Annotated in this window: 60 protein-coding genes and 4 tRNA genes (1 of these 64 only partly in view); 17 read left to right on the top strand and 47 right to left on the bottom strand. The window is 40.8% G+C overall.

Going from position 1 to position 57,671, the window contains the following annotated elements; genetic code table 11:
• From secY to BFP97_RS19300, 39 genes are all read right to left on the bottom strand, one after another.
• Window positions 1-896: the 5' portion of a preprotein translocase subunit SecY gene (gene secY, locus BFP97_RS19490; protein WP_069844016.1), read on the bottom strand. It extends 433 nt beyond the left edge of the window; only the first 896 of its 1,329 coding nucleotides appear in the window; its start codon is at window positions 894-896; its stop codon lies beyond the left edge, outside the window.
• A 4-nt stretch (window positions 897-900) separates the two neighbouring features.
• Complete coding sequence (gene rplO / locus BFP97_RS19485) at window positions 901-1,347, bottom strand: 50S ribosomal protein L15 (protein WP_069844015.1); 447 nt, start codon at window positions 1,345-1,347, stop codon at window positions 901-903.
• 1 nt (window position 1,348) lies between these two features.
• Complete coding sequence (gene rpmD, locus BFP97_RS19480; protein WP_069844014.1) at window positions 1,349-1,528, bottom strand: 50S ribosomal protein L30; 180 nt, start codon at window positions 1,526-1,528, stop codon at window positions 1,349-1,351.
• A 6-nt stretch (window positions 1,529-1,534) separates the two neighbouring features.
• A complete protein-coding gene (rpsE, locus tag BFP97_RS19475) occupies window positions 1,535-2,050 on the bottom strand; it encodes a 30S ribosomal protein S5 (protein WP_069844013.1) in 516 nt (171 codons plus the stop codon).
• 5 nt (window positions 2,051-2,055) lie between these two features.
• Window positions 2,056-2,400 carry a 50S ribosomal protein L18 gene (gene rplR / locus BFP97_RS19470; RefSeq protein WP_069844012.1) on the bottom strand — a complete coding sequence of 115 codons (345 nt, stop codon included), beginning with the start codon at window positions 2,398-2,400 and terminating at the stop codon, window positions 2,056-2,058.
• 6 nt (window positions 2,401-2,406) lie between these two features.
• Window positions 2,407-2,961, bottom strand: a complete 555-nt coding sequence (rplF, locus tag BFP97_RS19465) for a 50S ribosomal protein L6 (protein WP_069844011.1) — start codon at window positions 2,959-2,961, stop codon at window positions 2,407-2,409.
• 13 nt (window positions 2,962-2,974) lie between these two features.
• A complete protein-coding gene (gene rpsH / locus BFP97_RS19460) occupies window positions 2,975-3,370 on the bottom strand; it encodes a 30S ribosomal protein S8 (RefSeq protein ID WP_069844010.1) in 396 nt (131 codons plus the stop codon).
• A gap of 153 nt (window positions 3,371-3,523) precedes the next feature.
• Window positions 3,524-3,793 (bottom strand): 30S ribosomal protein S14, encoded by a 270-nt coding sequence (gene rpsN, locus BFP97_RS19455; RefSeq protein WP_069844009.1) that lies wholly within the window; start codon window positions 3,791-3,793, stop codon window positions 3,524-3,526.
• Window positions 3,794-3,795: 2 nt separating this feature from the next.
• Window positions 3,796-4,359 carry a 50S ribosomal protein L5 gene (rplE, locus tag BFP97_RS19450; protein WP_069844008.1) on the bottom strand — a complete coding sequence of 188 codons (564 nt, stop codon included), beginning with the start codon at window positions 4,357-4,359 and terminating at the stop codon, window positions 3,796-3,798.
• Window positions 4,352-4,690 (bottom strand): 50S ribosomal protein L24, encoded by a 339-nt coding sequence (gene rplX / locus BFP97_RS19445; RefSeq protein WP_069844007.1) that lies wholly within the window; start codon window positions 4,688-4,690, stop codon window positions 4,352-4,354. Before rplX ends, rplE begins: the two co-directional genes overlap by 8 nt.
• Before the next feature lie 3 nt (window positions 4,691-4,693).
• Window positions 4,694-5,062 (bottom strand): 50S ribosomal protein L14, encoded by a 369-nt coding sequence (gene rplN / locus BFP97_RS19440; RefSeq protein ID WP_069844006.1) that lies wholly within the window; start codon window positions 5,060-5,062, stop codon window positions 4,694-4,696.
• A 2-nt stretch (window positions 5,063-5,064) separates the two neighbouring features.
• Window positions 5,065-5,322: a 30S ribosomal protein S17 gene (gene rpsQ / locus BFP97_RS19435; protein ID WP_069844403.1), complete on the bottom strand. Its 258-nt coding sequence runs from the start codon at window positions 5,320-5,322 to the stop codon at window positions 5,065-5,067.
• Between the two features lie 7 nt (window positions 5,323-5,329).
• A complete protein-coding gene (gene rpmC / locus BFP97_RS19430) occupies window positions 5,330-5,524 on the bottom strand; it encodes a 50S ribosomal protein L29 (RefSeq protein ID WP_069844005.1) in 195 nt (64 codons plus the stop codon).
• Between the two features lie 2 nt (window positions 5,525-5,526).
• Window positions 5,527-5,946, bottom strand: coding sequence for a 50S ribosomal protein L16 (gene rplP, locus BFP97_RS19425; RefSeq protein ID WP_069844004.1), 420 nt, complete (start codon window positions 5,944-5,946; stop codon window positions 5,527-5,529).
• Between the two features lie 24 nt (window positions 5,947-5,970).
• Window positions 5,971-6,699 carry a 30S ribosomal protein S3 gene (rpsC, locus tag BFP97_RS19420; protein ID WP_069844003.1) on the bottom strand — a complete coding sequence of 243 codons (729 nt, stop codon included), beginning with the start codon at window positions 6,697-6,699 and terminating at the stop codon, window positions 5,971-5,973.
• Between the two features lie 3 nt (window positions 6,700-6,702).
• Window positions 6,703-7,101, bottom strand: a complete 399-nt coding sequence (gene rplV, locus BFP97_RS19415; protein ID WP_069844002.1) for a 50S ribosomal protein L22 — start codon at window positions 7,099-7,101, stop codon at window positions 6,703-6,705.
• The gene (gene rpsS, locus BFP97_RS19410) at window positions 7,101-7,376 is read right to left on the bottom strand and encodes a 30S ribosomal protein S19 (protein ID WP_069844001.1); all 276 of its coding nucleotides are present in this window, start codon (window positions 7,374-7,376) and stop codon (window positions 7,101-7,103) included. The genes rplV and rpsS overlap by 1 nt, the downstream gene beginning before the upstream one ends.
• Window positions 7,377-7,382: 6 nt before the next feature.
• On the bottom strand, window positions 7,383-8,207 hold the full coding sequence (gene rplB / locus BFP97_RS19405; protein ID WP_069844000.1) for a 50S ribosomal protein L2: 825 nt from the start codon (window positions 8,205-8,207) through the stop codon (window positions 7,383-7,385).
• A 10-nt stretch (window positions 8,208-8,217) separates the two neighbouring features.
• Window positions 8,218-8,505, bottom strand: coding sequence for a 50S ribosomal protein L23 (rplW, locus tag BFP97_RS19400; RefSeq protein ID WP_069843999.1), 288 nt, complete (start codon window positions 8,503-8,505; stop codon window positions 8,218-8,220).
• A 5-nt stretch (window positions 8,506-8,510) separates the two neighbouring features.
• Window positions 8,511-9,137, bottom strand: a complete 627-nt coding sequence (gene rplD, locus BFP97_RS19395; RefSeq protein ID WP_069843998.1) for a 50S ribosomal protein L4 — start codon at window positions 9,135-9,137, stop codon at window positions 8,511-8,513.
• A 4-nt stretch (window positions 9,138-9,141) separates the two neighbouring features.
• On the bottom strand, window positions 9,142-9,774 hold the full coding sequence (rplC, locus tag BFP97_RS19390) for a 50S ribosomal protein L3 (RefSeq protein ID WP_069843997.1): 633 nt from the start codon (window positions 9,772-9,774) through the stop codon (window positions 9,142-9,144).
• A 209-nt stretch (window positions 9,775-9,983) separates the two neighbouring features.
• Window positions 9,984-10,289 carry a 30S ribosomal protein S10 gene (rpsJ, locus tag BFP97_RS19385; protein ID WP_069835034.1) on the bottom strand — a complete coding sequence of 102 codons (306 nt, stop codon included), beginning with the start codon at window positions 10,287-10,289 and terminating at the stop codon, window positions 9,984-9,986.
• 18 nt (window positions 10,290-10,307) lie between these two features.
• The gene (gene fusA / locus BFP97_RS19380; RefSeq protein WP_069843996.1) at window positions 10,308-12,407 is read right to left on the bottom strand and encodes an elongation factor G; all 2,100 of its coding nucleotides are present in this window, start codon (window positions 12,405-12,407) and stop codon (window positions 10,308-10,310) included.
• Window positions 12,408-12,420: 13 nt separating this feature from the next.
• A complete protein-coding gene (rpsG, locus tag BFP97_RS19375) occupies window positions 12,421-12,888 on the bottom strand; it encodes a 30S ribosomal protein S7 (protein ID WP_069843995.1) in 468 nt (155 codons plus the stop codon).
• 15 nt (window positions 12,889-12,903) lie between these two features.
• A complete protein-coding gene (gene rpsL, locus BFP97_RS19370; protein WP_069843994.1) occupies window positions 12,904-13,284 on the bottom strand; it encodes a 30S ribosomal protein S12 in 381 nt (126 codons plus the stop codon).
• Window positions 13,285-13,480: 196 nt separating this feature from the next.
• Window positions 13,481-13,804, bottom strand: coding sequence for a DUF3467 domain-containing protein (locus tag BFP97_RS19365; RefSeq protein ID WP_069843993.1), 324 nt, complete (start codon window positions 13,802-13,804; stop codon window positions 13,481-13,483).
• 4 nt (window positions 13,805-13,808) lie between these two features.
• Window positions 13,809-18,119, bottom strand: a complete 4,311-nt coding sequence (gene rpoC, locus BFP97_RS19360; protein WP_069843992.1) for a DNA-directed RNA polymerase subunit beta' — start codon at window positions 18,117-18,119, stop codon at window positions 13,809-13,811.
• 50 nt (window positions 18,120-18,169) lie between these two features.
• On the bottom strand, window positions 18,170-22,039 hold the full coding sequence (rpoB, locus tag BFP97_RS19355) for a DNA-directed RNA polymerase subunit beta (RefSeq protein WP_069844402.1): 3,870 nt from the start codon (window positions 22,037-22,039) through the stop codon (window positions 18,170-18,172).
• Between the two features lie 168 nt (window positions 22,040-22,207).
• On the bottom strand, window positions 22,208-22,588 hold the full coding sequence (rplL, locus tag BFP97_RS19350; protein ID WP_069843991.1) for a 50S ribosomal protein L7/L12: 381 nt from the start codon (window positions 22,586-22,588) through the stop codon (window positions 22,208-22,210).
• A 40-nt stretch (window positions 22,589-22,628) separates the two neighbouring features.
• Window positions 22,629-23,162 carry a 50S ribosomal protein L10 gene (gene rplJ, locus BFP97_RS19345; RefSeq protein WP_069843990.1) on the bottom strand — a complete coding sequence of 178 codons (534 nt, stop codon included), beginning with the start codon at window positions 23,160-23,162 and terminating at the stop codon, window positions 22,629-22,631.
• 2 nt (window positions 23,163-23,164) lie between these two features.
• The gene (gene rplA, locus BFP97_RS19340) at window positions 23,165-23,863 is read right to left on the bottom strand and encodes a 50S ribosomal protein L1 (RefSeq protein WP_069843989.1); all 699 of its coding nucleotides are present in this window, start codon (window positions 23,861-23,863) and stop codon (window positions 23,165-23,167) included.
• Window positions 23,864-23,875: 12 nt separating this feature from the next.
• Window positions 23,876-24,319 carry a 50S ribosomal protein L11 gene (gene rplK / locus BFP97_RS19335; protein ID WP_069843988.1) on the bottom strand — a complete coding sequence of 148 codons (444 nt, stop codon included), beginning with the start codon at window positions 24,317-24,319 and terminating at the stop codon, window positions 23,876-23,878.
• Between the two features lies 1 nt (window position 24,320).
• Window positions 24,321-24,878 carry a transcription termination/antitermination protein NusG gene (gene nusG, locus BFP97_RS19330; RefSeq protein WP_069843987.1) on the bottom strand — a complete coding sequence of 186 codons (558 nt, stop codon included), beginning with the start codon at window positions 24,876-24,878 and terminating at the stop codon, window positions 24,321-24,323.
• Window positions 24,879-24,892: 14 nt separating this feature from the next.
• Entirely contained in the window at window positions 24,893-25,081 is a 189-nt protein-coding gene (gene secE, locus BFP97_RS19325) for a preprotein translocase subunit SecE (protein WP_069843986.1), read from the bottom strand.
• 21 nt (window positions 25,082-25,102) lie between these two features.
• Window positions 25,103-25,175 (bottom strand) — tRNA-Trp (locus BFP97_RS19320).
• Between the two features lie 213 nt (window positions 25,176-25,388).
• Window positions 25,389-26,576, bottom strand: a complete 1,188-nt coding sequence (tuf, locus tag BFP97_RS19315; RefSeq protein ID WP_069843985.1) for an elongation factor Tu — start codon at window positions 26,574-26,576, stop codon at window positions 25,389-25,391.
• A gap of 84 nt (window positions 26,577-26,660) precedes the next feature.
• Window positions 26,661-26,732 (bottom strand) — tRNA-Thr (locus tag BFP97_RS19310).
• A gap of 80 nt (window positions 26,733-26,812) precedes the next feature.
• Window positions 26,813-26,885 (bottom strand) — tRNA-Gly (locus BFP97_RS19305).
• A 61-nt stretch (window positions 26,886-26,946) separates the two neighbouring features.
• A tRNA-Tyr gene (locus BFP97_RS19300) sits at window positions 26,947-27,029 on the bottom strand.
• Window positions 27,030-27,337: 308 nt separating this feature from the next.
• Between BFP97_RS19300 and BFP97_RS19295 the strand changes: the two genes are divergently transcribed.
• The 14 genes from BFP97_RS19295 to BFP97_RS19230 all read left to right on the top strand — a co-directional run bounded on the left by BFP97_RS19295 (window position 27,338) and on the right by BFP97_RS19230 (window position 45,895).
• Complete coding sequence (locus BFP97_RS19295; RefSeq protein WP_069843984.1) at window positions 27,338-27,835, top strand: acetyl-CoA carboxylase biotin carboxyl carrier protein subunit; 498 nt, start codon at window positions 27,338-27,340, stop codon at window positions 27,833-27,835.
• A 9-nt stretch (window positions 27,836-27,844) separates the two neighbouring features.
• Entirely contained in the window at window positions 27,845-28,552 is a 708-nt protein-coding gene (gene pyrH / locus BFP97_RS19290) for a UMP kinase (RefSeq protein ID WP_069843983.1), read from the top strand.
• 5 nt (window positions 28,553-28,557) lie between these two features.
• Window positions 28,558-29,118: a ribosome recycling factor gene (frr, locus tag BFP97_RS19285; protein ID WP_069843982.1), complete on the top strand. Its 561-nt coding sequence runs from the start codon at window positions 28,558-28,560 to the stop codon at window positions 29,116-29,118.
• A gap of 238 nt (window positions 29,119-29,356) precedes the next feature.
• Window positions 29,357-29,689, top strand: coding sequence for a PadR family transcriptional regulator (locus tag BFP97_RS19280; protein WP_069843981.1), 333 nt, complete (start codon window positions 29,357-29,359; stop codon window positions 29,687-29,689).
• Window positions 29,686-32,313 (top strand): ABC transporter permease, encoded by a 2,628-nt coding sequence (locus BFP97_RS19275; protein ID WP_083262672.1) that lies wholly within the window; start codon window positions 29,686-29,688, stop codon window positions 32,311-32,313. Before BFP97_RS19280 ends, BFP97_RS19275 begins: the two co-directional genes overlap by 4 nt.
• A gap of 162 nt (window positions 32,314-32,475) precedes the next feature.
• Entirely contained in the window at window positions 32,476-32,817 is a 342-nt protein-coding gene (locus BFP97_RS19270) for a PadR family transcriptional regulator (protein ID WP_069843980.1), read from the top strand.
• Window positions 32,814-35,489 (top strand): ABC transporter permease, encoded by a 2,676-nt coding sequence (locus tag BFP97_RS19265; protein WP_069843979.1) that lies wholly within the window; start codon window positions 32,814-32,816, stop codon window positions 35,487-35,489. The genes BFP97_RS19270 and BFP97_RS19265 overlap by 4 nt, the downstream gene beginning before the upstream one ends.
• Before the next feature lie 114 nt (window positions 35,490-35,603).
• A complete protein-coding gene (locus BFP97_RS19260; protein WP_069843978.1) occupies window positions 35,604-36,482 on the top strand; it encodes an RNA polymerase sigma factor in 879 nt (292 codons plus the stop codon).
• 72 nt (window positions 36,483-36,554) lie between these two features.
• Window positions 36,555-37,136: an SRPBCC family protein gene (locus BFP97_RS19255; RefSeq protein WP_069843977.1), complete on the top strand. Its 582-nt coding sequence runs from the start codon at window positions 36,555-36,557 to the stop codon at window positions 37,134-37,136.
• A gap of 142 nt (window positions 37,137-37,278) precedes the next feature.
• Window positions 37,279-37,611 (top strand): PadR family transcriptional regulator, encoded by a 333-nt coding sequence (locus tag BFP97_RS19250; protein WP_069843976.1) that lies wholly within the window; start codon window positions 37,279-37,281, stop codon window positions 37,609-37,611.
• A 2-nt stretch (window positions 37,612-37,613) separates the two neighbouring features.
• On the top strand, window positions 37,614-40,226 hold the full coding sequence (locus tag BFP97_RS19245) for an ABC transporter permease (RefSeq protein WP_083262670.1): 2,613 nt from the start codon (window positions 37,614-37,616) through the stop codon (window positions 40,224-40,226).
• The gene (locus BFP97_RS19240) at window positions 40,219-42,804 is read left to right on the top strand and encodes an FtsX-like permease family protein (RefSeq protein ID WP_069843975.1); all 2,586 of its coding nucleotides are present in this window, start codon (window positions 40,219-40,221) and stop codon (window positions 42,802-42,804) included. The genes BFP97_RS19245 and BFP97_RS19240 overlap by 8 nt, the downstream gene beginning before the upstream one ends.
• Before the next feature lie 99 nt (window positions 42,805-42,903).
• A complete protein-coding gene (locus BFP97_RS19235; protein ID WP_069843974.1) occupies window positions 42,904-43,242 on the top strand; it encodes a PadR family transcriptional regulator in 339 nt (112 codons plus the stop codon).
• Window positions 43,235-45,895 (top strand): ABC transporter permease, encoded by a 2,661-nt coding sequence (locus tag BFP97_RS19230; RefSeq protein WP_083262669.1) that lies wholly within the window; start codon window positions 43,235-43,237, stop codon window positions 45,893-45,895. Before BFP97_RS19235 ends, BFP97_RS19230 begins: the two co-directional genes overlap by 8 nt.
• Window positions 45,896-45,954: 59 nt before the next feature.
• Here the strand turns inward: BFP97_RS19230 and BFP97_RS19225 are convergent, their stop codons facing one another.
• From BFP97_RS19225 to BFP97_RS19190, 8 genes are all read right to left on the bottom strand, one after another.
• A complete protein-coding gene (locus tag BFP97_RS19225) occupies window positions 45,955-48,126 on the bottom strand; it encodes an acylase (protein ID WP_069844398.1) in 2,172 nt (723 codons plus the stop codon).
• 75 nt (window positions 48,127-48,201) lie between these two features.
• On the bottom strand, window positions 48,202-48,813 hold the full coding sequence (locus BFP97_RS19220; RefSeq protein WP_069843973.1) for a thiol:disulfide interchange protein DsbA/DsbL: 612 nt from the start codon (window positions 48,811-48,813) through the stop codon (window positions 48,202-48,204).
• Window positions 48,814-48,900: 87 nt separating this feature from the next.
• Window positions 48,901-49,560, bottom strand: a complete 660-nt coding sequence (locus tag BFP97_RS19215) for an ExbD/TolR family protein (RefSeq protein ID WP_069843972.1) — start codon at window positions 49,558-49,560, stop codon at window positions 48,901-48,903.
• 96 nt (window positions 49,561-49,656) lie between these two features.
• The gene (locus BFP97_RS19210; RefSeq protein ID WP_069844397.1) at window positions 49,657-52,263 is read right to left on the bottom strand and encodes a DUF5686 and carboxypeptidase regulatory-like domain-containing protein; all 2,607 of its coding nucleotides are present in this window, start codon (window positions 52,261-52,263) and stop codon (window positions 49,657-49,659) included.
• A 191-nt stretch (window positions 52,264-52,454) separates the two neighbouring features.
• Window positions 52,455-53,030: a nicotinate (nicotinamide) nucleotide adenylyltransferase gene (gene nadD / locus BFP97_RS19205; protein ID WP_069843971.1), complete on the bottom strand. Its 576-nt coding sequence runs from the start codon at window positions 53,028-53,030 to the stop codon at window positions 52,455-52,457.
• Between the two features lie 3 nt (window positions 53,031-53,033).
• Entirely contained in the window at window positions 53,034-53,606 is a 573-nt protein-coding gene (gene gmk / locus BFP97_RS19200) for a guanylate kinase (protein WP_069843970.1), read from the bottom strand.
• Between the two features lie 3 nt (window positions 53,607-53,609).
• The gene (locus BFP97_RS19195) at window positions 53,610-53,903 is read right to left on the bottom strand and encodes a hypothetical protein (RefSeq protein WP_069843969.1); all 294 of its coding nucleotides are present in this window, start codon (window positions 53,901-53,903) and stop codon (window positions 53,610-53,612) included.
• A 1-nt stretch (window position 53,904) separates the two neighbouring features.
• Window positions 53,905-54,516 carry a sigma-70 family RNA polymerase sigma factor gene (locus BFP97_RS19190; protein WP_069843968.1) on the bottom strand — a complete coding sequence of 204 codons (612 nt, stop codon included), beginning with the start codon at window positions 54,514-54,516 and terminating at the stop codon, window positions 53,905-53,907.
• Window positions 54,517-54,667: 151 nt separating this feature from the next.
• On the opposite strand from BFP97_RS19190, the gene BFP97_RS19185 reads away from it, so the two are divergent.
• The 3 genes from BFP97_RS19185 (at window position 54,668) to BFP97_RS19175 (ending at window position 57,092) form a co-directional block, all read left to right on the top strand.
• Complete coding sequence (locus BFP97_RS19185) at window positions 54,668-55,765, top strand: glycosyltransferase family 4 protein (RefSeq protein WP_069843967.1); 1,098 nt, start codon at window positions 54,668-54,670, stop codon at window positions 55,763-55,765.
• A gap of 146 nt (window positions 55,766-55,911) precedes the next feature.
• Window positions 55,912-56,145 carry a hypothetical protein gene (locus tag BFP97_RS19180; RefSeq protein ID WP_069843966.1) on the top strand — a complete coding sequence of 78 codons (234 nt, stop codon included), beginning with the start codon at window positions 55,912-55,914 and terminating at the stop codon, window positions 56,143-56,145.
• A gap of 287 nt (window positions 56,146-56,432) precedes the next feature.
• Window positions 56,433-57,092: a hypothetical protein gene (locus BFP97_RS19175; RefSeq protein WP_069843965.1), complete on the top strand. Its 660-nt coding sequence runs from the start codon at window positions 56,433-56,435 to the stop codon at window positions 57,090-57,092.
• The last annotated feature ends 579 nt before the right edge of the window (window positions 57,093-57,671 follow it).

Below are 57,671 nucleotides of genomic sequence, written 5' to 3'. Positions count from 1 at the left end.
ATAGTTGTAACCTTTAATGCAAAGTCATTCGTATCTGCCCAAACCTGACCAATCAATGTTGGTAAAATCATAAGTGCTTGTGCAAAGATTATCGGCATTACACCAGAAGCATTCACTTTCAAAGGAATGAACTGACGTTGTCCGCCATACACTTTACCACCCACTACTTGTTTGGCGTATTGTACCGGAATTCTTCTTGTCGCCTGTACTAGTGCAACTGTAACCACCACTACGAAGAATAATACGATCAATTCAACCACTGTAAATAGGGCTCTGCTAATACCATTGGTTTCCACAAACTCGAACCAAGCAGCACCTGGCAAACTTGAGATGATACCAATCATGATCAACATAGAGATACCATTACCTATACCCTTGTCAGTAATCTTTTCACCCAACCACATGCAGAACATTGTACCTGATGTTAATAGGATCATTGAAGAGATTAAGAATAGGGTAGGGTCCACATTTGGAGAAACAGCTCCTTGCTGAATGATAGTTACTTTGATGTAACCAAAACTCTGAGCCAGTGTCACCAAAATGGTAAGTACTCTTGTAATCTGTGTAATTTTCTTACGACCAGATTCTCCCTCTTTTTGCATTTTCTGGAAGCTAGGCACTGCCACAGTCATCAACTGAATCACAATAGACGCAGAGATGTAAGGCATAATACCTAATCCAAAAAGGGAAGCCCTACTGAAAGAACCTCCTAATAATGTATTTAAAATACCAAGTATACCACCATCTGTGTCGCTCAGCGCAGCTGGGTCAACTCCTGGAAGTACAACAAAAGAACCAAGTCTGAAAATGATAAGGAACCCTAGCGTAGCTAGGATTCTATTCCTTAGTTCCTCGATGGAAAAAATGTTCTTTATGGTGGTAAAGAATTTCTTCATATTATTAAAGGTTTGTAACTGTTCCTCCTGCCTTTTCTATTGCCGCTGTAGCAGCTGCAGAAAATTTGTGGGCCGTTACTTCTACTTTAGCTTTTAATTCGCCTCTTCCTAATACTTTGATCAAGTCGTTCTTTGCTGCCAAACCGTTCTCTACCAATGTCTCATTAGTAATGGCAGAAGCACCAGTCTTCTCAGCTAAGGCTTGAAGTGTATCAAGGTTGATTGCTTTATACTCTACTCTGTTCGGGCTTGTGAAGCCAAACTTAGGTACACGTCTCTGTAAAGGCATTTGACCGCCTTCGAAACCAGACTTACGTGAATAACCTGATCTTGACTTAGCACCTTTGTGTCCTCTTGTAGAAGTACCACCTCTACCAGAACCTTGGCCACGTCCTATTCTTTTGCTACTCTTAGTAGAACCTTCTGCAGGTTTTAATGTATTCAGTCTCATCTTATGCTTCCTTTACAGATACAAGGTGATTTACTTTATTTACCATTCCAGCAATCTGAGGAGTCAATTCAACTTCAACAGATCTGTTGATTTTGCCTAGACCCAAGGCTTGAATAGTTCTCTTCTGCCTTTGAGGTCTGTCGATGGTGCTTTTTACTTGTGTGATAATAACCTTTGCCATGATCTCTTAACCGTTAAAAACTGTGTTCAATTCAACGCCTCTTTGCTGTGCAACAGCGTAAGGATCTCTCATTTGCAATAGGGCATCAAAAGTAGCCTTCACCACGTTATGTGGGTTAGAAGAACCTTTCGATTTCGCTAGTACGTTTTGAATACCTGCACTTTCAAATACTGCACGCATCGCACCACCAGCAATTACTCCTGTACCTTCAGATGCTGGCTTTACCAACACAAGACCTCCACCGAACTTACCAAGTACTTCATGTGGTACTGTCCCTTTGAATACTGGAACTTTCACTAAGTTCTTCTTAGCATCATCTATTCCTTTAGTAATCGCATCCGTTACCTCGTTGGCTTTACCCAAACCATAACCGACAACACCATTTCCGTCACCAACAACGACAATTGCAGAGAAGCTAAATCTTCTACCACCTTTTACCACTTTGGCAACTCTCTTTATTGCTACAACCTTCTCTTTCAAGTCGATTTCACTAGCCTTAATTGCTTTCATATTCTGTGTCATCTCGATTAAAATTTAAGACCGCCTTCTCTTGCTCCTTCAGCCAAAGCTTTCACTTTACCATGGTAGATGTATCCGTTTCTATCGAATACTACCTCAGTAATTCCATTCGCCACTGCCTTTTCAGCCAATTTCTTTCCAACTTCTTTAGACATCTCCACGTTGGTGTTTTCTTTTGCACCAAGCTCAGCAGATGAAGCTGCTACTAAAGTATGTCCCTTCTGATCGTCAATGATCTGGGCATATATTTTCGCATTACTCTTGAATACCGAGATTCTAGGTCTTTGCGTAGTACCAGAAATCTTTGCTCTGATACCTTGTTTGATTCTAAGTCTACTATTTCTAACAGCCATGATCTATTATTTAGCAGCAGTTTTACCAGCTTTCCTTCTAATTTGCTCACCAACAAATCTGATACCTTTTCCTTTATAAGGCTCGATCTTTCTCAGTGATCTCAATTTTGCCGCAACCTGACCGATCAATTCTTTATCAGCACTTGTAAGGGTTACGATAGGGTTTTTACCCTTTTCCATTTTAGCAGCAGCCTGAACTTCAGTAGGCACAGACATGTAGATGTTATGTGAGTAACCTAAGTTTAGCTCTAAAACGTTGTTTGCAACAGCCGCTTTATAACCTACACCTACTAGTTCTAACTCTTTAGTAAAGCCAGCACTAACACCTTCTACCATGTTATTGATAAGAGAACGATACAGACCATGAAGCGCTTTATGTCTTTTTTGCTCTGTTGGTCTCTCTACATTAACAACACCTTCGTTGATTGAAACCTTGATATCAGGATTAACCTCTTGGCTTAATTCTCCTTTTGGTCCTTTTACAGTTACTACATTTTCAGCAGAAACATCTAAAGTTACACCCTCAGGAAGATTTACCGGTTTATTACCAATTCGTGACATTCTTTCTCAGTTCTTAGTATACGTGACACAAAACTTCACCACCAATATGCTCGGTTCTTGCTTCCTTATCGGTCATAATACCTTTAGAAGTAGAAACGATAGCGATTCCAAGACCATTTAATACTCTTGGTAAATCATTCGCACCAACATACTTTCTTAGACCAGGCTTGCTAATTCTTTCGAGCTTAACGATTGCTGGTTGTTTAGTAGAGGGGTTGTACTTCAAAGCAATTTTGATGTTGCCTTGAGGACCATTCTCTTCAAACTTAAAGTTCTGGATGAACCCTTTTGAATGAAGCACCTTTGTGATTTCCTTCTTCACCTTCGAAGAGGGAACTTCGACTACTCTGTGATTCGCACTGATGGCGTTTCTTAGTCGCGTCAAATAATCTGCTATTGGATCAGTCATTTTATTTTTTTTGTGTGTTCCAGATCACTCTGGGCCACTTTGTACCTCTGGCGATATCTCCCAGAAAGCAATATTTTATAAAAGTTAAATACCTTCCGCCCGAAAGCGGGCTGCAAAGGTATTAAATTAATTCAGTTATTAAAAGAAAAGTAATTACCAACTTGCTTTGGTCACACCTGGTATTTTACCAGCTGAAGCCATCTCTCTGAAAGTAACCCTAGAGATACCGAATTTTCTCATGTATCCTTTAGGACGTCCAGTAAGTTTACATCTGTTGTGAAGTCTTACAGGAGAAGCGTTTCTAGGTAATTTATCTAAACCTATGTAATCACCTTCAGCCTTAAGTCTTGCACGCTTAGCTGCATACTTTGCTACAAGTTTTTCTCTCTTTCTTTCTCTAGCTTTTACTGCTGCTCTAGCCATTTCTAGTCGTTATTTTTTTTACCACCTGCGAAAGGCATACCGAATGCTTTCAACAATTCGTAGCTTTCTTCATCTGTATTTGCAGTCGTAACAAATGTTACATCCATTCCTGAAATCTTGTTTACCTTATCGATAGAGATCTCTGGGAAAATGATTTGCTCTTTGATACCTAAAGTGTAGTTACCTCGTCCGTCAAAGCCTTTGTCTTTAACGCCTCTGAAGTCTCTTACCCTTGGAAGTGCAATATTCAAAAGACGATCGATGAATTCATACATTCTATCGCCTCTCAATGTAACTCTTGCACCAATTGGCATTCCTTCTCTCAACTTAAAGTTTGAGATTGAATTTTTAGCAACAGTAGCAACAGCTCTCTGACCAGTAATAGTCGTAAGCTCTTCAACTCCAATGTCTACCAACTTCTTGTCTGCTACAGCCGCACCAATACCTTTATTCACTACTACTTTAGTGATCTTTGGCACTTGCATTACAGAGGTGTACTCGAACTTCTCTTTTAAAGAAGGAACGATCTCTGCATTATATTTTTCTTTTAATCTCGGACTAGCCATTCTTAATTACCTCCCCAGATTTTTTAGCGTATCTAACTAATTTACCATTGTCATCAGCCTTACGACCTACTCTTGATGCTTCACCACTTGAAGGATCTACCACCATAAGATTTGACAAATGAATAGAGGCCTCAGTTTTATCGATGCCACCATTTGGATTGCTTGCTGATGGTTTAATGTGTTTAGAAACAACATTCACACCTTCTACAATCGCTCTATATTTTGCAGGATGTACTTCTAGTACTTTGCCTGTTTTGCCTTTAGAGTTTCCAGAGATCACTTTTACGGTGTCTCCTTTTCTCACGTGAAGCTTTACTGTTGATGTAGCCATGATTTATAGTACTTCAGGAGCTAGTGAAACAATTTTCATGAATTGCTTTTCACGCAATTCTCTTGCAACTGGACCGAACATACGAGTACCTCTCGGCTCATCGTTCTGGGTCAGCAATACAGCAGCATTATCTTCGAACCTGATGTAAGAACCGTCCTTACGTCTTACTTCTTTTTTGGTTCTAACTACTACTGCTTTAGAGACAGTACCTTTTTTAAGGTTACTTGAAGAGTGAGCTGATTTTACAGAAACTACAATCATGTCTCCTACGCTAGCGTACTTTCTTTTTGTACCTCCTAGCACACGAATACAAAGCACCTCTTTGGCACCACTGTTATCCGCTACATTAAGTCTTGATTCTTGCCTGATCATAATTACTTAGCCCTTTCAATAACTTCAATTAGTCTCCAACGCTTATTCTTACTCAGCGGACGAGTCTCCATGATCTTAACAGTATCTCCGATACCACAATCATTTTTCTCGTCATGAGCGGCAAACTTGGAAGTTTTCTTAACAAACTTTCCATAAATCGGGTGCTTCTCACGTCTTTCGACAGCAACAGTAATGGTTTTATCCATTTTGTTACTCGTCACAATCCCAACTCTTTCTTTTCTAAGATTTCTAGTCTCCATGCTCATCTTATTTAGCTAATTCCTTAGCTCTTAATTCTGTTTTCAATCTTGCGATCAATTTCTTCGCCTGTCTGATCTTCATAGGATTTTCGATAGGAGAAATAGAGTGAGCAAAATTCAATTTCTGAAGGCTTTCTACCTCAGTTCCGATTTTTTCCTGTAGCTCCTCAACAGAGAGGGCTGCTATTTCCAAATTCTTCATAACTATCCTACGTAATCTCTACGAACAACAAACTTTGTTGAGATTGGAAGTTTTTGGGCCGCAAGCCTCAAAGATTCCTTCGCTAATTCAACATTTACTCCTGAAGACTCAAAAAGTATGGTTCCAGGCTTAACACATGCTACCCAATAATCAGGTGCACCTTTACCCTTACCCATCCTTACTTCAGCAGGTTTCTTAGTAACAGGCTTGTCTGGAAAAATTCTGATCCAAACTTGACCTTCTCTCTTCATCGCTCTTGTCATGGCGATACGAGCAGCTTCAATCTGGCGGCTTGTGATCCAACCTGGCTCAAGCGACTTAATACCAAATGTTCCAAAAGACAAAGTGTGACCTCTTTGTGCGATACCACGCACACGGCCCTTTTGCATCTTTCTAAACTTAGTTCTCTTCGGCTGTAACATCTTCTCTCTTGTTTAAAAAGGTGATTACTTCTTCTTATTTCTGTTAGGTCTTCTTGCTCCTCCGCCTCTTCTATCTCTGTCGCCACCCATTTGGTTGCTGGCGCCCACATTTGGAGAAAGGTCCCTTTTACCGAATACCTCACCTTTGAAGATCCATACTTTGATACCAATCTTTCCGTAAACAGTATCTGCTTCAGAAATAGCATAATCGATATCAGCTCTTAGCGTATGCAAAGGAATTCTTCCATCCTTGTACATTTCAGTACGTGCCATTTCAGCACCACCTAATCTACCAGAACATTTGATTTTGATTCCCTGAGCTCCAACTCTTACTGCAGAAGCAATTGCTTGCTTCATGGCTCTTCTATATGAAATTCTTGCTTTTAGTTGCTGAGCGATTGACTCACCAACCAACTTTGCGTCTAGTTCAGGACGTTTGATTTCGAAGATATTGATCTGAACATCTTTGCCAGTCAATTTTTTAAGCTCTTCTTTAATACGATCAACTTCCTGACCACCTTTACCAATAACAACACCTGGTCTAGCAGTGTGTACAGTGATGGTAATTCTCTTAATAGTACGCTCGATGATTACCTTAGAGATACCACCTTTTGGGATACGTGCATCGATGTACTTTCTGATCTCTTGATCTTCAACCAATTTACTTGGGAAGTCTTTACCACCGTACCAGTTGGAATCCCAACCTCTTACGACACCCAATCTGAACCCAATAGGATTTACTTTCTGTCCCATCTGTTATTTATCAGTTTCGTTATTTACTTCTTCAACTACTTCAGCGGTGACGTCAGCATCGTTCTTAGAAGCGATGACAATAGTCACATGATTAGATCTCTTTCTGATTCTATGAGCTCTACCCTGTGGAGCAGGTCTCAATCTCTTCAGCATACGGCCACCATCAACTCTGATTTCTTTGACATAAAGATCTGCATCTTCTAGTCTTTCATCTTCGTTTTTAGCTTGCCAGTTCGCAATAGCAGAAAGCAACAATTTCTCAAGTCTTGCAGCACCTTCTTTAGCTTCGAACTTTAACATGTTCAATGCTCTGTTTACCTGCTGGCCTCTGATCATATCAGCAACCATTCTCATCTTACGAGGAGAGGTAGGTACATTATTTAGTTTTGCTATTGCTTCCATTATCTTCTCTTATCTTTTTTAGCAATGTGACCTCTGAAGTTTCTAGTTGGTGCAAATTCTCCGAATTTGTGACCTACCATATTTTCAGTGACAAAGACAGGAATGAATTTGTTTCCGTTGTGTACAGCGAAGGTATGACCAACAAATTCAGGTGAGATCATCGATCTTCTGGACCATGTTTTGATCACTGATTTCTTGCCAGAGTCATTCATGGCATCGACTTTATTTTCAAGTCTGAAATCGATATAAGGTCCTTTTTTTAATGAACGTGCCATTGTTGATTATTTCTTCTTTTTACCAATTATCAATTTGTTCGAGTACTTCTGAGGAGTACGTGTCTTCTGACCTTTGGCATAAATACCATTTCTAGATCTTGGGTGACCTCCAGAAGATTTACCTTCTCCACCGCCCATTGGGTGATCGACAGGGTTCATCACAACACCTCTTACTCTTGGTCTTCTACCTAACCATCTCTTACGGCCAGCCTTACCGAGTCTCACATTCATGTGCTCAGCATTACCAACAGAACCGATAGTAGCCATACAAGTAACAAGTACGTTTCTCATTTCGCCAGAAGGCAATTTCATAGTGGCGTACTTACCTTCTCTTGCAACAAGCTGCACATAAGAACCTGCACTTCTTGCTAAAGCTGCACCTTTACCTGGCTTGAATTCCACATTGTGTACGATTGTACCCAATGGAATACTAGCTAGAGGTAAAGCATTACCCACTTCTGGTGCTACATTCTCTCCAGACACTACAGTCTGTCCAACTTGTAAACCATTAGGAGCAATGATGTATCTTTTCTCTCCATCAGCGTAGAACAATAAAGCTACTCTTGCTGATCTTGACGGATCGTACTCAACACTCTTTACCGTTGCCGGTACATCAAATTTTTCTCTTTTGAAGTCGACAATTCTCAACTTCCTTTTATGACCGCCACCCATGTAGCGCATGGTCATTTTACCGCTGTTATTTCTACCACCAGATCTTTTCAGAGGAGCTAACAACGACTTCTCAGGAGTTGCCGTAGTTACATCTGCGAAATCAGGAGCTACTCTGCCCCTTGTTCCCGGTGTCATTGGTCTTAGTTTCTTAACGCCCATTGCTCTCTAATTAAATGCCGCTGTAAAAGTCAATTACTTCACCATCAGCAACAGTTACGATGGCTTTCTTAAACGAATTCTTTCTTCCTGAAATGATTCTGGACTTAGTGTATCTAGACTTCATTTTGCCTTGATACCTCATAGTGTTCACATCTTCTACTGTAACACCATACATATCTTCTACTGCTTTCTTGATTTCGACTTTGTTAGCGTTTTCATCAACGATGAAACCGTACTTGCCGCTCTCATTAAGCTCTGATACTTTCTCCGTTACTAAAGGCTTCTTTAAAATACTCATGTCGCTTACTTTAGTAGGTTTTCAATTTTCTCAACTGAACTCTCGCTGATCAACAAGCTGTCTGCATTCAATACATCATATGTACTTAATGTGTCAGCAGTGATCACCTTAGTGTTTTGCAAGTTGCGTCCTGAGATAGCTACGTTCTTGTCTTCATTAGAAACCACAAAGAGTGTTTTCTTGTCTGCAACAGAAAGGCTATTCAAAACATTTACAAAATCCTTAGTCTTAGGAGCATCAAAAGAGAAGTCTTCCAAAACCATTAGGTTATTATCCTTGGCCTTATAAGCCAAAGCAGATTTTCTTGCTAAAGCCTTAAGTTTCTTGTTCAACTTAAAACCATAGTTTCTTGGTCTTGGACCGAATACACGACCTCCACCTCTAAAAATTGGTGACTTAATACTACCAGCTCTGGCAGTACCAGTTCCTTTTTGCTTCTTAATCTTTCTAGTAGAACCAGAGATCTCTGCTCTTTCCTTCGACTTGTGAGTACCCTGACGTTGGTTAGCCAAGTATTGCTTCACATCTAGGTAGATCGCGTGATCGTTTGGCTCGATCGCAAAGATATCATCAGAAAGGCTCACCTTTCTACCAGTATCTTCTCCGCTATTTTTTAATACTGCAATCTCCATTTTCTTATTTCTCTAGTACTACGATTGAATTCTTAGCGCCAGGTACAGACCCACTCACTACAATAAGATTCTTCTCAGGTACAACCTTCATTACTTCAAGGTTAATCACTGTTACTCGATCGTTACCCATTCTACCTGCCATGCGAGTACCTTTAAATACTCTTGCAGGATATGAAGCACCACCGATAGAACCAGGAGCTCTCAACCTATTGTGTTGACCGTGCGTAGCCTGTCCAACACCACCGAAGCCATGTCTTTTAACTACACCCTGAAATCCCTTACCTTTTGAAGTACCGATAGCATCAACAAAATCACCTTCTTTGAACACATCTCCGACAGTAATTTGGTTACCCAACTCTACCATTCCTTCAAATTCCTCACGGAAATCTCGAAACTCAACTACCTTTTGCTTTGGAGTTGTATTGGCCTTTTTGAAGTGACCTTTCAACGCATTGGGAGTATTTTTCTCCTTACGCTCTCCATAAGCTAATTGAACAGCTTGGTATCCGTCTGTTTCCTCATTTTTTACTTGCGTTATTACGCAAGGACCAGCCTCTATCACCGTGCATGCGACATTACGTCCATCGGCACTGTATACGCTAGTCATTCCGACTTTTTTTCCGATAATTCCAGACATCTTTCAATTCATTTAAAGCACCATAAACAGAGTGCTCCCGCGAAACGGACTGCAAAGATAGGGATTTAATATTTTGTAGCAAACAGTGCTCATTAATTTTGAGCAATAATTTACAGCTATCTCTTCAGTCCTTCTCTCGACTTGTTTTAAGCATAAAAAAGAGGCCATTCTTTACAGAACAGCCTCTTTTGAGTTATTTAAAAAGGTACTTAAACCTTGATCTCTACATCAACACCTGAAGGTAATTCAAGCTTCATCAAAGCATCAACAGTCTTAGCACTTGAAGAGTAGATATCTACTAATCTTTTGTATGTGCAAAGCTGGAATTGCTCACGAGCTTTTTTGTTCACGTGTGGAGATTTCAATACTGTAAATTTCTCTTTTACTGTTGGTAATGGAATAGGACCACTCACTACAGCTCCAGTAGTTTTTACTGCTCTCACAATTTTCTCTGATGACTTATCCACCAAGTTGTGATCGTATGACTTTAATTTAATTCTAATCTTCTGTGTCATTATAGTAAAATTTACAGCTTATTCTCCTTTTGCTTTTTTGATAACCTCTTCGGCAATTCCGTTCGGTACTGCTTCGTAATGAGAGAATGTCAAAGAAGCGGTAGCTCTACCAGAAGACATTGTTCTCAAATCAGTTACATAACCGAAAAGTTCTGAAAGTGGCACGTCTGCTTTTACAACAGTAGAAGTACCTTTTGTATCCATACCTTTCATGATACCTCTTCTTCTGTTCAAGTCACCAGTAATACTACCAGTGTACTCGTCAGGAGTTACCACATCAACGGCCATAATTGGCTCCATCAATTTAGGGTTGGCTTTTCTAGCAGCTTCTTTGAAACCTAATCTAGCAGCCATTTCGAAAGATAGTGAATCCGAATCCACATCGTGGAAAGATCCGTGATACAACTTCACCTTCATTCTCTCTAGAGGATATCCCGCTAGTGGACCATTATCCATGGCAGAAGCAAAACCTTTTTCAATTGCTGGAATGAATTCTCTTGGAATCACACCACCAGTAATTGCGTTTTCAAATTGCAATCCATCCTTATCGTGATCTGCGTCTTGAGGGCCTAGTTCGAATACGATATCCGCAAACTTACCCTTACCACCAGACTGCTTCTTATAAACCTCTTTGTGATCAACCAATGAGTTGATAGATTCTTTATAAGCCACCTGAGGTGCTCCTTGATTCACTTCTACTTTGAATTCTCTCTTCAAACGATCCATGATAATGTCAAGGTGAAGCTCACCCATTCCTCTAAGGATAGTTTGTCCAGTTTCTTCGTCAGTATTTACTCTTAGGGTAGGATCTTCTTCCACTAGTTTAGCGATTGCCATACCTAGTTTATCAACATCCGCCTGAGTTTTAGGCTCAATCGCGTATCCAATTACCGGATCAGGGAAGTCCATTGATTCAAAAACAACTTTGTGCTTCTCATCACATAGGGTATCTCCTGTTTTGATATCCTTAAATCCTACCACTGCAGCAATATCACCAGCATGAAGACTATCAATAGCATTCTGCTTGTTTGCGTGCATCTGGAAGATTCTAGAGATACGCTCTTTCTTATTTGTTCTTGTATTGTATACGTAAGAACCAGAATCAAGCATACCTGAGTAAGATCTTACAAAGCACAGACGACCTACAAATGGGTCAGTAGCAATCTTAAATGCAAGCGCTGCGAATGGATCGTCTGGAGAAGGCTTTCTAGAAGTTTCTTCTTCAGTATCTGGATTAGTTCCGATAATGCTTTCTCTATCCATTGGTGAAGGAAGCAATTCCATCACGTAGTCAAGAAGCGTTTGAACACCTTTATTTTTGAATGCAGAACCACACATCATTGGAACGAAATCCAAGTTGATAGTAGCTTGTCTCAATGCTGCTAGAATCTCGTCTTTAGTAATTGAATCAGGATCTTCGAAGAATTTCTCCAATAATGAATCGTCATATTCAGCGATTGCCTCTAAAAGACCTTCTCTGTATTCCGCAACTTCATCGACCATATCCGCAGGAATTTCGATTTCTTCGAAAGTCATTCCTTGGTCAGCTTCGTTCCAAACGATCGCTTTGTTCTCTACCAAGTCAACCACTCCTCTGAATCCTTCTTCTGCACCGATAGGTAATTGCAAAGGCACTGCTTTAGTACCAAGCATTTCTTTCACCTGACCACAAACCATAAGGAAGTCAGCACCTGCACGGTCCATTTTGTTGACAAAACCGATACGAGCTACTTTGTAGTTATCCGCAAGTCTCCAGTTAGTTTCAGACTGTGGTTCAACACCGTCTACAGCTGAAAACAAGAACACCAAACCATCCAATACTCTCAATGATCTGTTCACCTCTACTGTGAAGTCAACGTGACCGGGAGTGTCAATGATGTTGATGTGATACTCATTGTCTTTGTAAGGCCAGAAAACAGTAGTAGCAGCTGAAGTAATTGTAATACCTCTTTCCTGCTCCTGCTCCATCCAGTCCATTGTAGCAGCACCATCGTGCACTTCACCAATTTTGTGAGATACACCGGTGTAATATAGTATACGCTCGGTGGTAGTAGTTTTACCAGCATCGATATGCGCAGCAATACCGATGTTCCGAGTCAATTTTAAATCTCTTGCCATTTTAGTTTAGGAATTAAAATCTAAAGTGTGAAAATGCTTTGTTTGCGTCTGCCATTCTGTGTGTATCGTCTTTCTTCTTCACAGCAGCACCCTCACCCTTAGAACCGGCAATAATTTCTCCAGCTAGTTTTTCAGTCATGGTTTTCTCACCACGCTTACGCGCGAACATGATCATCCATTTGATGCCAAGTGATGTCTTACGACCTGGTCTTACCTCGATAGGCACTTGAAAAGTAGCACCACCTACTCTTCTACTCTTCACTTCGACTGACGGCATGATATTACTCAATGCTTTCTTCCAAGTTTCAAGACCATTCTCACCAGTACGCTCTTCTACTAGCTCAACTGCTTTGTAGAACGTATTGTAGGCAATACTCTTCTTTCCATCGATCATTAGATAGTTCACAAACTTTGTCACCAAAGTATCGTGGAACTTAGGATCGGGAAGAATATATCTCTTCTTTGGTTTAGCTTTTCTCATTACTTATATAATTGTCTATTTTTTGTCTTTTGGACGCTTAGCGCCATATTTTGATCTTCTTTGAAGACGACCACTTACTCCTGCAGTGTCAAGTGCACCACGAATGATGTGATATCTTACACCTGGAAGGTCTTTTACTCTACCTCCTCTGATCAATACAATTGAGTGCTCCTGAAGGTTGTGACCTTCTCCAGGGATATATGCGTTCACCTCTTTACCATTGGTCAACCTTACCCTTGCCACTTTTCTCATAGCCGAGTTAGGTTTTTTAGGTGTAGTCGTATATACCCTTGTACAAACACCCCTTCTTTGTGGGCAGCTATCTAATGCTGGAGATTTTGACTTTGAAGTCAATTTCTTTCTGCCCTTACGTACTAGTTGGTTTATAGTAGGCATTTACAATTTTTTAGATTTATTAATTCCTAGTTAAATTTTCGGACTGCAAAGGTAGTAAAAGAAGTTTCCGAAACAAACACCCTATCTCAAATAAAATGTCTCTGATTTCTAGCTTCTTAAAACCAGACTTTCTTAGTCCTGAACATAAAAAAGGGCTGCCGAAGCAACCCTTCTAATTCGTAATATTTATTCTTAGTTAAGCCTCGCCTACTGTGCCTCCAAAATTCATTGGGAATTTCGGTGGTTCTTCGCTTTGCTTAATTGGACCAAAGTGATTTTCGAACTTGTCGATATTATCCTTTAGTGCCAATAGCAATCGCTTGGCGTGCTCAGGCGTAATTACAATTCTCGATTTTACTTTTGCCTTAGGAACCCCAGGCATCATTTTGATAAAATCGATCACAAACTCACTGTTCGAATGAGCAATCATTGCCAGGTTCACATATTGTCCTTCCGCAATTTCTTCCGAAAGTTCAATATTCAATTGGTTCTGATTTGCTTGCTCGTTCTGATCAGCCATTTGCTTATAGTTCTACGCTTTCTTCTTCTGATTGTGCCTGATAAGCTTCTCTTGCAGCAACTAGCTTATCATATTCAGCTTGGTTACCTACGATCAGATCATCATACTCTCTCATACCTGTACCTGCTGGAATCAAGTGACCAACGATCACATTTTCCTTCAAGCCATTCAATGTATCAGCTTTACCTCTGATAGAAGCTTCACTCAATACCTTAGTGGTCTCTTGGAAAGATGCAGCAGAGATAAAGCTCTCAGTACCCAACGATGCTTGAGTAATTCCTTGAAGTTTCGGCTTAGAAACTGCAGGTTGTGCATCTCTAACTTCTACTAACTTCATGTCTTTTCTTCTCAAGCTTGAGTTCTCGTCTCTCAACTCTCTTGGAGATACAATCTGACCTGGCTTCAAGTTCTCAGACTCGCCTGCTTCAGTCACCACTTTCATATCAAGCATAGCATCGTTCTCTTCTCTGAAGAAGAACTTATCTACCACCTGACCTGGAAGGAATTGCGTATCACCAGCATCCATGATCTCAACTTTCTGCATCATCTGTTTCACAATCGCTTCGATGTGCTTGTCGTTGATTTTTACACCCTGTAGTCGGTATACTTCCTGAATCTCGTTCACTAGGTATTCCTGAACTGCAGTTGGACCTTGAATATTCAAGATGTCATTCGGAGTAGTTGCTCCGTCAGACAACTGGTATCCAGCTCTTACAAAGTCATTGTCTTGTACCAAGATGTGCTTAGACAATGGCACCATGTATTTCTTCTTCACACCGTCTTTAGATTCGATGAAGATCTCACGGTTACCTCTCTTGATACCTCCGTAAGTCACTACACCATCAATTTCTGACACTACAGCCGGATTCGATGGGTTACGTGCCTCAAACAATTCAGTTACTCTAGGAAGACCACCCGTGATATCCCTTGATTTACCCATTGTTCTTGGAATCTTAGCCAATGGCTGTCCAATTTTTACTTTGTCACCAGCATCTACTGCTAAGTGAGCTCCCACTGGAATGTTATAAGCCTTAGACTCAGACTTCGCGTTTACAACTACCGCTGGGTTCTTCGCCTTATCTTTTGTATCCGTAATTACTTTCTCTCTGTGACCTGTTTGCTCATCAAACTCTTCTTTGTAAGTCACGCCTTCTTCGATCGCATCAAACTCGATGGTACCGTCAAATTCTGAAAGGATTACCGCGTTATACGGATCCCACTTACAAAGTTGATCATCCTTCTCTACCTTCTGACCTTCCTTCACTTCAAGGATGGCACCGTAAGGTACGTGGTTAGAGATAAGTACTTTTTTCGTTTTAGGATCAATGATCTGGATTTCACCAGTTCTACCCATTACGATATTTATCTTATTGCCATCATTGTCAGTAGTAGGCAATGATCTCAATTCTTCAAATGCAATTACACCAGCAAACTTCGCTTTCACTGTAGCATCTACCGCAATGTTTGAAGCAGTACCCCCTACGTGGAAGGTTCTTAGTGTAAGCTGAGTACCAGGTTCACCGATTGACTGAGCCGCAATTACACCGACAGCCTCGCCTTTTTGTACCATCTTATTAGTAGATAGGTTTCTACCATAACATTTAGCACAAACGCCTCTCTTAGTCTCACAAGTCAATACTGATCTGATTTCAACCTCATCGATCGCAGTTTCATCAATTTGATCTGCAATCTTCTCAGTGATTTCTTCACCAGAAGCAATGATCAGCTCCTCAGTGATTGGATCGTATATATCGTGAACAGATACTCTACCAAGAATTCTCTCAGATAATGGTTCAACTACTTCCTCGTTGTCTTTCAACGCTGAAACAGTCAATCCTCTTAGTGTACCACAATCCTCCTCGTTGATCACACAATCTTGTGCAACATCAACAAGACGTCTTGTTAAGTAACCTGCATCAGCAGTTTTCAAAGCTGTATCGGCAAGACCTTTACGAGCACCGTGTGTAGAGATAAAGTACTCCAATACATCCAAACCTTCTTTAAAGTTTGAAAGAATCGGGTTCTCAATGATCGCTCCCACAGAACCTGCAAGGTTTTTCTGCGGCTTAGCCATCAATCCTCTCATACCACCCAGCTGACGAATCTGCTCTCTAGAACCACGAGCCCCTGAGTGCATCATCATAAAGATAGAGTTGAAGCCTTGGTTGTCTTCTTCCATCTCCTGCATCAATCCGTTGGTCAATCGTGTATTTACACGTGTCCAAATATCAATTACCTGATTGTATCGCTCATTATCGGTAATAAGTCCCATCAAGTAGTTTTGCCATACAGCATCCACTTCTTCTTTAGCACTTTGTACTAGGCTATCTTTTACATCTGGAATGTGAATATCATTCAATCCCATTGACAGACCACCTTTATAAGCCATTTGGAAACCAAGCTCTTTAATATCATCCAAGAACTTAGCTGTCTTTGCGATACCGCAAATCGTAACTACATTCTGGATAATTTTCTGAAGCTTCTTCTTCGTCAATAGCTCATTTACGTAGCCTACTTCTTCTGGAACACTCTCATTGAAGAGTACTCGACCTGCAACAGTTTCGATCACTTTCTCAACCAACTCATCGTTTTCACGAACTGTGGTTTTCACATGAATGTAAGCGTGCTTAGAAAGGACGCCTTCGTTCATCGCGATCAATACTTCTTCTGCAGAGTAGAAACGCATGCCTTCACCTGCTACTTTATGATCGTCAGTAGATCTTCTACCTTTAGTCACATAGTAAAGTCCCAATACCATGTCTTGAGATGGTACAGTTACAGGAGCACCGTTAGCAGGGTTCAAAATGTTGTGAGAAGAAAGCATCAACATACTTGCTTCCATTACCGCATCTTGTCCTAGTGGTACGTGAACAGCCATTTGGTCACCATCAAAGTCAGCGTTAAATGCTGTACATACTAATGGATGCAATTGGATCGCCTTACCTTCAATTAGTTTTGGCTGGAAAGCCTGAATACCTAACCTGTGAAGTGTAGGAGCTCTGTTCAATAGTACTGGGTGCCCTTTCAATACGTTTTCAAGGATATCCCAAACCACTGGATCTTTTCTGTCAACAATTTTCTTCGCTGACTTCACTGTTTTTACAATACCTCTTTCAATCAGCTTTCTGATAATGAATGGTTTGAAAAGCTCAGCAGCCATATTCTTAGGCAAACCACATTCGTGTAGTTTCAATTCAGGTCCTACCACGATCACCGAACGACCAGAGTAGTCAACCCTTTTACCTAAAAGATTCTGACGGAATCGACCTTGCTTACCTTTAAGCATATCACTCAAAGACTTCAATGCACGGTTTCCATCCGAACGTACTGCGTTAACTTTTCTTGAGTTATCAAATAGTGAGTCAACAGCCTCTTGAAGCATACGTTTCTCATTTCTAAGAATTACTTCAGGAGCTTTAATATCGATCAGTCTCTTCAAACGGTTGTTTCTAATGATCACACGTCTGTAAAGATCATTCAAATCTGATGTAGCGAATCTACCACCATCAAGCGGTACCAATGGTCTCAATTCTGGTGGAATAACTGGCACCATCTTGATCACCATCCACTCAGGACGATTTTCGATTCTAGTTTTTGCATCACGGAATGCTTCGACTACTCTCAAACGCTTCAAGGCTTCTGCCTTTCTCTGCTGAGAAGTATCTGTAGCTGCTTGGTGACGTAAAGCGTATGACATGCTATCCAAGTCAAGTCTCGCCAATAACATTTCGAGTGCTTCTGCACCCATTTTGGCGATGAACTTTTCTGGATCATCATCATCAAGCATTTGATTCTCGCGTGGGAGTTTGTCAAGAATATCCAGATACTCGTCTTCCGTTAAGAAGTCCATGTAGCTGATTCCTTCCTCTTCCTTGATACCTGGTTGGATTACAGCGTATCTCTCATAGTAGATGATCTGATCCAATTTCTTAGTCGGTAGACCAAGAAGGTATCCTATTTTATTAGGAAGTGACTTAAAGTACCAAATGTGTGCAACAGGAACCACCAATTCGATGTGTCCCATTCTCTCTCTTCTAACCTTTTTCTCGGTTACTTCAACACCACATCTGTCACAGATGATACCTTTATATCTAATTCTTTTATACTTCCCACAATGACATTCCCAGTCCTTAACAGGTCCGAATATTCTTTCACAGAATAAACCACCCATTTCAGGCTTATAGGTTCTATAGTTGATGGTTTCCGGTTGCGTTACCTCTCCATGAGAAGACTCAAGGATAGATTCCGGAGAAGCCAAGCTAATAGTGACTTTGTTAAAGTCGTTGTTAAGTTTTCTATTCTTTTTAAATGCCATAGCTTTTTTTGATTCTTAATTGTGGCCTAAACCAAACTCAAATTTTGTAATTAGTCTAAAGTGATTTCTAGTGCGAGACCTCTAAGCTCGTGAACCAATACATTGAATGATTCAGGAATATTTGGCTTAGGAATAGAATCTCCCTTAACAATCGCTTCGTAAGCTTTCGCTCTACCGATTACATCATCTGATTTTACTGTCAGGATTTCCTGAAGAACGTGTGATGCACCGAATGCCTCAAGTGCCCATACTTCCATCTCTCCAAATCGCTGACCACCGAATTGTGCTTTACCACCTAAAGGCTGCTGAGTAATCAATGAGTAAGGTCCAATAGACCTTGCGTGCATCTTATCATCAACCAAGTGACCTAGTTTCAACATGTAAGCAATACCCACGGTTACTGGCTGGTCAAATCGCTGACCTGAGAGACCATCATTTAGGTATTCACGTCCTGCACTTGGTAGACCCGCTTCCGCCAATTCGGCTTCCACTTCTTCCATGCTCGCTCCATCAAAGATTGGAGTAGCATATTTTCTACCCAGCTTCAAACCAGCCCATGCCAACACCGTCTCATAAATCTGACCGATGTTCATCCTTGAAGGTACACCCAGTGGATTCAATACAATATCCATCGGAGTTCCATCGTCAAGGAATGGCATATCCTCTTCTCTTACAATTCTTGCAACAACACCTTTGTTACCGTGACGACCCGCCATCTTATCACCTACTTTAAGCTTGCGCTTCTTAGCAACATAGACTTTGGCCAATTGCACGATACCTGTTGGCAACTCATCACCTACTTCGATAGTGAAACGCTGACGTTTAAACTCGCCAGTAATGTCATTACGCTTTAGGTTGTAGTTTTTAACCATCTTAACGATCAGGTCGTTGGTCTTTTTATCTTCTGTCCAACCATCAAGGTTAAGGTCAGAGATCAAGTTCACTTCTTCCTGAACACTATAGTTACTCTCATCTCTATAGATATTCTTTTCAGGGAAAAGATTCTGAGAGATGTTATTCTTATTGAATTTCACACCTTTAGAGATAATCTCATCTCCAAATTTGTGTGTCACTCCATTACATACCTTGCCTTCAAGCAACTGAGTCATCTTATCAATGATCTGAGCTCTTACGGCAAGCAAGTCCTTGCTGTATTGTGCCTTAAGCACTTCTACCTCTTTCTTAGACTTAGCACGTAAGTCTTTGTCCTTCTTAGGACGAGAGAACAACTTCGTATCGATCACAACTCCTCTTAATGAAGGAGAAGCTTTCAATGAAGCATCCTTAACATCACCTGCTTTATCACCGAAGATCGCTCTCAAGAGTTTCTCTTCAGGCGTTGGATCAGTCTCACCTTTAGGAGTAATCTTACCAATAAGGATATCTCCTTCTTTGATTTCTGCTCCTACTCTAATGATACCATTTTCGTCAAGATTCTTAACAGCTTCCTCACTCACGTTCGGAATCTCAGAAGTCAATTCTTCCTGACCACGTTTTGTATCTCTTACTTCAAGTTCATACTCGTCAATGTGAATTGAAGTATAAACATCGTCTCTAACAACTCTTTCAGAAATTACGATCGCATCCTCAAAGTTGTAACCTTGCCAAGGCATGTAAGCCACTCTTAGGTTTTTACCCAAGGCTAACTCACCTTTCTCAGTTGAGTATCCTTCGCATAAAACCTGACCTTTTTCTACCTTCTGACCTTTAAGTACAATAGACTTAAGGTTAACAGTAGTGTCTTGGTTAGTTCTTCTAAACTTAATTAGATCGTAAGTCTTGTATTCAGTATCAAAGTTGACCAATTGGTCATCTTTAGATTGATCGTATTTGATAACGATTTTGGTAGCATCAACAAAGTCAACAACACCTGACTCTTCTGCAATGATCAATGTTCTTGAATCACGAGCTGCTCTTGCTTCCAAACCAGTACCTACGATTGGAGCCTCAGGCTTCAATAACGGCACAGCCTGACGCTGCATGTTCGATCCCATCAAAGCACGGTTTGCATCATCATGCTCCAAGAATGGAATCAATGAAGCCGCAACCGAAACAATCTGGTTAGGCGCAACATCCATGTAGCTAAGCTCTTTTGGCTCTACCACCGGGAAGTCTCCTTCGTATCTTGCTTTTACTTTATCATTGAGGAAAGTGCCCGCATCTTTTAGAGGTGCATTTGCCTGAGCAATGTTGTGCGTATCTTCCTCTTCAGCAGTCAGGTAAATCACATCTTCAGACATGTTTACTTTACCACTTTCTACTTTTCTATAGGGTGTCTCAATGAATCCCATGCTGTTTACTTTAGCATGAACACATAGAGATGAAATCAAACCAATGTTTGGACCTTCTGGTGTCTCAATAGTACAAAGACGACCGTAGTGAGTATAGTGAACGTCACGTACCTCAAAACCGGCTCTTTCTCTAGAAAGTCCACCAGGCCCCAAAGCTGACATTCTTCTTTTGTGTGTAATCTCTGCTAACGGATTTGTTTGATCCATGAACTGAGATAACTGGTTGGTTCCAAAGAAAGAGTTAATCACTGAAGACAAGGTTCTCGCGTTGATCAGATCAACAGGTTTGAAATCCTCGTTATCACGAACATTCATTCTTTCTTTAATGGTTCTGGCCATACGAGCCAAACCAACACCAAACTGAGCATAAAGCTGCTCACCCACTGTTCTTACCCTTCTGTTAGAAAGGTGATCGATATCATCCACAATTGCTTTAGAGTTGATCAAGCCGATCAAGTACTTCACAATAGAAATAATATCCTGAGTAGTAAGAACTAATTTCTCAGAATCGATATCAAGATCTAATTTCTTGTTAATTCTGTATCGCCCTACTTCACCAAGGTTATATCGCTTATCAGAGAAGAATAGTGACTGAATAATGTCACGTGCTGTTTGCTCATCTGGAGCATCAGTATTTCTCAACTGACGATAGATTTGCTCAACAGCTTCTTTTTCTGAGTTAGAATTATCTTTTGAAAGCGTGTTATAGATAATGGTGTAATCAGCAATGTTGATGTCCTCTCTGTGAAGAATTACAGAATCAACATCTGCTTCGATAATCATTTCTACGTGCTCTTCAGCAAGTACTGAATCTCTTTCTAATAACACTTCATTTCTATGGATTGATACTACTTCTCCAGTATCCTCATCCACGAAATCTTCAACCCATGTTCTCAGTACCCTTGCAGCTAGCTTACGACCAATAGCCTTTTTCAAAGCGGTCTTCTTAGCTGAGATCTCTTCAGATAAACCGAAAAGATCTAAAATGTCTTTATCAGTTCCATAACCGATTGCTCTTAGAAGCGTGGTTACCGGGAACTTCTTCTTTCTATCGATGTAAGCGTACATTACGCTGTTTACATCGGTAGCAAACTCAATCCAAGATCCTTTGAAAGGAATAATTCTCGCAGAATATAATGGAGTTCCGTTGGTGTGCTTGCTCTGCGCAAAGAATACACCAGGAGATCTGTGTAATTGAGATACAATAACTCTTTCGGCACCATTTACGACAAAAGAACCCTTCTCTGTCATGTAAGGAATATTCCCTAGAAATACTTCCTGCTCAATAGTTTCGAAATCTTCGTTATCCTCATCATTACAAGTCAAGCGAAGTTTAGCCTTCAAAGGCACAGAATAGGTTAGTCCTCTATCGATGCATTCTGCAACGTCATATTTTGGAGGATCAACCAAATAATCCACGAATTCAAGAACGAAATTCTCTCTTGAATCGGAAATAGGAAAGTTCTCAGAGAAAACCTTGAACAAACCATCCTGTGTTCTTTTATCTGCGGGTGTTTCCAATTGGAAAAAGTCTTCGAAAGACTTTACCTGCACATCAAGGAAATCAGGATAATCTAAGATTGATTTAATCGAAGAGAAGTTTATTCTTTCTGATTGATTTGCTAGAATAGCCAAGGCCTTATATTTTTTGTTATTGAATAATTCTTGATTGCATCTTTAGAGATGCAGAAAAAGGGATTGCTCCCTAAATTGATACAAACAGGAAAAGACCCGTGATCCCGATAGCTATCGGGACCAGGGCCTATTCCAAAGCCATTTTAAAAATGGCTAATCAAATTACTTAAGCTCTACTTCAGCACCAGCTTCTTCAAGCTGCTTTTTAAGTGCTTCAGCTTCGTCTTTAGCTACACCTTCTTTGATTGCTTTAGGAGCGCTATCTACGATTTCTTTCGCATCTTTTAGTCCAAGACCAGTAAGTTCTTTCACTAGTTTCACAACTGCTAGTTTAGAACCACCAGCTGAAGTAAGTACTACGTCAAACTCAGATTTCTCTTCAGCACCACCTTCGTCTCCGCCACCAGCAGCAGGACCAGCAACAGCAACAGCTGCAGCTGCAGGTTCGATACCGTACTCATCTTTAAGGATGTCAGCAAGTTCGTTAACTTCTTTTACAGTTAAGTTCACTAACTGTTCTGCAAATTCTTTCAAGTCTGCCATTATATTATTTGTTATAAAGTGTTTTAAATCTTGTTAATTATTAGTTTTCACGCTCAGACAAAGTCTTGAGAATACCAGCCAATTTGCCGCCAGAACCCTTAAGTCCTGAGATAACATTTTTAGCAGGTGATTGAAGTATAGTAATTACTTCGCCAATTAGCTCAGCCTTAGACTTAAGCTTACTTAGCATATCGAGATTCTCGTTTCCAATAAAAAGATCTGTATCGATGGAAGCGCCTTTTAATATTGGAGATTCTCCGCCTGATTTTTTTCTAAATTCCTTGATCAATTTTGCAGGAGCATTTGAGTCCTCACCTGAGAACATAACGCCTGTAAAACCTCTCAATACACTGTCGTCAAAAGGCACATAGTCAGTATCTAACTGCTCTAATGCTTTTTGCACCATAGTGTTCTTAATTACTCTGTACTCGATTCCTCGCTCGAAGCACAATCTTCTCAAATCGTTGGTCTGAGCAACCGACATTCCGGATGCGTCAGTGATATAAAAGTTATCGTTAGCCGAAAACTTCTCTACCAACTCTTCAATTAAAGCTGCTTTTTCTACTCTATTCATGATTATAGTCCGGAAATTGAGTTCTTATCTATTTTCACTCCTGGGCTCTGTGTTGTAGAGATGTTGATACTTTTAAAGTAAGTACCCTTTGCAGAAGCTGGCTTTAACTTAGAAAGCATTTGGATCACCTCTTGTGCATTTTCAGCAATCTTCTCCTGAGAGAAAGACGACTTACCAATACTTGTATGAATGATACCCGCTTTATCTACTTTAAAATCAATCTTACCGCCTTTTACATCATTTACAGCTTTCGCCACATCAAGTGTAACAGTTCCTGCTTTTGGGTTTGGCATAAGACCTCTTGGTCCTAAGACTCTACCCAAACGACCAACTTTGGCCATTACAGTAGGCATAGTGATGATCACATCAATGTCCGTCCAACCACCTTCTATCTTAGAAATGTAATCGTCCAAACCTACGTGATCTGCACCTGCATCTTTAGCTTCTTGCTCCTTATCAGGAGTACAAAGCACAAGCACCGTTACCTCTTTACCTGTACCATGGGGAAGTGCAACTACACCTCTTACCATTTGGTCAGCTTTACGAGGATCCACTCCCAAACGCACATCGATATCTACAGAAGCGTCATAAGAAGCACCGTTAATTTCCTTAACAATGCCAGCCGCCTCAGATAGAGGATACTGTTTGGTTGGATCATATTTACTAAAAGCTAATTTTTGCTTTTTTGTCAACTTTGCCATTTGTACAAATCTTTAGTTATTCCAAGGTGCTTTACCACTCACCCTTAACCCCATGCTTCTTGCTGTACCAGCTACCATTTTCATAGCAGACTCGATAGTAAAAGCATTCAAATCCGGCATTTTAACCTCTGCGATCTCTTTTACCTGATCCCAGGTTACGCTACCCACTTTAACTCGGTTAGATTCAGGTGAACCCTTCTTCTGTTTAGAAGCTTCTAGCAACATTACTGGTGCCGGAGGTGTTTTGATTACAAATTCAAAAGACTTATCACTGAAGATCGTCACAAGTACAGGTAATACCTGACCCATTTTATCTTGAGTACGTCCGTTGAATTGCTTACAAAACTCCATGATATTAAGTCCTTTCGAACCTAATGCCGGACCTACCGGTGGAGAAGGGTTGGCTTGGCCACCCCTGACTTGCAACTTCAGATAACCAGCTATTTCTTTAGCCATATTAATCTTGTTTTTCTACTTGCATGTAACTTAATTCAACAGGTGTATTTCGGCCGAAGATCTTAACCATAACATTAAGTTTTCTTCGTTCCTCAAATACCTCCTCTATAGTTCCTGTAAACCCACTGAAAGGACCGTCCATTACTTTTACGGTCTCTCCGACTATGTAAGGAGAATCTAGTTGTTCGTCAAAATCATCAATCTCTTCAACCTTACCTAAGATACGGTCTACTTCGCCTTGACGTAATGGGACTGGCGGTGTGGAAGCTTGGCCAGCCTTTTGACCTAAGAACCCTATGATTCCAGGAATATTTTTGATCATGTGAACGACTTCACCATTGGCAAGATTAGCTTGTACCATGATGTACCCAGGAAACATATTACGATCACGAGATTTCTTCTTTCCATTACGGATCTCGTAAACTTTTTCCGAAGGAATCATTACCTGAGGAATCTCTTCCGTGAATTGCTCACGGTCAATCTCATTCTCAAGATATTCTTTCGCTTTTCTTTCCTGGCCTGATACGGCCCTAACCATATACCACTTTAGTTCTGACATCGTTCGATCGTTTCTTATAGCTTGTAAAACCAGTCCATTATTTCATCGAACCCTAAATCAATCACACCAATGAAAAGTGCGAATATTAAAGAGGCTACTAATACTAACACAGAACTACTCTGAAGATCAGAATACTTAGGCCAGCTTACTTTATGCCTCATCTCGTCATAAGAAGCGGTAATAAAGGACTTTAATTTACTCATCGGTTTTACTTCTTTTTTTTGCACGGGTGGTAAGATTCGAACTCACGACCTTTGGTTTTGGAGACCACTGCTCTACCAACTGAGCTACACCCGTATTCAACTCCATCCAGACTTCGGACAAAACTCCTTGATTATCAAGGGGTTAAAACGCTATTTTGAAGGATAAAAAATTCTTTAAAAAAGCGCCTCAAATGCCACAGAAGCCCGAAACGGGCTGCAAATGTAGAAAATTATTTATAACGAAACAAACGCGCTTCCGAAAAATCGAAAACGCGTTTGTATTAAAAATCTATAAAGACTTAGTGTCTTAGTCTAGGATCTCAGTTACCTGACCAGCACCTACTGTTCTACCACCTTCTCTGATTGCAAAACGTAGTCCAGGCTCAAGTGCTACTTTGTTAATCAAGTTAACTTCGATAGTCACGTTATCACCAGGCATAACCATTTCGATATCAGCTGGAAGCATGATCTCACCAGTTACGTCAGTCGTTCTTAAGTAGAACTGAGGACGGTACTTGTTAAAGAATGGAGTGTGACGTCCACCTTCTTCTTTTGAAAGCACATAAACTTCAGCTTTGAAGTGAGCATGTGGATTCACAGAACCAGGCTTACAAATGATCATTCCTCTTTTGATATCAGTTTTCTCGATACCTCTAAGCAATAGACCTACGTTGTCACCAGCTTCACCTCTATCCAAAATCTTACGGAACATCTCAACACCAGTGATAGTAGACTTCATGTCTTCTGCACCCATACCGATGATGTCAACAGGATCTCCAGAGTTGATTACACCTCTTTCGATTCTACCAGTAGCCACAGTACCACGACCAGTGATCGAGAATACGTCCTCTACAGGCATCAAGAAATCTTTGTCAGTCAGACGCTCAGGAAGAGGAATGTACTCATCCACAGCAGTCATCAATTCTTTGATTTTGTCAACCCACTTACCTTCGTTGTTCAACCCACCTAGAGCAGAACCTTGGATAACTGGAATATCGTCACCAGGGAATTCGTAGAAAGAAAGCAATTCTCTCACTTCCATTTCAACTAGCTCAAGAAGTTCTTCATCATCAACAAGGTCAACCTTGTTCATGAAAACAACAAGAGCAGGAACACCTACCTGACGTGCCAAAAGGATATGCTCTCTAGTTTGAGGCATTGGTCCATCTGTAGCAGCAACTACAAGAATAGCGCCATCCATTTGAGCAGCACCCGTAACCATGTTTTTCACATAATCCGCGTGACCCGGACAGTCAACGTGAGCGTAGTGTCTGTTGTCAGTTTGGTATTCAACGTGAGAAGTGTTAATAGTAATACCTCTCTCTTTTTCCTCAGGAGCGTTGTCGATCGCAGAGAAATCTTTTACTTCAGCAAGCCCATCATTTGCCAGTACTGTAGTAATTGCAGCAGTTAATGTGGTCTTACCGTGGTCAACGTGACCGATAGTACCAATATTAACGTGCGGCTTGGAACGGTCAAAGGTTTCTTTAGCCATGATTAATTTTAGTTAATATTAATGTTATAATTTATTCTTAAGCCATGAACCGTACTTCGGTTCAACGTATTAATTTCTTTTTAGAGCCAATGACGAGATTTGAACTCGTGACCTCTTCCTTACCAAGGAAGCACTCTACCCCTGAGCTACATCGGCTTTTAAGTTAACAATCCAAAAGCCCTTAATTCAAGTGACTACTTGTAGTGCTGAACTTTTTATTTGTAACTCAAATTCAGAGCGGGTGACCAGGTTCGAACCGGCGACCTACAGCTTGGAAGGCTGTCGCTCTACCAACTGAGCTACACCCGCTTGTCAACTGCAATTAAGACTCTCACTCATTAGTGAGCATCTCAATTAAAATTGAAAAATGTGGGGGGAGCAGGATTCGAACCTGCGAAGTCATAAGACAACGGATTTACAGTCCGTCCCAGTTGGCCGCTTTGGTATCCCCCCTTGATTATCAGAACGTTAAAGAGCGCACAAAAAACCCTCTCTGCGAAAGGGACTGCAAAATTAGACCCTTTTTTATTTTATTCAAATAATTGCAATAAAAAGATGAAGCTTTTTCGCGAAGCGCGAAAATAGCCTCCACAACGCCTGTATTGCCCTTTTCAAAGAATCATCTCCTTTTCTGAGCTTGCGCAAAAGTAGCTTCAATTTGACATCAAACCATTCAAAATAGTTCTATATATTTGCGTGATTTCAAGCGAGGTATTTATGATGAGTTCTTCGGGTGAAGTCAATAGCATAAAACCTACTGAATGTATCAGACCAAAACCTCTGCTGGAGCGCCTGTTTCAATAACATTTGAAGGCGACCAGTTGATGTATAACAACCAGCTTTTCGATTGGTCATTAAACCAAAAGAGCAATAACTCTTTTTTAATCTTAAAGGACCATAAAAGTTTCCGTGCTGAAATACTAAGCATTGACACGAGCTCAAAAACTGCAACCATCAAAATTGAGAAGTCGATTTTCGAAATCGAATTAAAAGATAAGATGGATATGCTCCTAGAGAAGATGGGGATTTCGAACCTGGACAGTACACAAGTAAATGACATGAAGGCTCCAATGCCTGGTTTAATCCTTGACGTACTAGTCACACCTGGGCAAGAAGTTAAGAAGGGCGATCAGCTTTTGATATTGGAGGCTATGAAAATGGAAAACGTCCTCAAGGCTCCAGGAGATGGTACCGTAAGCTCAATTGAAATCACCAAAGGTGATAGTGTAGAAAAAGGCCAAGTCCTTATAAAATTTTAGAAAGTAGAAATGGGTTACAAGAGAGTATTGTTAAAGCTGAGTGGAGAAGCCCTAATGGGAGAGCAGAATTATGGTATTGACTCAGCTCGATTAGAGCAGTATGCGTTGGACATTAAAAAGATACATGACTCCGGGGTAGAAATTGCCATTGTTATCGGAGGTGGAAATATATATAGAGGTGTTCAAGCTGAAGCTTCAGGCATAGATAGAGTTCAGGGTGACTATATGGGAATGCTGGCAACCGTGATCAATGCCATGGCCATTCAAAGCACACTCGAAAAGCACGGCATGTACACCCGTCTCATGTCCGGCATCAAAATGGAAGCAGTTTGCGAACCATTCATCAGAAGGAGAGCCGTACGTCACTTAGAGAAAGGGAGAATTGTCATTTTTGGTGCTGGTATTGGTAACCCCTACTTCACCACGGATTCAACAGCCAGCTTAAGAGCTATAGAAGTTGAAGCAGACGTAGTACTTAAAGGTACTCGAGTGGATGGAGTTTATTCTGCCGACCCTGAAAAGGATCCCAACGCTGAAAGGTTCGAAAAGCTCAGCTTTGAGGAAGTGATCCGCAAGGGATATAATATTATGGATATGACGGCATTCACCTTATGCCAAGAAAATAATGTGCCGATCATTGTGTTTGATATGAACAGAATTGGCAACTTAGAAAAACTCGTTAATGGAAACGAGTCAGTTGGTACACTTATAAGCTAACCCCAATGGAAGAGATTGAGATTTACTTAGAGACAGCTAAAGAAATGATGGACAAGGCCATTGCAAGATGCAAAACAGAATTGGCCAAAATTCGTGCAGGCAAGGCAATGCCAAGCATGCTAGATGGTTTAATGGTTGAGTACTACGGTACACCTACTCCCATTAACCAAGTAGCAGCACTAACTACCCCAGACGCTCGAACCATCTTCATCAAACCGTGGGAGAAGTCTACGATCCAAGAAATTGAAAAGACCATTATTAATAGCGGACTTGGCTTTAACCCTCAAAATGATGGCGAAAACATTATCATCAGCGTGCCTCAACTTACCGAAGAAAGAAGAGTTCAATTGGTAAAGCAATCAAAAGCAGTAACAGAAGACGCTAAGGTAAGTGTTAGAAATGCACGCAAAGAAGCCAATGATGAGTTAAAGAAACTTTTGAAAGAGGGTGTTTCTGAAGATGCCGTCAAAGGAGCTGAAGCAGACGTACAAACGCTAACCGATCAGCATGTCAAAACCCTTGACGGTCTACTTGAGACCAAAGAGAAGGACATCATGACGGTTTAAAACCTTCAGCGTCTTAAGAAAAGGAGTAATCGATAAGTCGATTGCTCCTTTTTTATTCCCCTAATCGAACGGTTGACTACAACATTACACCGTTTCACCTCGAAAGGCTTTCCTAAAGAAAATTGTCCTCGTAACATTATCTTCCGAAATGTACTCCCTATATATATTCATGTTTTGTATAAATAATGAGTAAGTCTATTTCTATTTTTTATACATTTAAAGAATAAATAACGAAAGTATGAAAGGAACGAACCTTGGTGAATTTGAAGAAATCGTGCTACTCACCATTGCCGCACTCATCGATGAAGCCTACAGCGTGGCCATTTGTGATGAAATTGAGCGTGTTACGGATCGGAAAGTAAAGCTTAGCGTAGTCCATGCTGTACTCAATCGCTTGGACAAAAAAGGCTTTGTGAAATCACACTTAGGCGATCCAACCAATGCCCGTGGAGGGAGAAGGAAACGCTTCTTTACTGTCACACATGCCGGAAAAGTGGCACTCACTAAAGTAAAGGAACAAAGAGATCAATTCTGGAGTGTGATACCAGAATTCAACCTGAAATTCATATGAAAAACAATAGTGTTCACCCACCCAAATGGGCCAACCGGTTTTTGGAATGGTACTGCAAACCAGAACTATTCGAAGACCTACAGGGTGATCTATATGAATACTTTGAAAGAAATATAGAAACTAAGGGCAGACGGAGAGCACGCCTGAATTACACTTTAGATGTGATCAAGTTCTTCAAGCCCTATACCGTCAAAAAACTCGAAATATTAGGTCAACTAACACAATTCATCATGTTTAAAAACTATTTCAAAACATCTATTAGAAGTATCGGTAGAAACAAACTCTTTTCGGCCATTAATGTCCTGGGGTTAGCGATCAGTATGTCAGTATGCCTGTTAATGATCACCATGTTCTCGGAGGTTAAGAACTATGATCGTTTTCATGCCGATTATGACAGGATTCACAGGGTAACCAATGCTCAGAAATATTTAGAAAATGAACCTAACCTGTTCGCCTCTACCTCCGTTCTTGCTGGCAGAAGGCTTAAGGCTGAGGTACCAGGTATAGAAGCAGCCACAATTATTACCAGAAGTTTCCGTGCCGATGCTAAAGTGGGAGACAACACCTTCCCTTTTAATGCTCCCTGGGTAGATAATGACTTCTTCAAGGTCTTCTCTTTTAACCTCTTAAGGGGGGATGCTAACGAAGCACTTGCCGAACCATATTCAGTAGTTCTAACAGATGAGACTGCTGAGAAATTCTTCCCTGATCAAGATCCGATGGATCAGACCATTCTCATGAATGATCAGAACTACCGTGTCACAGGCGTGGTAGAAAAACCGCCTTTCAATTCACACTTCAAGTTTTCTGCATTGATTTCTTATACCACATATGAACAAGAAGAACGTAAAAGAGAAGAGAACGACTGGTGGTTAAATTGGCATAACATGTGGTCTAACTATGCTTATTTCAAGCTAGACGAAAACACAAGCATAGACCAAGTTCAGGCCCGCCTTACTTCGATTGCAGATGATGAGACATCTCCTCAAGATCAGACGAAAATAATTCTGGGAACCCAACCCTTAACCAATATCATGTCGGGTCCAGATATGAGTAATCAAATAGGAGAAAGCATTGGCAATCAAGCCCTATGGATCTTAGGTGTATTAGCCTTTGTGGTCATTTTATCTGCGGCCTTCAACTACACAAACCTATCAATAGCCCGATCGTTGAGAAGAGCAAAAGAAGTTGGTGTTAGGAAAGTTGTTGGTGCGACTAAAAAACAGGTCTTCACTCAATTTACCATCGAGGCTTGCATCATTTCTGTTTGTTCCCTGATCATTGCCTATCTGTTATTCTTTGTGCTCAAGCCTCTCTTCTTGAATCTTAGCCCCGAGATGCAAAGGAGCTTAAAGCTCGAACATGAGCCCATCATGCTTGTGTATTTCTTGTTGTTTGCCATTGGCGTAGGCATATCCGCAGGCTTTATTCCTTCTTTGTTCCTATCGAAGTTAAGAGCCATTCAAGTGCTCAAAGACGCTTCCAGCACTCGGCTATTCTCAAAGATCAATCTAAGGAAGGTGCTCATTGTGGTACAGTTTACGCTGTCCTTGGCATTTATCATTTCGGCAAGTATTGCCAATCGACAATTCAAATACGCATTGAATTTCGACTTAGGGTTTGATACTGAGAACGTATTGAATGTCAGTTTAGCGGGTAACGATCCTTATTTGACAAAAGCCATTTTTGAGCAAATTCCAGAGATCACAGACATCTCCCTATCATCTCATGTACTCAGTACCGGAAGCAGATATGCGAATAGAGCTAAGAGTGAGGATGGTCTTGATTCAGCCACCGTTTATCTATCGCAAATAGACCATAAATACATCCCTTTAATGGGTCATCAACTTTTGGCTGGAACCAATTTTGTCAAAAAGGATAAGGTTGAAAAAGAGGAAACGGTTATTGTCAATGAAACCATCTTGAACAAGTTTAAACTTGGAACACCTGAAGAAGCGATCGGCAAAGTATTGAAGTTCGGTCCAGAGTCATCATTGATCGTTCAGGGTGTTGTGAAGAACTTTCACTATGCCACTTTGGACTCAGAAATTGAATGCTTCGCTTTCAGGCATCAACCTCAGAATGCCGAAATACTCAATTTGAAAATCATGAGTGATAATATTTTGAACACCAGACAAAAAATTGAGGCAGCATGGCTTGAATTTGATGATGTCCATGAGTTCAGAGGATCCTTCTATGATGAACGTATTGAAGCGGCATATTCTGAATTTGAGGTAATGTTTACCATTGTAGGGTTTCTGGCCTTTATCACCATCACCATTTCCGCACTTGGTTTATTGGGAATGGGAGTTTACACGGCTGAAACACGACTCAAGGAAATCAGTATTCGAAAGGTGCTCGGTGCCTCAGAAGGCAGCCTGATCACTTTACTATCCAGAGGTTTTATGTGGCTTTTACTAATCGCTTCACTGATCGCTATACCGAGTACTTATTATTTATTCGACAGCGTCTTGCTTTCGGATCAGGCACACAGAGCAGATATAGGTGCCTTAGAACTACTACTAGGGGTAATCGTCATATTCGTGATCGGCTTTATGACCATAGGCAGTCAGACATGGAAGGCAGCCAAGTCAAATCCCGCACAAACTTTAAGGACTGAATAACCCATTTTCAAAAGGCGTGTACCACTACAAGTGATACACGCCCTTTGCTTTCAATCCCATTCAGTACACAATTCTCCCAGTTCAGTCAGGTTTTCAGGCACATAATATCGTCAAATACGAATTTAATCATTAATATTATCGTCAAATACGAATTATATAATCATGAAAGGAACAAACTTAGGGGAATTTCAAGAGCTTGTTTTGCTTACCATTGGGACGCTGTATCCCGAGGCCTATGGTGTCGGCATCAAAGATGAAATCCGAGAAAAGACTGGAAGAAAAGTCACGCTAAGTACAGTACATGCCGCACTTAACCGACTTGAAAAAAAGGGCTTGGTTCAAAGTAGTTTTGGCGAAGCCACAAAAATCCGCGGGGGCAAACGAAAGAAGTATTTTACCATAACAGCGTATGGCATAAAGGCGCTGGAAGAAACACGTGAACAACGTGAACAATTGTGGAATGCCATTCCAAAGCAGGTTTTTCAAATAAACTGGTCTTTGTGAATTCAGCGAAGGAAAACCATAGTCCTCCACGCCTATCCAAGCGCTTCCTGAAATGGTATTGCAAGCCAGAGTTGTATGAAGACATCTCTGGTGATATCGAAGAAGACTTTAACCACAGAATCATGTCTCATGGGGCGAGGTCGGCCCGGGTGCATTACACGCTGGATGTGATTCGATTCTTTAGACCCTTTGCGGTTCGAAAATTATTTAAAACTCAAATCAACAATCGTATGTTCAGCATTAACTCAAAGATCGCCCTAAGAAATTTGGGCAAACACAAACTCTACTCTTTTATCAACATCAGTGGGCTGGCACTCGGTATTGCCGCATGCCTGATTATCGCTCACTATGTGTCCTTTCAGCTAAGCTTCGATACAAGCTTTGCCAACTCAGATAGGCTATATCGAGTTCATATAAAACGTTACCAAAGTGGGGTAGATCAAGGTACCGACTCCAATGTAGGTTACGGTCTCGGGCCGGCCATTCAAGAAGCGGCACCAGAGATTGAAAAAGCTTCTTTAATCCATTTTTACTATGACGGAGCGATTGTTAGTAAGGCAGTAGATTCAATTGCCTCCACTCCTTTTCAAGAAAAAGACCTCATCTTTGTTGAGCCATCCTTTATTGACATGTTCTCTTTGGAATTCATTGCTGGTGATCCAAAAACAGCATTGGACAATCCGAACTCTGTAATCATTACAGAATCCATCATGAGGAAATACTTTGGAGAAACGACTTCCTTACCCTTGGGAGAAACACTTAACATTATAGGCAACTGGGGTGAAGCCGGTGGGTTCTCGATTTCTGGAGTCATCAAGGATTTTCCTGATAACTCTCATCTTGAAATAGACATGTTACTCCCCATGAGTAATGTATTAAAAGATGGTCAATACCAATCAGAAGAGTCGGCTTGGGGATGGAGCAACTTTGAACTCTACGTTCAGCTACTCCCACAAATAACAGAGTATGCGGTAGAGGATAAGATTGCCGGATTGATGAAGAAGTATGTGGGAGAAGAAATGGAGCAGAACAGCGAAGATAGAGTTCTGAGTATTCAATCTATCGAAGACCTCCACTTAAATTCCGAGCGAACAGGAGAAGAAGATGCCATGAATTCGGTTTACTTTCTCATTTTGATTGGCGCCTTTATCCTCGTCATTGCGTGGATCAATTTCATTAATTTATCTACAGCAAAATCTGCTGAAAGAAGTCGTGAGGTAGGTGTAAAAAAGGCAATGGGCGCTATCAAAAAACAGATCATTTATCAGTTTTTGACAGAGTCCTTTTGGCTCAATTTATTCGCAACCCTCTTGGGTGTAGTTGTAGCCTATCTATTACTTCCAAAACTAGGTGCTATCATTGGTGAGTCCTTTAGTCTTGACCTTAGCAATAAGGTTACGCTCATCATCATAGGAGGTATGATCTTTATCGGACCTTTACTCGCAGGTATTTACCCCGCTTTTGTAATGTCAGCTTTTAAAACAACTGATTCATTGAAGGGCATTAAAAATGTCAGCAAAAGCAAGATTCCTCTACGAAAAGTGCTGGTGGTATTTCAATTTGTAATATCTACTTTGATGATCGCAGGTACCTATGTAGTGTCCGAACAACTCAAGTTTATGAGAAATCAATCTACTGGTTTTGAAATGGAGAAAATGTTGGTCGTCAAGGGACCCAGAACCAGCGTCAAATTTGATAGCTTCCAGAAGTTTAGAAATGATACCAAAGCACTGGCTTTGGTAGAAAGTTTCGCTACTTCGAGAAGCATACCTGGCGCTGGATATAATTGGGGTACTGAAATGTATAAATTCGGATCACCAAAGTCTAGCCGAAATACAGTGAGTGTCACCTGGGTGGACCCTGATTTTATACCCACTTATGAATTAGAGATGCTGGCTGGAAGAGATTTTTCAGATCCAATAACCGATGCAGAAGACCTTAACGTTGCCAATGGAGCAATTATCAACGAGGCCACACTAAGGGTTTATGACCTTGGCACGCCTGAGGAAGCAGTTGGCCAAAAGCTTGTGATTAGTGGTACTACCATACCTATAAGAGGCGTGTCCAAAGATCATAATTGGCGATCATTGCATAGTGAGATTACTCCCAGTATATTTCTCTTCTCCCCTGCCTCTAAGGATTACTTCTCTATAAAGTTAAACATGACTAACCCGGAAGAAGCGATCAGTTCGATTAGTGATTTCTATGCAGACAACTTTCCTGGTAACCCAATAGAGTACTACTTCCTGGATGACTTTTTTAATGAACAGTACAATGAGGATCGCCAGTTCGGCCAAATTTTCAATAGTTTCGCCATCTTCGCTATCGTAGCGGCATGCTTGGGACTATTCGGACTAACTGCTTTCAGCATGTTGCAAAAATCTAAGGAGATTGGAATCAGAAAGGTGCTTGGTGCTAAAATGGGAAACATCACCTACTTATTCTCGAAAAACTATCTACTTCTCATCTTAATTGCCAATGGCTTGGCCATACCAATCTCCTATTTCGGTATGGAATACTGGCTTCAAGATTTTGCCTACTCCATAGCGATTAGTCCAAAGCTATTCATCGTTCCGGTTGTACTGCTAATGCTAATTGCGCTGGTGACTATTACCTTCCAGACACTGAAAGTAGCTACTTCTAACCCAGTGAAGAGCCTCCGGGCAGAATAGCATACTATTCTCATTGATAAAAAGGTCCGCTTAATTGAGTGGACCTTTTTATTTATATTTCAAAAAGCTGTAACACATTCCAGTTTCTTGAATCATAGGTTTAAACCTATTCATATGAACCCTTTTATCACTGAGTACACTACCGACCAAGACGACCAACTCTTAATTGAGAAGTCCATTGCCGGTAACAGGCAGGCACTGGAAGATCTGGTCAAAAAACATCAACCTTACATCTACAACATTGCATGGAAAATGGTGCAAATGCCGGCAGACGCTCAGGACATCACGCAGGAGGTTCTGGTGAAAGTGGTTACAAATTTATCGCAGTTCCAGGGTAAATCTTCATTCCGAACGTGGTTGTATCGCATTGTCGTTAATCACTTCTTACAAATGAAAAAGTCGACCAGAGAGACCTTGGTTGGAGAAAGTTTTCCAGCCTTTTCTGAGCGATTAGATAGTATCCCTGACCAGATGTTAACCGATATTGAAATAAAGGAAAAGGAAATAGAAATTCGTGAAATGAACTTGGCCTGTATGTCTGGCATGCTGCTTTGCCTTACAAGAGACCAACGACTGGTTTATATTTTGGGAGAACTATTTGGAGCAGATCATTCTATTGGGGCAGAAATTCTTGAGATCAGCAAAGGCAATTTTAGAATTAGACTTTCCAGAGCCAGAAAAGACCTCTGGCATTTTATGAATAATCACTGTGGACTGGTAAACAAAGCCAACCCATGCCGCTGCCATAAGAAGGTAACGTATGCCTTTGACAAAGGACCTCTCAGTAGCAAAGACTTGCTCTTTAACAAAAAAGATTATCGAAGCTTCCAGCAACATATTGCACAAGATGCCGATGATGCCTGGCAAATTGTAGAAGACAAGGCACGCGAATTACACGCCAATTTCCCGTACAATCCAATGCACAACAAAAAAGAGTTCTTCGACCAGTTAATCAACAACGATCGGGTAGTAGCACTCTTTAATCTGAACTAAGTTGTAACACATGGTAAGGCGCCTCATCTAAAGAGAAAAAGAACTATGAGGAATCTATTAGCCATTTTAATTATGTCAGTGATAACAGTTGGAACTCCTGCTCTTGCCCAGAAAGAAAAAAGGGTACAGAAGTTTGAGGTTTCAAAAGTAATTCCGTTTCCAGCCGAAAAAGTTTGGGCCATTGTAGGAGAAGATTATGGTGCGATCGCATACTCTCACCCCAAGATCATTGAGTCTGAATACATCAATGGAAGTCTGAAAGCAGGTGAAGGTGCTGAGCGTGTTTGCTATTTCAATGAAAAGCATACACAGTACTTGGAAGAAAAAATGATCGATTATTCTCCTGAAACAATGTCATTCACAAACACTGTCTCGCAGGCGGGAAGGTTTCCGGTGAACCCTGACTATACAAAAGCGGTTTACGATGTGGATGACCTTGGAAATGGTACCAGCATGTTAACCTTTACCATGCAGTATAGAACCAAACCTGCCTTCATGGGTGGTTTCGCAAAGGGTAGTTTCAAGAAGCTTATTAATGATTACTTCATTGCCATTGAGCATCATCTGAGCACTGGCGAGAAGGTAACAAAGACAAACTTCAAACAAATCAAGAAACAGATTAAAAGTAGAGAAAGGAGCGCTAGCTCAAAATAACACTTTGTTAAATTCCTGATTCAAAAGGCCTTTCAGACATTCTGAAGGCCTTTTTTTCTTGTTGATGTAACATATTTCTACACATTTAGTCTTCATTTAAGAATCAAATGTATAGATTAGGTCTTCATTTAAGGAACTAATTATGAAAGGAACGTACTTAGGAGAGTTTCAAGAAATAGTACTACTGACCATTTTGGTACTCGCAGAGAATGCATACGGCATTACAATTCAGGATGAAATCGGAAAGCGTACTGGCCGAGAGGTCAGCCGCGGAGCCTTACATACTGCTCTTACCAGATTGGACGAAAAAGGATTTATCTCTTCAGAATACGGAGGTGCTACAGCAGAGCGCGGTGGGCGAAGAAAGCGGTATTATCAGGTCACTAATCTGGGTAAAAATGCACTAGAAGAAGCAAAGTCCTTGAGAGACGATCTATGGAGTGCAGTACCTAAAGTCTCACTTCAAAGGACATAGCGTTGAAGAATTTCTCACATCCTCCTAAATTCTGGACAAGGCTATTCAAATGGCTTTGCAATGATTCATTCTACGAAGAGCTGCAAGGTGATCTGGAGGAACGCTATGTGATCAATTTAGAAGCTAAAGGACTTCAAACAGCCAAGTCCATTTATCGCAAGGAGGTCATCAAAATGATTAGACCTTCGGTACTCAAAAAAACTAGAACTAGAACTCGTTTAAACAACATCGCCATGTTTAGAAATTATAGCATTGTGGCTTTTCGAAGTCTGATACGTAATCGCCTATTTTCTACAATTAACATTTTTGGTTTGGGCATCAGTATGGCAGTAGCCCTGCTCACTATTGCTTTTGCAACAGAAATCAATGGATATGATAGCTTTCATGAAAACAAGGACAGAATTTATCGTATTACCAATGCTCAGGTCAGTCAAGAAGGTGAGATATATCGTTACGCCAGCACATCGCTTTTAATCGGGGAACGAGCCAGAACAGAAATCTCAGGTATAGAGCAAACCGTTTCCATATATAAAGGATTTGGCGGAGACCTTAGATATGACAATAACGCCTACTATACGAATGGCCTGTTTGTCAGTGAGGAATTCCTGGATGTCTTCACCTTCCCTGTCTTGCACGGCAACCCAGAAACGGCATTGGATGAACCCTTCTCAGTAGTACTGACTGAGGAAATGGCAATTAGGGTTTTCGGAAGAACGGACGTTTTGGGAGAAGTTTTACGAAAGTCAGAACAGCAATATACAGTTACGGGAATTCTTAAAGACCTTCCTAAGAACTCTCATATCAAGTTCGAGGCTATTGCATCTATGAGCTCTATGAAATCAATGGAGCGTTACAAGGAAGGCTATTTTGATAGCTGGCATAACATGTGGAGTGGTTACGCCTACATTTTACTTCCGGAGAATCACAACCTAGATGCACTCGATGCGCAATTGAAAACTATTCAGGAGGAAGAAAACGCTAAAAATACTGGTGAACAAGAAGAGTTACGTCTAGAATTAGAGGGCTTAATGGACATATTTCCGGGTGATGGTAAGTACAATCAATTGGGCACTGTAATGCCCAAAGAGAAAGTCAATCGGATGATTATTCTAACGATCATAGTTATGTTCTGTGCCTGTTTCAATTATGCAAACCTGACCATAGCCCGCTCGTTGAAAAGGGCCAAAGAAATTGGTGTCAGAAAGGTTGTTGGAGCAAACAAAAGTCAAATTTTCTTCCAATTTGTTAGCGAAGCTATTTTTGTTTCGCTCCTAGCTCTTACGGTGGCTTTTCTCATTTTCAACCTCATAAAGCCTCAGTTCCTTGCCTTAGACTTCTACACTTCCAGAACTACCACTCTCGATTTGACAACACTGAACTACCTGAATTTCACGATCTTCGCCATCGCCATCGGGGTGCTTGCAGGTCTTATTCCGGCCTTATTGATGACAAAATTCAAATTGGTCTCTATTCTCAAAGGAGTATCCCATATGAAGGCCTCTAAAGGGTTTGGCCTTAGGAATATTCTAGTAGGCATACAGTTTGCATTGTCTATGGGATTTGCCGTTCTAGTTACACTGGCTTATCAACAATATAAACATGCACTCAATTTCGATCTTGGTTACACCACTGAGAATATTCTTAATGTACCACTTCACGGAAATGATGCCGATTTAGTATTCAATACACTTACTCAAGTAGCAGAAGTACAAGCTGCATCTAAATCGGCCATAGTACCAAGCACGGGAGGTTTGCAATCAAGCAGAGGACGACTTATTGGTGGGCAGGACTCAACTAGCATCTACATGAACACAATTGATGAGCACTACATAGAAAACCTCGAACATGAACTTTTGGCAGGAGAAAATTTCAGAAAAGATGACAGGCAAGACCAAATGATCGTCAACGAGCAATTGATTAAGGCATTTCATTTTGAGACTTTCGAAGAAGCCTTGGGCAGAAAGGTCAAGTTCTATAGCGAGGAAAGGGTAATAATTGGCGTTGTCAAGGATTTTCATTACGGAACTATTTACAATGAGCTAAAGCCTTTTGCCTTTGTTAAGAATCAGGGAAGGTTTCAATACGTTAATCTCAAAGTTAGGTCAAACAACTTACTAGAGACCATGAAGAAACTTGAAGAAGCGTGGATGACCATAGACCAGGATCATGAATTCGATGCACAGTTCTACCATGAACAGATAGAAAGAACTTACTCAGATATTTCCTCGACAATGAAGACCTATGGCTTCCTCTCCATTGTTGCCATTTGCGTTTCCATTTTAGGCCTTTTGGGAATGGCTGTTTATACGGCAGAATCTAGGATAAAAGAACTTACAATTCGCAAAGTACTAGGTGCAACTGTTACGAACATTCTGGTCTTACTATCTAAGAACTTTGCCGTCATTTTCGTAATTGCGGCTGCAGCTGCAATTCCACTTAGCCTGTATATTTATAGGACTACGATGCTAGAAAACATAGAATTCACCCAAGACGTGCAATTCTGGGAACCAGGCAGTGGTGCATTGGCCGTGATTGTAGTTGCTATGCTTACCATAGGCTTTCAAGCCATAAAGGCAGCAAAAAGCAACCCAGCGGAGAACCTTAGAAATGAATAACGATCCACCGAAGTTTTGGACAAAGCTATTTCGCTGGTTTTGCAACGGCTCACTATTTGAAGAGCTTCAAGGCGATTTAGAAGAGCGATTTTATCGTGTTCAAGAAGAACAAGGGAGCAAAAAGGCAAAATCACTCTATAAGAAAGAGGTCATCAAACTATTCAGACCTTCTGTATTCAAAAGAACTTTTACTACACCGATTATGAGACACTCCCTGATAAGCCACTTTTGGAAGATGAGCTTCCGAAACTTAAAAAAGAACTTATCCTATACCCTTTTAAATACCACGGGTTTTGCGGCAGCCCTTGCCGTTTGCCTATTCTGCATCAATGCGATCTACTCCAATCAGCAGCTCGACAAGAATTTCTCTGATGGTGACCGAATCTATCGGGTAAATCTGGAAGCGAGAGATTTAGAAGGACAGAACCTGAGTGCAACTACGCAAATATCGCTCTATCAAAAAATACAAGAAGCAATCCCTGAGGCCGAAAATATTGCCATTATTCAAAATCAGGTAATGTATACCTCAGCTTACCTCAAAGGAGTCAGGAGGAACGTTTTGGGCCAGGGTATTAACAAAGACTTTTTCAAAATCTTCGACTATGAAATGGTTTTAGGCAGCTCAGAAACTCTTTTCGACAACCCAAAGCACATCATCATCACAAAAGAGTTGATGGATAAATATTACTCGGAAGAAACGGTGATTGGTTCCAGCCTAGGCAAGTACATAATTAGTGGTGTTGTCGAAGATCCCGCAAAAGTTTCTCACCTAGACTTTGAGTTCCTCCATAGTGAATATCAAGACCATACGGCTTCTGCATTTTATACGAGTTGGAAAATCTATTCCATGCAAGCTTTGTATATCAAGCTTTCACCTAATACAGATGTCTCCTATGTCAAGGATAAGCTTGCGCTACTTTCTGCAAGCATCAACAATGAACTCAACAACTCAGAAGAAGGGATTGAATACAATTACATTCTAGAGCCCTTGGCCAAAGTCGCTCAGTCGAATGCAATACAAAATAAGGGTGTACTCTTAAATGGAGAGGTGCAAAACATGCTCATCGGCCTGGTGATCATAACATTGATCATAGCCAATTTCAATTACACCAATTTGGCCATGGCTAGCGCTATATCAAGAGCAAAAGAAGTAGGGATTCGAAAGGTTTTAGGAACAGGAAAATATTCCTTGGTCTACCAATTTTTAATAGAGACTACGATGCTTTCCTTGCTAGGTCTTGCTTTTGCCCTCCTTCTGTTCAAACTATTGGCCCCTAGCGTAGCCTCCTTTACAGATTTCACTTTTCAAGAAAGACTAACACTTGGCCAAGTGTCGCTATTCTTCTCTTTCACTCTTTTTACTGGATTGATTTCGGGCCTAGTTCCTGGCCTATTCTTCTCAAATATTTCTATCCTCAGTCTATTCAGAAAAACAACTCAAAGGAGTGGAGTATCTCTTGATAGGCTCAAGAAAGGCCTAATGACTACCCAAGTAACGATAAGCCTCTTAGTTTTCACTTTAGGCATACTAGTTCTTTCACAATCCAGCCTTATTCTGGATCAAAAAACGCCATTTAGCGGAGAACAGGTTGTTGCACTAGACTTACCACCTTCGGATAGTTTGAGTACGGTATTTAGGACGGAAGCTGAACGTTTGAATGGCGTAGAATCCATAGCTGGTACTCTGGCTGTTCCATTCGTTAGCGCCTTTGGAAACTACGGTATCCGGAAACAACACGTAGAAGATCCAAACCAAAGGTATTCAGCTGTTATACTTCAGGCAGACAGTGGGTTCGTATCTACTTTCGGCAAATCTATAGATTGGCTGACGGACAAAGAAATAGCGGAGGATCGACCATATTTCTTAGTTAACAAGGCCTTTATCAAAGCAATGAACGACACAATAAAGACTTTCGACCAAACCACCTTCTCACTAGGCCGTGACTATTACCCCGTTTTGGGAATTATCAATGATTTAAACCTCTCAGACCCAATTGAAGAGGCTAAACCTGCAGCCATTTTGATCACACACGAATACCCGTTTAGTACACTCATGCTACGCATTAATGAAGCCTCTTTTGCGAGCACTCTTGGTCAATTAGGTGAACTATATCAATTGAGATACCCAAACAATGATTTTCAACCTGTATTCGTAGATGATGTGCTTGCAAACCGCATGAGTCAATTCAGGAATATAGTACGTGCTTTGATCTTTGTATTCGCATCTATCATTGCCATTACGCTCATGGGGCAAATCGGAATGGCCATGTACCAGGCCAAAACACGAGAGAAGGAAATTGGCATTCGGAAAGTTCTTGGTGCTGAATTCAAACAAATCATTCGCCTCATTCTAAAGTCTACTTTTTTACAGCTCATAGTTGCCGGATTAATTGCCTGTCCTTCGGCTTATCTATTATTTTCGAAGATGTCCCCAGACCTATCCATTCCTCTGGAAATCAAGGTCTACCATTTCGCTGGGGCGTTTCTGCTCTTTTCCATTGTCATATCTACATTGGTTTCCAGTCAAACCTGGAAGACCATCACACAAAACCCAGTTGACTCTTTACAAAACGAGTAACTCAAAAGAGAGATTAAGTTATCTCCTCTTTTATCATTTCATGTCTTCATTTTAGAACAAGAGTTTCTATATTAGTCTTCAAATTAGAACTAGCACACTATGAAAGGGACTCATTTGGGTGAATTTCAGGAAGTAGCCCTCCTCACAATTCTCGTTTTGGGTGATGACGCCTATGGCGTTAGCATAAAAAGAGAGATTAACAAAAACATAAAAAGAGATATCAGCCGCGGTGCCCTTCACACTGCACTTACCCGACTAGAAGAAAAAGGACTTCTTAAGTCGAAACAGGGTGAGGCCAATGAAGAGCGTGGTGGCAGGCCCAAACGATATTACGAAGTAACCAACAAGGGCAAGCAAGCCTTGCATGACGCTCGTGAAATGAGAGATACGCTTTGGGATAAAATTCCAAGCATTAGGCTAGAGCTTCAATATGCCTAATAAGAAGCAACTGCCTCCAAAGCTTTATACCAGACTCTTCGAGTGGTTCTGCAAGGAGGAGTATTTTTTAGAATTACAGGGAGATCTAGAGGAAGAGTTCTCCGAAAACCTTAGAGAGCAAGGGTATTCCATTGCCGCTAGGCTTTACAAAAAAGAGGTCCTGAAAATGATCAGGCCATCAGTACTCAAAAAAGTCAAACTCAACGATAACAATTTTTCAGCCATGTTTAGAATCAACGCCAAACTCGCATTCAGAAACCTGCTCAAAAACAAACTTTACACTTTTATTAATGTTGGAGGGCTTGCCATAAGCCTTGCGGTCTGCATGCTCATCTTACTTTATGTTAATAGTGAAACAAGTTATGATGACTATCACCCTAATAAAGACAGGCTGTATCGTGTCGCGTTGGACAGGTTCTATCCGGATCACACTTCACATTATGCGGTTACCCCCTTTTCTATGGCCGAGCAAGCGGCAATTGACTTCCCCGAAGTCGAAGCTTTCTGCCGAATCTTTCCAGGCTTTGGCATCAACGTTACTTATGAAAATGAGACCTTCCTGGAGAATGACCTAAGAGCTTCGGATAAGAACTTCTTTGACCTCTTCGGTATTGAACTATTAAAAGGAAACAAGACGGAACTTTTTGATGTTCAAAATGCCGTCATAATATCGGAGAGCACGGCCATCAAATATTTTGGACAGGATGAAGCCGTAGGCAAAATTCTAAAATCGGACTTAGGTGATCTGATTGTTACAGGTGTAGCCGAAGACACTCCCGAGAATACACACTTCAAATTTGACCTGCTGATCAACTTAGAGTTACTCAACTTTCTTCAAGCCAACTTCGTGAATTTTTCAGTACACAACTACCTCTTACTGAAAGAGGGTGTTGACCCGGAATTGATCAACAAGAAATATGTTGACCTGGTAGAAACCTACGCTGCCGGGCAAATTGAAAGAAACCAGAAGATTTCATTTGAAGAATTCAAAGCCAGTGGAAATGGTTATAACTACTTTCTTCAACCCGTCACAGACATCCACCTGAAGTCGCAACTAGAAGCTGAATTTGAGCCTAACGGCAATATCACCTATATCTATATTTTCCTTTCTATCGCGGTATTTATTGTGGCGCTGGCGGCAGTAAACTTCATAAACCTTGCAACGGCTAGGTCTACAGAAAGGGCAAAAGAAGTGGGTATTCGAAAGGTCCTCGGGTCGGAGAAGAGGCAGCTCATCAGCCAATTCCTTATAGAATCAGTCTTTGTTAGTATTGCAGGAATGCTCATCGCGGTAGGCCTTGTTTACCTGATCACACCGGCCTTCAATGGGTTCACAGACAAGTCCATTCCTTTGAGTGATTTTACGACAGCCCCGAATATTGGAATCCTTGCAGCTTTCAGTTTAATACTTGGGGGTATTGCGGGCATATACCCTGCCTTTGTATTATCCTCATTTCAACCAGTTGTTGTACTGAAAGGCAAGATGATCCACAGTAAAAATGGTGCCTGGATTCGCAACGGATTGGTGGTTTTCCAATTCTTCATCTCGATTGTACTCATCTGTAGTACCCTCATTGTCGGCCAACAAATGCGCTATATGCAAGATCGAAATCTAGGCTTCGAAAAAGACAATATTCTGGTTATTGAAAGGGCCTTCAGCGTACCAGACATTGAGACCTTTAAGACTGAGGTAGGTAAAATCCCTGGTGTCAACGGCATGGGGGCCTCAAGTGCTATGCCGGGAAGTGGCTTCTACTTTGGCGCATCTTTCCGACTCCAGGGAGTAAACGAATCCATAGCCTTGAATTGTGCCGTCTTCGCTGATGACTTCCAGGAAACAATGCAAATGGAGCTTATTGCTGGCCGTTCTTTCTCCAAAGAATATCAGGACACGCTAGCCTTGATCTTAAATGAATCTGCAGTTAGCGCTTTGGGTATCGAAGGAGATCCAGTTGGCCAGAGGGTAATTAACGTTCAGGGCGCTAATAATCCAGCGGGTGACGCAGTCTATCAGGTCGCAGGGGTTATCAAGGATTATAATTATAAGTCATTACACACCGAAATCACACCAATGGCAATCTTCAGTGATGAGAGTTCTTTTGGTGGTAATGTGGCAAACTTGGCGCTCAAGATTGACCAGAATCAGGCGGCAAGCATTATTGAATCGGTTCGTGAAATCTGGAGAGAACAGGCTCCAAACCAAACTTATGTTTACAGCTTTTTGGATGATACTTTGCTTGAGCTATATGAAGCGGAAAAGAAGTCGGGTGATCTCTTCTTAGTCTTTACTGGCATCGCCATATGGATCGCTTGTATTGGGCTATTCGGCCTGGCCACCTTCATAATTGGCAGCAGAATCAAGGAAATTGGCGTGAGGAAAGTTCTCGGAGCTACTTCAGCCAGAGTAGTTTTCTTATTGATGAATGACTTCAATAAGTTGATTTTCATTGCGGTGGTGCTGGCTATACCCGCTGCAGTGTGGGTAATGGGTCAATGGTTAGAGAGCTTCGCTTACAGAATTAATATGATGGATACTTGGATCTCTTTTGTAATTGGAGGAGTCGTGTCTTTGGCAGTAGCTTGGGTTACGGTGAGCTATCACTCGATAAAAGCTGCTATGTCTAATCCGGTGAAGAACTTAAGAACTGAGTAGTTTTTAGGCATTAGTGTTTGGTCACTAGCAAATTAGTGACCAAACACTGCCTCTTTCTTTCACTTTCTCTTACCCGGCTTGTAAGTTTCTTCTGCCCTAGCCTCTACATCTACTCTATAGTAGGCCACATCTTTGAATTGAATATCTGCATATCGTTGTGCCTGATCATCAAAGTGTGGTGAATTAGGATCATTGCTTTGACCACCCGCCAACATACTCTTAGCCTTTACCTTGTCACCAAACTCAACCATGGCAACAAAGCTATTACCCCTGTAACCGTAGATCTTCTTTGAACCATTAAAGCTCCTGGCACCATAGGCAGCCAAAGCGCCCCAACGACTGGTAGTCATACCCACGGGAATACTAGGTGCATTATCGTCATACTGCAGGTCCATATCTCCCGAAAGCCTCTGAAAACGGTTATAATCTCCCCATGGCGTTTCCCAAGTACCAAAGTCTTCGGTTATAGCAGCAACCGCCTCCTCAAAGATTGAGATACGTTCGGCATAAGGCGAGCCTGTTCCGAAATAGTCGAAGCGCTCGTTACCTCTAAGCCCTTCAGGGTTCTTTCCTTTTCGGTTATAAATTGTGCCATAGAAGTGCGCCAACGTCATAGCGACCGATTCCTTCGAAGTCTTTAAATCCCAATTCTTCAATACTTGGTAAGGACCTCTCAACGACCTCATCTTCGCAGGACTACTTTCAATCGCTTTCAATAATCCAGGAATTACCTTTTCAAAAGCCGGCAAGTACGGATCGTGGGCCAATTCAATCAAACCATCAATGGTCAAATCCTTTACTTCACTTAAAAGTTGCACGGCATGCACCCCTCGAAAGTTCTCCGCATCAGGGGCCATATAGAATGGGTAATCTTCTGGCTTAGGGCTGAATTCTGCAGCAGCAGTAAATGGGGTAGAATTACAGTTTTGAATCCAGCCGTTTCCTGGGTTGACAATGGTAATGATCTCATCCAATTCATGCATGCCCTGCCAATCCGTGGCGGGATTACTACCATCTACGGGCCTTTGATAGTCAAATTGAGGATCGCGCTTCGGTACGAAGTCACCATGATAATAAGCGATGGTGCCATCGGCATCAGCATAAACGGTATTGTTGGATGAGTTTCTTCGGATTTTCATCATTTCCCAGAACTCTTCATGATTAGCCGTCTTTGTTCTGGTAAAGGATTGGATAAGTGCATCTACAGGTTCCCAGTTGAGTTTAGTAGCCACCCACTTATCATCAATTTTACCTGTGATCGGTCCGTGATGAGTTCTGTAAGTTGGGAAGGTCTTTTCCTTCATTTCGGCACCATCCTTATACTTCAAGGTCACCTCTCCTACTTCTACATCTCTCCATTCTTCGCCATACTTATACTGGAGTTTTCCCTCACGCTCCTCCACGGTTTCCAAGAAATCATCCATGAAGTCGACTCGTGTAGAAGTATGCATCCAGCCATTCTTTTCGCTAAACCCTTGGTAGATAAAAAACTGTCCCCAAGTGGTAGCTCCGTAGGCGTTCAGTCCCTCTTCACTTACTACTTGAGATTCTCCTCTGAAATAGAAAGAAGTATGCGGATTGATAAGCAACATCGCATTACCTGAAGCAGTATGCTCACCTGAAATGGCAAACCCGTTAGAACCACTTGGCTCTTCTTCAAACCTTTCTTGTGGAGTAATGTCAGCAAAAGCCATAGACTTACCTTCCCCATAGAAGGAACGAATTCTTCTTGTAGATACGCTTTCTATGTCCCCACCGATCGATCCTTCGAAGAAGAACATTGGGAACCAAGGCTCAAAACGGGTGAGTACCTTCGGTTGAACTTCAGGGTGTGTATGTAGATAGTAATTGATTCCATCGGCATAGGCCTGGCATAATTCTTTTAACCAATCTGGTGCAGATTCATAGGCCTCTTTTGCCTCATCGATCGTCATATAAAGTCTTGCTCTCAAGTCGCTGTACAAAGCTGCTTCTCCCTCGGCTTCAGCTAGTCTCCCAATGGCCCAATAGTAATTCCTTTCCACTCGGGGAAAATCATCTTCACACTGGGCATACAGCATACCAAATACTGCATCGGCATCCGTCTTGCCATAGATATGCGGCACACCATAATCATCTCGTATAATGGTGACTTTTTCTGCTTGCGCCTGCCATTTTTCAACCTCACTGGTCGTGCTAGGTTGGCATGCATAAAGAAAGAGTAATAGAAAAGAAAGGTAAAGATTCTTCATCAGTTTTAAGGTTTGCATCTAAATTGACACAAGAAAACTGAAGGATCAAAGTCTTTTTTTTAAATGGAAGTTTGGCTACTTGGCCAAGAGATAGTTGGTTAGGTCAATAAGCTCTTGTAAAGATCTAACACTCCTTGTATCGATTTTATAGATACCGTTGACGACAAGAGTCGGTACGTTAGTGACTTGCTTCTCTTCCCAAAGCTTGGACATGGTCGTGGCACGTTTGATCAAATCTGGATCGTTGAAAAGCGCCTTGAATTTCTCTTCAGAAACATCGTTGGCTAGAAAAATCTGCTTGATATCGTCTACCGAATCAATCTCAATTCCCTTCACGTGAATTGCAGCAAAGAACTGCGCAGTGAGTTCTTTTTGCATACCTAAATCTTGCATTGCCAAAAATGCTTTTACAATTCCCATTTGAGTCTCCTCGTTATCCCTCGGGAGATAATTGACATGAGACTTTTCAAACTTGGCACCGTCAATTAACGAGACAGCTAGGGTATCCATAATAGGTTCAAACTGAAAACAATGTCCACAATACAGTGAAAAGAATTCTGTAACCACAGGTTGAGCAGTCTTTTGACTAGACACTACCTCATAGTGTTTTCCTTCCTTGAATGTCTTTTGCGCTGAAAGCGATAAAGTGGATAAAGCCAGTACCAAACAGATCGTAAAAACTCTCATTGTTTCATTTTTCACTAAAGTAATAGAAAAGGGTTTCTTCCAAAACCCTTATCAATTCAAATGCCAAAACGAAAATGAAATTCTTACTTAGCTGCCACCAACAGCAGTTGGTTCTGCTAATGAAATACCTTTATTGATACCCATTTTTCCCTTTTCGTATAATAGTCGCTGTCGAGGGTCATTGCGGTTAAGCTTGCGGTATTCTTCGGCTGTTAAACCTACACGTTCACCGTAGATGGTGTAATAGGCTGCATTGATTTCATCCATCACCTTGATAAACATGTCATATCCACTGCCCCTATCCGTCTTAACGGATACCACGGCCTTACTGGGGCCTTCAGATGAATCGTCTCGACTTAGGTTTCTGGTTATGTAGTTCTTCATCGTAGCCGGGAGTGTCTGAAAAGTCTCTTGATCACTCATATTGGATTTACCACGTTTCTTATTGTCCGGACTACCAAAGTTCAAGACAAAGTCGTAGACGATCTTATCTATGTCATCCAAATTAGGCACCGGTTCTTCTTCGATCTGAACCTTATCAGCTGAGTTAATCTGAATCTTCAATACATTCCTCTCGTTCAAAGGAACATCAATGTTATCTTCCTTAGGTGGAGGAAGCACCATTGTAAGCCCCTTATTGGTGGCAATTTGTGTGGTAACCAAAAAGAAAATAAGGAGTAAAAAGGCGATATCTGCCATAGAACCAGCATTTACCTCCTGGCTTTGTCGTTTTTTATTGTAGCCCATAGTTAACTAAGTTTAAAATCTTAGTTAAATAACTATTTTATTAGTTTAAATACAACTAATTGAATAGTTAAACTTTCTTGAGCATTAAATTTATAACTAGTTACTGTCTCCGATAATCGCGGCCACTCCTATTCTCACACCAAAATCTTTGGCTTCCCATCCTTGAAATGACTGGATAAATTCAAGCCTGAAGATTCGAAGAATATTATCGATGGTATATCCTACCTCGGCATAGTCTTCGGCATTAGGAGTTCTTAAATAGTTAAGGAATAAGTTTTCTTTTATCCCACTAAAACGAAGCATTGGCAAATGCGTAAACGCAAGCTTTCTAAATCTAAAGTGATTAAATGCTGAGAAGTATTCATCCCTTGTGCTGAATCTGTAGTAATCCAGCATTCTGAAGCCTCCCGTGACCTTAAGTGGTACAAACAATAACCTATTTCCACTAAAGTGCTTGAAATCGGTAAAGGCTACAGCATCATTATTCAAGAATTTTCCAGCTTCAACTTCTATATCTACCAATGCCCTTACACCTAAGCTAATCTGGCTTGTCAGCCCTAACTCAATATGATCATAGTCTACATCACTCCCTAACAAGCCATTGATACCTTTTCTATAGGTCAACTTAAATTCCGGGGAGGTATCACCGATAGGAATGAGTCTTCCATTATATCTTCTAAACTTCAGCCAGGGACGCACCGCGTAATACAAGTACGCTTTGGAGGCGACTGGTTGTGAAATTACTGCCTCATTGCCCAGTTCAAGATTGACGGGTCTATTAGGCCTAAAGGTGACCTCCGATCGATCTCCAAAACTAAAATTAGTATTGTTGAAAAGTTCATTTCTATCGGCCCATTCAAAGCCTGCACCGAGCGTATGCTTATATCTAATCCTTCTTGCCCAGGTGGCTTTTACAAAAGTCTTTTCATAAAGCTTCATAAAGTTACGTCTACCCACTAGGGTCACATAACTATTGATTAAAGGGTTGACAATATCAGGATTGAACTGACTGATGTAGTGACCACCTGAAATCCTGAAGGTATTCCTTTGCTCGCGTTGCCCTACTCCGAAAACGGTCTCTACTTTTCCATAGACCTGTTCGCTCGCAAAACCGTATCGGACAAATGGCGTGATCCTCAATCGAGTAGTTGTATCCCTTCTCCAGAAAAACTGGCCTTTAGCCTCTACTTGCCAGCCTTCGACTGTATTAAAACCAGTACCCACCAACAGACCATCATGTTGAAATCTTAATCGTTCTCCCAATTTGTAATAACCACCACCTAGTAGATCAGTCAACTTAAACCTCTCTCCATTCTGAAGCCTTAGTGTATCAGACTCCGCCTGGGCTTTGTCAGCAAAGTATGTACTGTCTTCTCTCACATAGCTTTCAACCTCTTTTGAAGTCAATGGTACTGGCCTAAGCTTGGCCCAATACAGCGAGTCTTTCTTGGCTGCTAATGTATCTACCTTAAAACTATAATCTGAGATTACATCGGGCTCTTCTTCTGCCTCGCGCTCCTGTTTTTCATATTCGCGCATGAGCTTTCTGAACTGCTTGCGAGACACTTCCTTGTCTTCTTCGAAAACTTCCTTTACCCCTACATCCAGATCTCCCGATTTTATCGCCTCTAGCTCCTCAGGCGCTGGGGCTATCTTTTCATCGATAAGCACAACTGATTGATCTAAATCCTTGTTAGGAGTCACCTCATAATTACTAACTGAAGCTAAATAGGAGTACTTTCCTGCCAAACCAAAGATAGAACCTCCAAATTCAAACTTCTGTGTTACCGGCATCCAGGTCTCTCCCTCAATAGGCGCAAAAATCTGCTCAATACCTATCTTAAAGCCCATCAGGCTTGTCGTCAGATCCAATGAATGTATGTTCCAAAAGTCTTCTCGAATGTAGATTTCGCCCTCAAAGACATCGTCTCCTTTCGATCTTGGAGTTACTTTAATCTTGTTGATCTCATAACCTCTTTCTCTAAAACTCCCTTGGTACTCAAACTTGTAATAAGAAAAAGCTCTTGGGCTAAGTGGAGATATTGCATTTACGACTTCAGGTAAATAGAAACTACTGTTGATATAAGAGTTTGGATTGGCGTTGTCCATGTCTTGGCCTGAAGCACGGACTGATATTACCTTTTCAGAAAAAGTATTAGGCCGTTCAAAATATATCTCACTCACAGATTCGGAGGTAAATACCTGACTGGTGTCAATTCCTTCTTTTTCAAGTGTTCTTCTCAATATCCATGGCACTTTTGTGATTTGCCCAGTGCCTTTCATATACACTTCGGCTGAGTAACTGTCATTCTGTAGCAAATGATACTTGGCTTTGGCTATCGCCTTCCTCATTATGGTGTATGAAGGATCTTCTTGTTTACCAACTACTTCCACTGATTGGAGCTCTATTACCTGTGGGACCAACACAATGTTTAATGTTGTGAACCCACTTGTGACTTCTATCTGCTTGATCTGGGTGGTAAAGCCCATAAACTGATAGGCCACACTATACTTCCCTGATTTTAAAGGCAACTCATAGTTCCCTTCAAGATTAGAAGAGGTTCCAGTCCCCATTTCCTTAACATAGATGGAAGCAAAAGGCAAGGGATTGCCTTCGTTGTCTTTGATTGTTCCTTTGATACCTTGTGCCAGAAGACCTAGTGGCATCAATAGACTCAGTGTGATTAAAAGTATGCGTTGCATTTGTTGAGGTTTTCGACTTTTGAACAATTAACGCGCCAAAAAAGCAATGCTCTAAAAGTAGTTTGACAGTTGTTAGACGAGCTAGTAGGCTAAAATGTCCGCTGTTGAATAAACTTTTTTTAAAGTCCAATGTTTTGGCTTGTGATCAAAACCAACCAGCGTTAAGAATTCATAAATAACGTAAATCCTAGCTATTGATAAAACTTCTTGATCTTAATATAGTCAACCACTGGTTGTGGCAACAAATATTGCACGGAGTGTTCGTTCCGAATCGAGTTTCTTATAAAAGTCGCAGAGATATCAAGCATTGGTGAATCAACATATCGGATGTTCTCATGCTCAATTTTGATCTTCGATTTGTCTACCTGAGGTCTAGGATAGACACAAAGACCAAAATTCTCTAGAATAGCTTTGTGGTTCTTCCACTTGTGAAAGTGTAACAGATTATCCTCACCTATAATGAGTTTAAACTCGTGTTGCGGGTTTTTATCAGCCAAATAGCCTAAGGTATCTGCCGTGTAACTCGGTCTGGGCATATTGAACTCTACATCGTTCGCCCTGAATTTATAGTTATCAGCAATTGCTAATTCGACCATCTTGAGCCTATCGAACTCGTGTAGTAAAGTGCTACTGCTTTTGAAGGGATTGAGCGGACTCACCACGAACCAAACTTCATCCAGATCCGTCTGATTTGCCATAACATCAGCAATCACCAAATGACCGATATGTATAGGGTTAAAAGAGCCGAAAAACAGACCTACACGCAAAGCTTATGGGTTTATAAAATCATTAACAAGTTTCTCTGCCTTGGCAAAAGACTCTTCCATATCCTCATTAAGTAAGGTTACATCGAATTTGTTTTCAAAGGTCATTTCGAACTTGGCTCTATATAGGCGTTGGGAAAGACTCTCGCGAGACTCCGTACCTCTTCCTGTTAGTCGTTTTTCAAGCTCTTCCATACTCGGGACCTTGACAAAAATTGCCAGTGCATCATCACCGAAATACTCCTTCAGCTTTAACGCTCCTTTTACTTCTACATCAAAGACTACATGTCTTCCTTCGTCCCAAATTCTTTGGACCTCAGACTTCAGCGTGCCGTAGTAATTACCTGTGTAGACTTCTTCCCATTCTATGAAGGCTTCCTCTTCGATTTTTTGTCGAAAGTCATCTCTGCTGAGAAAATAATAGTCTTTTCCGTTCTCTTCAGTCCTACCTCGTTTATCTCGCGTTGAAGCTGAAATGGAAAAACCCAAACTTGGGTTGTTACTTAATAAGTGCTTTACAATAGTGGTTTTACCCGAACCGGATGGTGCGGTAAAGATGAATGCCTTGCCTTTCTTCATTCCTTAGAGGTTGACACTTTTCCTGATCATTTGTGCCAGGTCATTAGGAATATCCTTGTTATGCGAAGAGAGTTTTTTCTGGATTTCTTCTCGCATGCACTTTTCCTTCTCGTATGTGAAATTTGACTTTACACAAGTGCTGATCTTCTCTTGGAAAATGGCAATAGACTCTTCGTCTGCTTCATTGTCAAGCACCAGCTGCACTATTTCAGAGAATCGACTCTCGTCAACAAGATTCCCTTTCTCACAATAGCAATTTTTGAATGTGTCCTTAAACCAATCTGAAAACTCCGACATCTTAACTTTCTTTATTGTATCCCATTTCTTTTGCGTAGCCAGCCAATTTTTCCTTAAGCATATTACGCGCTCTGTGCAACCTAGATCTAACGGTACCTATTGGTATATCCAAAATTTTGGACATTTCCTCATAGGTAAATCCTTCTAAATCGCTTAGTATGATCACTGTTCTAAAATCCACCGGAATACCATTCAGTGCTCCGGAAATTTCATCACCGATCATGTGCTGAACCGTCTCAACTCTTAAATCGGTTGTGATGCTTTCTCCAGCGTCATCAGAGTTATAGAATTGTTCTACTTCGTTATAATCGACCTTAGAAGGTTGTTTGCTCTTCTTTCGAAACTCGTTAATGAAACTGTTTTTCAGGATTCGGAACAACCACGCTTTTGCATTAGTTCCTCTCTGAAAAGAATTGATGAATCTAAAAGCCTTTAAATAAGTGTCTTGCACCAGGTCTTTCGCATCATCTTCGTCAAAAGTAAGTCTGTAACCAAAATTGTACATTGAATCTACGTGAGGCATAAATTCTTTGTCAAAAATCTCAGTCTTCTCCTTCTCCGAATAATTCTGTCTTTGAACTTCTTGTTCGTCTTGTAATACATCTTCCGACATGCGCTAAAATTAATAAATTATGGCCGCTAGTTCCTAGTTTTCAAAGCTATGTTTCGGTTGACACAAAGCGTAAAAGTTCATTTATGCTTTAATCCTAATTAGAGAACTTGCTTATCAAGATTGGTTTGGTGTTTTTTGTGGAATCAAGAATTTGAAAAAGCTAAGCATTCTATTTCTTACCTATCAGGGTGGTATGGCGGGTTCAACATACTCTATTACCTATCTGGCTAAAGGACTTGCGGATCGTGGTCATCATGTCGTTGTAGGATTAAGAGAGGAAATGCCGATATGGAATCTAATCGAGCATCCGCAAATCACCCGGATTCCAATGCGGATAAATGGAAAGTTTGATTTCAAAAACTGGAGACAAATTCGAGACGTTGTCAAGGCTCATAACATTCAACTGATCAACGCACAATCCAGTCATGATCGGTATACAAGTATTTTTGCTAATTGGAGGTACAATCTGGGTGTACAAATAGTCCACACCAGAAGACAGATGCCATTGAGTATGGGAGGCATGTTCCAACGCTACCTCTACAATCGAAAGACTGCTGGAATTGTCGCAGTCAGTCGGCAAGTAAAAGATGCGTTAGTGAAAACAGGTTTTGATCAGCATCACATTAAGGTCATCCACAACGGAACACCCAAATCTAAATACGACCATATTGATTTGGAGACAGTAGAAGCGTTGAAGAAAAAGTTCGATATCAAACCTGATGATTTCGTATTGGGTTGTGTATCAAGAATGAAGAATCAAGTACAGATTTTTCAGGCCTTGGTAAAAATCAAGGAGCCGATTAAGGCCATCTTTTGTGGAATTGAAGCAAATGAAGAGATTAATGCTATCATGGATACTTTTCCTATTCCACATCAAATCTTCTTCGAAGGAAAGGTTGACTCGAAAAGTATTCTCAATTACTATAAGGTCTTCAATGCCAAAATTCTTGCCTCTACGATGGAAGGTCTTTCTCAATCCTTATTGGAGGCCATGGCACTAGAAACGCCTGTAATTGCTACAGCCTACGCAGGTAATTTGGACCTGATTGAGGATGGTGAGAATGGGTTACTTTTCAATGATCAGGACATTGACAAAATCGCTGAGAACATTCTCAAAATCAAACATGATAATGAGTTGAGGAATAAACTTGTCATCAACGGTAAACAAACCGCTCTAGAGACTTTCAACATTGAGAATACGATTTCAAATTATGAGCAATACTTCTCTGATTTGATAAGAGAAAATTAGGCCTTTCATCATTTAATTGATTATTAACCCTGATGTTCAGTCTTTCAAAGCATTAAAAACAACTAATTAATCAATTTACTCTTTTAATAATATTACCTAATTTCTATATTCGATTAGCTGGCGAAACAGAAACAAAAGTTTCATTCATGCTAAAGCAAACACAAAGAATCGAACGTCTTCATCATCTTATTCGATTGAAGGCTACAGGAAATGCAAAGGACTGTGCAACAAAACTAGGGATCAGTGAAAGGCACCTCTATAACATTCTGGACCTCATGAAGGATCTGGGTGCCCCCATCTACTTCAACATCTCGGAAAGTTCTTATTGTTATAAATATGATGTCCAATGGCACTATGGTTTCAACAAAATCCAAGATTAGATTCTCTAACAACTCTCATATTAAGAATTGATATTTTTTTCTCAACGAAACTTTATTTCAGTCACCCACCATATCTTGTTTCTAAGAAGTTACAGAACACCCTAGGTAAAGTTACTTTGAGTTTTTTATTAACTGTTACGCATATCATTCTTGATCATGACTAAAGCCGATTATTCATGATCAATCGATAGTGGATATCTGGAAATGTGGCATTATCAATGTCTTCCTCCAAATAGATGTGGTTGAGCTATGTCTTATGTGAAACCTTGTTAAATAACCATAGAATTATGTCAAAACTATTATTCAAATTATTCAGAGGCTCCTTGCTATTATTCAGCTGCAAACTGGGGCTCTTTTGCACTATAATTATTGTTTCTTCATGTACACAAGAAGATTCGAACCCTACCGACTTACATGACTCTGAGGCGGTTATTCGATTCACCAATTCTATTACGGGAAGCTTTGCCCATGATATCATCAGGCCTGAAGCCAATTTCTATCATGATGAGTTGACTGAAGAGGATGCCAGAATTTTGTTAAACCCTTTAATGAGTGAGTCTATTGAATTTCTATTGGCTCTGGGGTTTGAAGAAAATGAAATTGAAGATGAGCTTGGTGGATCAGAAAGTCCCACAACATTGGCTGTAGCATTTGTCTTTTTAGAACACATAAGAATGTCTGAAGCCACTGCTATTAATTTTACAGATATAGATACATTCTTGTTCAATCAGGCCTATGCATATGATGGCGATGTATTACCTTGTCTAGGCGAGGCATTTGGGTTCGCTGCTGTTGGATATATTCTCCAAGAAGGAATTGAGGCTGCCATTGCTCATTACGGCACCAGAGGATTATTAAGGGTCTTAGGAAGAGCAGCAGGCAGAACCTTAGGTTGGGTTGGAGCAGCTTTAGCCGCTTACGAGTTTGCACAATGTTTAAAATACTAGAAATGGGCACGTTTCACATATTATACTTGGTTGTTGTTTTAGGAGTCATTGAAATTCTGAATTACTCTTTCTTTCAAAAAGAAAAGTCGGGAAACGATGCATATTCTCTTACTCAATCTGTCTACCATGTAATTAAGAAAACACTCACTAGCGTATTGGTTATTGCTATAACATATTTGCTAATATTTGAGGTATTTGAGTAAATAAGTTAGGCTTAGCCTCTAGGTTAAAATAACTGAATGAGCATTATATGATATCTAAGACACCTCACACCTCATTGAGTACTAAAGTAATGATCACTACTATACAAGTATCAATAAAGAAAACAGTTTGTTTCTAGGAAGTTGAGGAACTAAGGCGGGTCGGTACCAGCAAGAATATTCCATCAGTCAAATTATGAGCAATACTTCTCTGATTTGATAAGAGAAAATTAGATTGATCCCTATATTGCAAGCTATTAATAAACCGTCACCCTGAACTTGTTTCAGGGTCTCATTAATTAGATTCTGAAATGAATTCAGAATGACGTCAAGACTAAAGTTCAGCGCTTATAAAACTAGTCTTTACGTATAGAATCAC

This window comes from Roseivirga sp. 4D4 (assembly GCF_001747095.1).
Classification (GTDB): Bacteria; Bacteroidota; Bacteroidia; order Cytophagales; family Cyclobacteriaceae; genus Roseivirga.
This window is presented reverse-complemented; position numbering and strand designations above follow the sequence as displayed.

Bases quoted from the DNA above. Each gene is read 5' to 3' on its own strand.
- rplO (WP_069844015.1), bottom strand. From the start codon at position 1,347: ATGAGACTGAATACATTAAAACCTGCAGAAGGTTCTACTAAGAGTAGC.
- rpmD (WP_069844014.1), bottom strand. From the start codon at position 1,528: ATGGCAAAGGTTATTATCACACAAGTAAAAAGCACCATCGACAGACCT.
- rpsE (WP_069844013.1), bottom strand. From the start codon at position 2,050: ATGACACAGAATATGAAAGCAATTAAGGCTAGTGAAATCGACTTGAAA.
- rplR (WP_069844012.1), bottom strand. From the start codon at position 2,400: ATGGCTGTTAGAAATAGTAGACTTAGAATCAAACAAGGTATCAGAGCA.
- rplF (WP_069844011.1), bottom strand. From the start codon at position 2,961: ATGTCACGAATTGGTAATAAACCGGTAAATCTTCCTGAGGGTGTAACT.
- rpsH (WP_069844010.1), bottom strand. From the start codon at position 3,370: ATGACTGATCCAATAGCAGATTATTTGACGCGACTAAGAAACGCCATC.
- rpsN (WP_069844009.1), bottom strand. From the start codon at position 3,793: ATGGCTAGAGCAGCAGTAAAAGCTAGAGAAAGAAAGAGAGAAAAACTT.
- rplE (WP_069844008.1), bottom strand. From the start codon at position 4,359: ATGGCTAGTCCGAGATTAAAAGAAAAATATAATGCAGAGATCGTTCCT.
- rplX (WP_069844007.1), bottom strand. From the start codon at position 4,690: ATGGCTACATCAACAGTAAAGCTTCACGTGAGAAAAGGAGACACCGTA.
- rplN (WP_069844006.1), bottom strand. From the start codon at position 5,062: ATGATCAGGCAAGAATCAAGACTTAATGTAGCGGATAACAGTGGTGCC.
- rpsQ (WP_069844403.1), bottom strand. From the start codon at position 5,322: ATGGAGACTAGAAATCTTAGAAAAGAAAGAGTTGGGATTGTGACGAGT.
- rpmC (WP_069844005.1), bottom strand. From the start codon at position 5,524: ATGAAGAATTTGGAAATAGCAGCCCTCTCTGTTGAGGAGCTACAGGAA.
- rplP (WP_069844004.1), bottom strand. From the start codon at position 5,946: ATGTTACAGCCGAAGAGAACTAAGTTTAGAAAGATGCAAAAGGGCCGT.
- rpsC (WP_069844003.1), bottom strand. From the start codon at position 6,699: ATGGGACAGAAAGTAAATCCTATTGGGTTCAGATTGGGTGTCGTAAGA.
- rplV (WP_069844002.1), bottom strand. From the start codon at position 7,101: ATGGAAGCAATAGCAAAACTAAATAATGTACCTACCTCTCCTCGTAAG.
- rpsS (WP_069844001.1), bottom strand. From the start codon at position 7,376: ATGGCACGTTCATTAAAAAAAGGACCTTATATCGATTTCAGACTTGAA.
- rplB (WP_069844000.1), bottom strand. From the start codon at position 8,207: ATGGGCGTTAAGAAACTAAGACCAATGACACCGGGAACAAGGGGCAGA.
- rplW (WP_069843999.1), bottom strand. From the start codon at position 8,505: ATGAGTATTTTAAAGAAGCCTTTAGTAACGGAGAAAGTATCAGAGCTT.
- rplD (WP_069843998.1), bottom strand. From the start codon at position 9,137: ATGGAGATTGCAGTATTAAAAAATAGCGGAGAAGATACTGGTAGAAAG.
- rplC (WP_069843997.1), bottom strand. From the start codon at position 9,774: ATGTCTGGAATTATCGGAAAAAAAGTCGGAATGACTAGCGTATACAGT.
- rpsJ (WP_069835034.1), bottom strand. From the start codon at position 10,289: ATGACACAGAAGATTAGAATTAAATTAAAGTCATACGATCACAACTTG.
- fusA (WP_069843996.1), bottom strand. From the start codon at position 12,407: ATGGCAAGAGATTTAAAATTGACTCGGAACATCGGTATTGCTGCGCAT.
- rpsG (WP_069843995.1), bottom strand. From the start codon at position 12,888: ATGAGAAAAGCTAAACCAAAGAAGAGATATATTCTTCCCGATCCTAAG.
- rpsL (WP_069843994.1), bottom strand. From the start codon at position 13,284: ATGCCTACTATAAACCAACTAGTACGTAAGGGCAGAAAGAAATTGACT.
- BFP97_RS19365 (WP_069843993.1), bottom strand. From the start codon at position 13,804: ATGGCTGATCAGAACGAGCAAGCAAATCAGAACCAATTGAATATTGAA.
- rpoC (WP_069843992.1), bottom strand. From the start codon at position 18,119: ATGGCATTTAAAAAGAATAGAAAACTTAACAACGACTTTAACAAAGTC.
- rplL (WP_069843991.1), bottom strand. From the start codon at position 22,588: ATGGCAGACTTGAAAGAATTTGCAGAACAGTTAGTGAACTTAACTGTA.
- rplJ (WP_069843990.1), bottom strand. From the start codon at position 23,162: ATGAATAGAGTAGAAAAAGCAGCTTTAATTGAAGAGTTGGTAGAGAAG.
- rplA (WP_069843989.1), bottom strand. From the start codon at position 23,863: ATGGCAAAGTTGACAAAAAAGCAAAAATTAGCTTTTAGTAAATATGAT.
- rplK (WP_069843988.1), bottom strand. From the start codon at position 24,319: ATGGCTAAAGAAATAGCTGGTTATCTGAAGTTGCAAGTCAGGGGTGGC.
- nusG (WP_069843987.1), bottom strand. From the start codon at position 24,878: ATGTCAGAACTAAAGTGGTATATGGTTAGGGCCGTATCAGGCCAGGAA.
- secE (WP_069843986.1), bottom strand. From the start codon at position 25,081: ATGAGTAAATTAAAGTCCTTTATTACCGCTTCTTATGACGAGATGAGG.
- tuf (WP_069843985.1), bottom strand. From the start codon at position 26,576: ATGGCTAAAGAAACCTTTGACCGTTCCAAGCCGCACGTTAATATTGGT.
- BFP97_RS19295 (WP_069843984.1), top strand. From the start codon at position 27,338: ATGTATCAGACCAAAACCTCTGCTGGAGCGCCTGTTTCAATAACATTT.
- pyrH (WP_069843983.1), top strand. From the start codon at position 27,845: ATGGGTTACAAGAGAGTATTGTTAAAGCTGAGTGGAGAAGCCCTAATG.
- frr (WP_069843982.1), top strand. From the start codon at position 28,558: ATGGAAGAGATTGAGATTTACTTAGAGACAGCTAAAGAAATGATGGAC.
- BFP97_RS19280 (WP_069843981.1), top strand. From the start codon at position 29,357: ATGAAAGGAACGAACCTTGGTGAATTTGAAGAAATCGTGCTACTCACC.
- BFP97_RS19275 (WP_083262672.1), top strand. From the start codon at position 29,686: ATGAAAAACAATAGTGTTCACCCACCCAAATGGGCCAACCGGTTTTTG.
- BFP97_RS19270 (WP_069843980.1), top strand. From the start codon at position 32,476: ATGAAAGGAACAAACTTAGGGGAATTTCAAGAGCTTGTTTTGCTTACC.
- BFP97_RS19260 (WP_069843978.1), top strand. From the start codon at position 35,604: ATGAACCCTTTTATCACTGAGTACACTACCGACCAAGACGACCAACTC.
- BFP97_RS19255 (WP_069843977.1), top strand. From the start codon at position 36,555: ATGTCAGTGATAACAGTTGGAACTCCTGCTCTTGCCCAGAAAGAAAAA.
- BFP97_RS19250 (WP_069843976.1), top strand. From the start codon at position 37,279: ATGAAAGGAACGTACTTAGGAGAGTTTCAAGAAATAGTACTACTGACC.
- BFP97_RS19240 (WP_069843975.1), top strand. From the start codon at position 40,219: ATGAATAACGATCCACCGAAGTTTTGGACAAAGCTATTTCGCTGGTTT.
- BFP97_RS19235 (WP_069843974.1), top strand. From the start codon at position 42,904: ATGAAAGGGACTCATTTGGGTGAATTTCAGGAAGTAGCCCTCCTCACA.
- BFP97_RS19230 (WP_083262669.1), top strand. From the start codon at position 43,235: ATGCCTAATAAGAAGCAACTGCCTCCAAAGCTTTATACCAGACTCTTC.
- BFP97_RS19225 (WP_069844398.1), bottom strand. From the start codon at position 48,126: ATGAAGAATCTTTACCTTTCTTTTCTATTACTCTTTCTTTATGCATGC.
- BFP97_RS19220 (WP_069843973.1), bottom strand. From the start codon at position 48,813: ATGAGAGTTTTTACGATCTGTTTGGTACTGGCTTTATCCACTTTATCG.
- BFP97_RS19215 (WP_069843972.1), bottom strand. From the start codon at position 49,560: ATGGGCTACAATAAAAAACGACAAAGCCAGGAGGTAAATGCTGGTTCT.
- BFP97_RS19210 (WP_069844397.1), bottom strand. From the start codon at position 52,263: ATGCAACGCATACTTTTAATCACACTGAGTCTATTGATGCCACTAGGT.
- gmk (WP_069843970.1), bottom strand. From the start codon at position 53,606: ATGAAGAAAGGCAAGGCATTCATCTTTACCGCACCATCCGGTTCGGGT.
- BFP97_RS19195 (WP_069843969.1), bottom strand. From the start codon at position 53,903: ATGTCGGAGTTTTCAGATTGGTTTAAGGACACATTCAAAAATTGCTAT.
- BFP97_RS19190 (WP_069843968.1), bottom strand. From the start codon at position 54,516: ATGTCGGAAGATGTATTACAAGACGAACAAGAAGTTCAAAGACAGAAT.
- BFP97_RS19180 (WP_069843966.1), top strand. From the start codon at position 55,912: ATGCTAAAGCAAACACAAAGAATCGAACGTCTTCATCATCTTATTCGA.
- BFP97_RS19175 (WP_069843965.1), top strand. From the start codon at position 56,433: ATGTCAAAACTATTATTCAAATTATTCAGAGGCTCCTTGCTATTATTC.